A 57,671-nucleotide genomic window follows, 5' to 3' on the forward strand; every position below is an offset into this window, starting at 1 on the left:
CCCGCCCAGCGAAAGAAAATGCTCTGCATGCCGCAAAAGATCCTCCGCACAGGCGCGGGATGCATCCTCCCGCAAAAAGGCCGGACAGAAATTCAGTCCCGCCAGGCCGTTTCGCCTGCGGATTTCCAAAAACGCCTCATCGGTCAGATTGCGCGGATGTTCGCAAATCCGGCGGGCGTCTGAATGGGTCGCAATCAGCAGGCCGTCCGTCGCGGATGCCGTATCCCAAAAGAGCGCATCCGACGCATGGGAAAGATCCGGCACCATGCCGAGCGTCTGCATCCGGCGCACCACTTCTTTTCCGAATGCTGTCAGCCCGCCTGCGTGGCGTACCCCGCAGCCGTCGCCGAGCTCACACCGTCCGTTCCAGGTCAGCGTCATCACCTGGACGCCGCGCCGGAACGCCAGTTCCAGATTTTCGAGCCGTCCGCCAAGCGCCGCGCCGCCTTCAATCGTCAAAATCGCGCCGCACTGTCCGGCTTGCTCCGCCTTTTCAAAATCTTCCCGGCAAAAACACTGCCGGATTCGATCCGGGTATGTCTTTACCGTCTGCGTGAGGAGATCGGCAGCGGCTGAAAACCGCGCAAATGCAGACGCTCCGCGCAGATCATCCGGAATCCACACGGCAAAGCACTGAAGCCACGGCGCATATGCTGCACCGCGCCGCAGAGAAAGCTGCCCTGCATTTTCATAGAGAGACTCTCCTCTTTCGAGACATGCCGTCAGCGTATCACAGTGTAAATCAAACAGATTCAAAAGAAGCCCACCTCCGGGAAAAATGCGTTTGCAAAATAGGAAAAAGACGTCACGCGCATCGGTTTTTCTTGCGTGATTTCGACGCAGGCAACATCAAAACGCGGCTGCAAATCAGACGGATGCGCCTGCAGATAACAAAGCGCCGCCCGTGCAATCCGCCTGCGTTTGGCCGCTGTGACCGCTTCTGCCGGCGCAGTCAGCGCACCTTGCGACCGGGTCTTCACTTCTACAAAAATAAGATATTGCGCGTTGCGCGCAATTATGTCAAGTTCTCCGCCGCGCACGGAAAAATCCCGCTCCAAAACCGTAAATCCGTGTTTCTGCAGATACGCCGCCGTATATTGTTCGCCAAATGCGCCCGATGCCGTGTTCATTCCGTACGCCCCAAAATATTCTTTAAAAAGGTTTTCCGGTGTACCGGAGACGCGCCGTACTGAAGCAAAAGCGCCCGGTGCAGCGCCGTTCCGTACCCTTTGTGCTTCGCAAATTGATATTCCGGATAAATCCGGTCGATTTCCTCCATCACCCGATCTCGGGAAACTTTCGCCAAAATAGAGGCGGCCGCAATGCTGGCGCTCAGTGCGTCTCCCTTTACAATTGTCTCTCCCGGAATTGCAAGCGGCGGCATCCGGTTGCCGTCGATGAGCGCATAATCTGCCGGCTTGGAAAGCGCCTCTACCGCACGCGACATCGCGAGAAACGTCGCCTGTAAAATGTTGATTTGATCGATTTCGGTTTCGCTGGCAAATCCGATTCCATAGGAAACTGCCGTTTGGGTAATCACGTCAAACAGGGCTTCCCGCTTTTTCGCGCTGAGCTTTTTGGAATCGTTCAGACCTTCGATCTCCGCTCCGGGCGGAAGAATCACCGCAGCCGCAAAAACAGGGCCGGCCAATGGCCCGCGCCCTGCTTCATCAATGCCGCAAATTCGGGAATAGCCCTTTTCTGCCGCTAAATGTTCATAACAATACCAATCCATCATCAGCCCGCCTTTCAGTTTGCGCGCTCCAGTGTGATTTTGCCAAGCTTTGCTGAGCGGAATTCATCGAGAAGCATGGCCGCCGCGCGCTCGGTGTCGATCTCGCCGCCGGAAATCAGCATCCCGCGCTTTTTCCCGATCCGCGCAAGAAGGTCATAGCCGGAGCCTTCCTGTAAATCATCCGGCGTCAGCTTATACCGCGTACAGAGTGCACTCGGATAAGACTCCCGCAGGGTTTCCAGAAGCCGGGCCGCGAGCGCTTCCGTGTCGACGACCTGATCCTTGACCGCACCGGTAAAAGCCAAAAGTTCCCCCACTCTCGGATCTTCAAATTTCGGCCAGAGCACACCGGGGGTATCGAGCAGCTCAAAGCCCTTGCCAATGGTAAACCAGCGGTTTGTCCGCGTGACGCCCGGCCGGTCCTGCACATCCGCCTTTCCGGCCTTTCCGCCAAGGCACATCCGGTTGATAAAGGCCGATTTTCCGACATTCGGAATGCCTACAACCATGATCCGGATCGGCCGCCCGGTCATGCCCTTTTCTTCCCACATGGCAAGTTTCGATTTCAGCAGCTCCCGAATCGCCGGAAGCACCTGCCCGACATTTCTTCCGGTCCGGCAATCGAGTGCCAGTGCAGGAATCCCGCGGGCCTGAAATGCGGAAATCCAGCCCCTGGTCTGCGCCGGGTCCGCCAAATCGCATTTATTCATCAAAATAATCCGCGGTTTTTTCTGGATCAGCCGATCCAGCACCGGGTTCCGGCTGCTTTTCGGCGCGCGCGCGTCGATCAGCTCCGCTACAGCATCCACCTGACGCAGGCTCTGTTCGATCTTTCGCTTCGCCTTTGTCATGTGACCCGGGAACCACTGGATATTGGTCTCTATCAGATTCGGCTCGTCTATCGAAATCACTTCCCTTTGTTTCTCCGCACGAAAACCGGCGGGGCGCTGCACACTGGTCCAGCCTGTTCAAACCGCCTGCACATTTTCGCGTCCGCGGCGTTCCGGCTTATCAGCGTGCGAATTCCCCAAAACGCAATTATTTTGCCTTTCCAATCCTATCGAACGGAAAAATCCGCACCTCGACTTTGCCGAGAATATTCCGGCTGTCCACCATACCGACCGCCAGATACCGGCTGTCTTTTGAAATCACACGGTTGTCGCCCAGAACAAAGACACAGCCCTCCGGCACGGTCTGCGGAAAGGTCATCATATCAGCTCCATAGGAAACGGTCAGGCCGTTTTCCGTATAAGCAGATTCATCCAGCACCTCGCCGTCCACCGACACCATGCCGGTGTCATTGTCGATGTCCACGACTTGTCCGGGCAAGGCGATCACGCGCTTGATGATCGGATCTTCCAGCACGTTGACAACCACGACCACATCGCCCTGTTTGACCTCGTAAAACATTCCGGAAATAATCAGCTTGTCGTCTTCCGTATAATTCGGCAGCATCGAATCGCCGTTCACCGTAACGACACGAAACAGAAACGCAAAAATCAAAACAACCGCCACAACGGCAATGATCACTTCTTCGAACCATTCAAAGCAATTGCGGACGCCGCGTCCCAGCGGATCCTTTTCGATGTTTTCCGTTTCCGGCAGTCTTTTCTCCTGCTCCATCAAAAAGCCTCCCAGCTTTTTATTTAAAGAAAAAAGGGACACACAGATGTCCCTTTTTGAAAAAAATTCTGTTATCGGATCTGTTCTTTAACCTTTGCAGCCTTACCAACGCGATCACGCAGATAGTAGAGCTTCGCGCGACGCACACGACCGCGGCGAATTACTGCGACCTCTTTGATGTTCGGGGAATGGATCGGGAACACACGCTCCACGCCGACACCATAGGACACACGGCGAACCGTAAAGGTCTCTGCGACGCCGGAACCCTTGCGGGCGATTACCGTTCCTTCGAACTGCTGAATTCTTTCGCGTTCGCCTTCACGGATATTTACGCTTACGCGAACCGTGTCGCCGATGTTAAACTGCGGAATGGTTTCCTTAAGAGAATCGTTTGCAATCAATTTCAGTGCATCCATGTTTTCATTTCCTCCTTGATGGTTCAGACATTCTTGTATTTAAACAGAGGACTGTCCGCTTCAATGTCAGGGGTTTCCCCCACCCAATTGATCCCTAACGGCCAAAACAGCCGAAAGATTCCAAATGCCTAATTATCATACCATAAAGCACCCGCAGTTGCAAGTATTTTTTCAAGATTTATCGATTAAAAATCATTGATTCCCCATAAGGTCATTGCCGGATCGCATCTACCGGACGTTGCCGCGCAATACGGCGGATGGGGATGCAGCTAGACAGCAGCGCCACGCCAAAACTGAAAGCCGCCAGCAGCGCAGCCTGCCGTATGCCGGGCTGCAGCAAGGAGAACAACAGTCCATACTGCGCGGCCAATATGCGGTTACCTACCATAGCCGCAACAAACACCAGCAAACCGGAAAGTAATGCATTCACGGCCGCCACAAAAAGGCTTTCATACAGAAAGATACGAAACACATCCCTTTGCCCGGCACCCAACGCCCGCATAATGCCAATCTGCCGCTTGCGTGCGGTGATGCTGACAGATATGAACTGAAACATCAGCAGAGCGGCAAACAGCGTCAGCGTAAGCCCTATATACCGCAGCAGACGGGTCGCCGTTATCAGCGTTTCATTCATCATGTTCATCTGACAGGTGGCCGCATTCGTTGCCGCATAGCGAATGCCGCCGTCAGATGCGAAACAGACGGAAAGAAATTGGCGCAGAGCGGTCTTGCCCTGCGGCAGCGAGGCAATGGCAAAGGCATACAAGCCGCCGCGTCCTTCAGAAAGTTTTTCAAAGGTGGCGTCGGAGACAACCAGCAAGCCTTGCACATCATAAATTTCGGTGCCATAGTAATTCCATAGATCCAGGTTACCGCGCATCTGGTAGCCAACAGAAGACCAGGCATTTCGCCCATCGTTAAAGGTCACACTAAGCTGAAAATTCTCATAAGCCTTTCCGGAATCAAGGGCGGCAACCGTCTGCGTATCCTTTCCGACCGGATTTCGCAGCGCTTCCGGAGCCAGAAATTCCCGTTCCCGTAGGTTTTCCGGCAATCCTGGCTGTGGCATACCGTTTTCATCGACCTGTCCGCGGCAGTAAACGCCCTTAGCGGCTTCCCCCAGATCACACAGACGAGCGATGGTGGTCGTGGTCATATCAAGGTAATCGTTTTCTATCTGAATTTTTCCGTCGTGCACCGTTACCGTAGCCGGATAGCGCGCGGCAATTTCCCGAATTTTTCCGCTGCCGACAAAGGCCAGTGTAGAAAGCCCGTACTGCCGCTCGGCATCCAGCTGGTTTGCCTGCATCCACTCTTTGAGGTCGGCAGTGTTGTCGGCAGTCAAATCCAATCGCTTCGTCCCCTTGTACCGGGTATTGTCAAAATGGGTTTCGACAATACCCGGTACAGTGTAATTACGGTCGCCGATAAAGACGGTTTTGCCAATCAAATCCTCCGCTTTTGCAATGGTGTATTCCGGCGCTTCATCCCGGTAACTTTGCAGATCTATTTGATAACTAAAAAAATCGGGCAGTTTTTGGTAATAGGTTTTAACCCATTCATCGAAGGTATATGGGGTTTCGCTGCCGTCCTCATGCTTTACATAGTATCGGGGGCCGGTATATTCCCGGTATCCGGCGCCTTCAAAAGACTCCAGCACATATCGGCTAAGGGCAATTTCATCTCGGCTGCCATCCGGCATTTTTCCGGCTAAAAGTTCCAGTCCGAAGGTCGGCAGTTCTTCTTCGCTTAACTCCATAAACCCGGACAGTTCCGCCACATAACGGCTGTAATTCTGGTTGGTCACTTCAGTGGAGCAATAATTGCTTTCAATGCGCATCGCCTTTGGCAGTGTATACACACCTTTTACAGCACATCCGGTTTTTTCCGCCAACGCGATGATTTCGTCCTCGCTCATGCGGAACCCATCGTGATACCAGTCGGCACCGTCACCGTAATCCATCTGCTGTTCCTTGCGCAGGGCAGTGGCTGCGCTGTTTTCCTCATACAGAGAGCGAAACAAGGCCTCCTCATAGCGGTAGCTGGAGAAGGCGTCGGCTAACCCCACCAGCAAAAAAGCGATCACCGATAGTCCCACTACAGCGGCAAAGCGCAGCTTTTTCGTCCGGATAGCGTTCCACGCCATCCGGCGGACAACACGTGCCGGCAGATGGGTGGGCTGAACAGAGAGTCCGCCGGCACAGGGTACGCCAGCAAACTGCGGTGCTGTATCTGCCAGCACCCGTCCATCAGCTAGTTCCACGATCCGGTCGGCATACTGTGCGGCATACTCCCGGTCATGGGTCACAACAATCACCAGATGATCCCGCGAAAGTGCCTTGAGAATATCCCATACCTGTCGCGAATTTTCCGTATCCAATGCGCCGGTCGGCTCATCCGCCAGCAGCAGCTTGGGATTTTTAATCAGAGCACGGGCAATGGCAACCCGCTGCTTTTGTCCGCCGGAAAGCTCGCCGGAGCGGCGGCTTTGGTATCCCTCTAAATGAACGGCGGCCAGCGCCTGTTCCATAGCAACTGAAGAAACCTCCGTCTGCTGCAGTTGCAGTGCTAAAGCCAGGTTTTCGGCCACAGTCAACTCATCCAGCAAGTTGTATTCCTGAAACACAAAGCCGATATAGGTATTACGGTACGCATCCAGCTGCCGGGCAGAAAGTCCCTGCAGCGAAATCCCATCCACCTGGATATCGCCGCCCTGAAAACCATCCAACCCGCCCAGCAAATTCAGCAGAGTGGTTTTTCCGCTGCCGGAACGGCCGAGAAAGAATACCATTCCTGTATCCGGCAGGGTTAGAGAGAGTGCATCAAGGGCAGTCACCGGCGTCGCGCCGGAGTAAACTTTGGTCAGCTGTTTGACTTCGATCATTTGCCTTTCTCCTTGCCGATAATGTTTTTTATGTGCAACTCCTGTCATTGAGGTAGAGCTCATTCACTCCCCAGTATTTGTCCAGTGTCGTGATACGCCCTTGTCCAATCCGAAAAAATGAGACAACATAAAAAGACAGAGCCTGCGTTTTCGAAAACACATAGGCATCATCACATAACCGCCGGTAACGCGTTCCACGCGCTACACAGTGCCATCCCAATCGTCGGGAATCGGTTCGTTCGCCGCAATAAATTTCTCAGTCGTAAACTGTTCGTTTGTATTGTGCCAGCACACCGCATCGACGCTAGAAAAGGCTGCATTGCAGCATCTTGTGCCAGTTCGACCCGCCAATAGACGGACAGCATACAAGGCAATCTTCCATTATACTCACGGTCTATCAGGTTTGACGTTCTCTGATTTGGGATATAGATTTATCGAAAAATCGCGCGATCGGTATCGTACATCTCCACACGCGCAATGGATTCCGCAAACGCAATGCCGCAGGACGCGCGCAGCGCCTCGCCAAACAGTTTCGGGCTGACATTTTCCCGGCTTCCGGCAGGCAGCATCATCGAAACCTGCACGCCGTCCGGGACGCTTTTTACGACTGCATCCTGTAGATACGGTGCAAGATCGAACGGCTTTGCCCCGGACTTCGAGCGTTTCTCAACGATGACCTGCGGCGCCTTGCACAGCGCTTCCGCGGATTTTTCGAGCGCTTCCGGCGTTCCTTCTTCGGGGTCATAGAAAACGGTATAAGCCGCATAGGCGACGTCTCCCGCCTTTTTCAGCGGTTCCGTCACATCAAAAAAGTGCATTCCCGCTGCAAGCGACGCATTGAGCCGCCGGAGGATCTCTTCTTTTTCCATCTCTTCTGTGAGCCGGATATCGAGTGATTCGCGCTTTCCGGTCATTCCCAGCGACAGCGGCAGCGTAAACACCATAAACGGGTGCGGGTTAAACCCCTCGGTATACCAAAGCGGAAGCTTTGCCTTTCGGAACACCCTTGCAAAATAACGGTTCAAATCCAGATGGGAAATATATTTCGCCGGTCCTTCTTTGCTGAACCACAGACGTTTTGGAAGCATCACGGGCAAATTCCCCCCTTCACATCCCGGAAACGGTTTGCGCCGCAGCCGGAACACTGTTTGCGGCAATTCGGCGTCACAACCGCCTCATAGGCGCGCTTGCACTCCCGCTCCAAATACGATTTTTTCACGCCGTAGTCCAGATGATCCCAAGGCAGAATTTCCGCAAAGGAACGCTTGCGGCAATTATAGAAGGACGGCTCCACGCCGGTCGCCTCAAACACCTTGCGCCATTTTTCCAGCGAAAAGCAATCGCTCCAGCCGTCAAACCGCAGTCCCTGCCGGTTTGCTTCCAGCAGCACGGCACCGAGTTTCCGGTCTCCGCGCGCAAAAACGCCTTCGAGCCAGCTGGTATCGGCATCGTGCCAGTTGCAGTTGATTTTCTTCGTCGTCAGCGACTGTACGAGCACCTTTTGTTTATGCCGCAGCGCAGGAATATCCGCCTGTGCCTCCCACTGAAACGGCGTAAAAGGCTTCGGCACAAATGAGGCCACGCTCAAGGTAACCGTCACACTCTTGCCCTTCTGCTTGTCCGGGTTATGATAATACGCGTCCACAACCGTCTGCCCCAGACGCGCGATTCCCGCAACATCGTCATCCGTCTCCGTTGGCAATCCGATCATAAAATAGAGCTTGATCTTTGTCCATCCGCCGGAAAATGCAATATTGACGGTTTTCAGAAGTTGCTCCTCTGTGACATCCTTATTGATAACATTGCGCATCCGCTGGGTTCCCGCTTCCGGCGCAAAGGTCAGCCCGCCGCGGCGGACCGACTGAATCCGGTCTGTCAGTTCGGTGGAAAAGCCGTCCACGCGCAGCGAAGGCAGCGATACGCTGACTTTTTCTTCTTCGGTCCAGGTGTGCAGCGTATCAAGAAGATCGTCGAGTTTGGAGTAATCGCTCGTACTCAGGGAAGAGAGCGAAATTTCATCATAGCCGGTGTTTTCGCAGAGAACCCGGCACTGCTCGTTGACTGTTTCCACGGACTTTTCCCGAACCGGGCGGCACATGAATCCCGCCTGGCAAAACCGGCAGCCCCGGATGCAGCCCCGGAACACTTCGGCAACTGCGCGGTCGTGGACAATTTCAATCAGTGGCGTCACGAAATTCTCCGGATAATAGGACTTGTCCATGTCCGGCATAATTCGCTTACATACCGTCGCCGGTGCGCCGCAGGTCGGACGGATCTCCGAAATGGTCCCGTCCTCATGATAGGAAACCTCATAAAGCGACGGCACATAGACGCCCGGAATCTGCGCCGCTTCACAGAGAAACTCGTGTTTGGTCTTTCCGGCATCGCGGCATTTTTGATAAAGCCGGATCACTTCGAGATCCACCTCTTCGCCCTCGCCGATAAAAAACAGGTCGATAAACTCGGCGAGCGGCTCCGGGTTGCAGGCACACGGCCCGCCGGCAACCACAAGCGGCGCAAGCTCCTTGCGGTCAGCCGCACGCAAGGGAACGCCTGCAAGCGAAAGCATATTGAGCACATTCGTATAACTCAGTTCATATTGCAGCGTAAAGCCGATAAAATCAAAATCCCGGATGGGATCTCCGCTTTCCAGCGCATAAAGCGGCATACCGGCCCGGCGCATTTCATCCTCCATGTCAATCCATGGGGCAAATACGCGCTCACACCAGATGTCCGGTTCCCGGTTAAAAATTCCATAAAGGATTTTCATACCCAGATGAGACATGCCGACTTCCATCACATCCGGAAAGCAGAACGCAAAACGCACATCGACTTTCTCGCGGTCTTTGATGATCGATCCCGGTTCTCCGCCGGTATATCGTCCCGGCTTTTGCACACGATCGAGCAGTTTTTCCAGTTCACGGTTCATATCCGTTTTCTCCTGTCCCTTCCCATTTTTTGTGATAAATGGCGTTCTTTTTATTATATCGAAAAACAAGCGGCAATGCAACGGATTTTCCGCTTCCATTCTTTTAAAAGAATCTCCCGCGCTTGAACACCAGCAGGAACATCAGATAAACAGAAACCGCCAGCAGAGAAAAGTTATACCGGGACTGCAATAGCACCCAGAATCCCAAAACGGCAAGCGGCAGCAAAATGAGCAGCGAGAACGCCCAGACTACCGTTCCGGCACGCTCCGTCGGAAGGCGCCGGGAAAGCAGCGCAAAAAGCGCCTGTCCGCCGTCCAACGGCGCAATTGGCAGCAGATGAAATGCCGCCAGTGCGCCGTTTGCCGCAAAAAAGCTCTGCAAAACCGGGCTTTGAAACGGCGCAAACGGCAGGCAGCACAAAAAAAGAAGCAGATTTGCGGCCGGGCCCGCAAGCGAAATCAGCGCATCCCGGAAGTAGCTTCCCGTGCTTTTCCGGTCTTCAATATCCACACCAAACGCATGCAGCACAATTTTCTCCGGCATACAGGCGCATGCCCGCATAGAGGCAAGATGTCCCAGCTCATGGCAGCCGGCCGCCAGCAGCGCACCTGCAAAGGCCGGAGACAGCAGGATCAGCACCGTGACTGTCGCCGCAAACCAGAACTGTACTTCCAGCTCGCAGCGGCCAATCTGCCATTTAAGCATCTCCGGATTCCAGCGCGGAAGTCTCCTGCGCTGTGCTTTCCAGAGCGCTTTCCAGGGCCGAGGACGCGGAGGATTCGTCCTGGGGGAATTCGTTCTGTACGGATTTCGGCAGCTTCAGCACCGCGCTCCAGTCCTCCTGCGCAAGAATAGAATCGTTTACATGTGCCGTGTACCAATCGTGTACAGTCTCGTAAACCGGGCCGCCAAGCGATTTTAAGACCAGCATTCCGAGCAGGATCAGCGCACAGGCCGCAATCTGAATTGCGGTAAACCAGCGTTTTTCTTCCCGTTTCCGTTCCTTTTCCCAGTCTGCCTCTTCCGATTCCTGCGCAGAAGCGCCGGTGACTTCAAAATCATCCGTGCCGGAAGTCGTCTCGGGTTCGTTTGCAAGATCTTCTGCTTTTGTGAAATAGGATTCCCGTTCCCGCATGTTCTTTCGCTCCTTTCCTTTTAATAAAGCCTGCGCGTTTTTGGAAGGCCGCGCGTTTTGCCTGTTGTCCGGCAGTTCCATCATGGTCCGCAATGCCGCGCTGCCTGCTGCACAGCAAATTCCCCCGCGTGCTTCGCATCGTGTTTCAGCGGACCCTCCAACACGCTTCCGTGCGGCTCAGCGCACGCGCTGTCCGGCAAATCGGGGTTCCCAAAAAGCAGTGCCCCCGAAAAAACTTCCGAGGGCACGTTTAAAAATTTTAATCAAAGGATAATGCAAATCAGGCCGTTGCAGCCGTCGTTGATAATGCGCTCGATGGTTTCCCGCAGCTTTCCTCTCGCATCGGCCGGCATCCGCAGCAGCTTGTTGTGCAGCCCCTCGTTGACCAGTTCGTGCAGGGATTTTCCGAAAATATTGGATTCCCAAATTTTCGCCGGATTTTCTTCAAATTCTTTGAGCAGATACATCACGAGTTCTTCCGATTGCTCCTCAGAACCGACAATCGGCGTCAGTTCGGTTTCGATCTGCGTTTTGAGCATATGGATCGCCGGCGCGCCCGCCCGCAGGCGCACGCCGTATTTTCCGCCCTGCCGGATAATCTCCGGCTCTTCAAAGGTCAGTTCTTCCGTCCCGGGCAATACAATTCCGTACCCGCTCTCTTCGACATCGTGATAGGCTTCCCGCACTTTTTCGTATTCTTTCTTCATCGCGGAGAGTTCCAAAATCTGAGAAAGCAGACCGGCTTCATCCTCAATTGCGAGCCCGGTCTTTTCGCCGAGTACTTTGTAGAATAGTTCTCCTTTGAGCCGCAGCCGAATCCGCGCACTCCCGACGCCAAGATCCGCTGCAGTCAGGGCGGCATCCTCCAAATATTCGTTTTCCCGGATCGCATCTACGACGTCGGCAACTTCGCGGATGCGGCTGATTTTTGCCGCCGCGCCCTGAATTGTGGAAAAAATGGACGCACGCAGCCAATGGGTCTTTTCGAGAGACGCAACCCACTGCGGCAAATCGATGCAGATTTCCCGAACCGGAAACTCAAACAGCACCTTTGCAATGATCTTTCGGATCTGCCCTTCGTCCATCTCCAGACAATTGACCGCCAGCACCGGTACACCGTAGGTCTCCTGCATTTCTTTTGCAAGCGACTGTGCCTCGCTGGACGCCGGCTCCACGCAGTTGAGCAGCACGATAAACGGCTTGTTGATCGCCTGCAGTTCGGAAATCACGCGTGTTTCCGCTTCTTCGTATTCTTCCCGCGGAATATCGCTGATGCTGCCGTCCGTCGTGATGACCAGTCCGATGGTGGAATGCTCGGTGATGACTTTCTGCGTTCCCAATTCCGCCGCCATATTAAACGGGATCGCCTCGTCGTACCACGGGGTTTTGACCATCCGCGGCGCGCCCTCTTCAATATAGCCGATTGCGCTCGGAACGATGTAGCCGACACAATCGATCAGTCTGACCCGGAAGGTCGCAGCGTCGTCGATGTGGACCGTAACGCCCTGTTCCGGAACAAATTTCGGCTCTGTGGTCATAATCGTCCTGCCGGAAGCCGACTGCGGAAGCTCGTCGACCGCTCGGTCCCGTGCATAGTCCGCATCCATATGCGGAATGACAACGGTGTCCATAAACCGTTTGATAAAGGTCGACTTTCCGGTGCGTACCGGCCCGACTACGCCGATATAAATATCGCCGTTGGTTCGCTTGGAAATATCGCTGTAGATTTTTCGTTCATCCATATCTGATCCTCCTATTGCTCCGCCTTACGTTCCGATTCATGAAGCCGCACCTGTTCAGGACGGGATCAGCAGCATTCCGCCGCTTTCCGCAATCGCCGAAGTCATTCCGTTTTCCGCCTGAATTGCGGCAACAGAGGTGCAGTAGGTCCGCGCAATATCCCAAAGCGATTCGCCGGTCATCGCATAATAGATGGTCAGGGCCGCCTTCTGGCCGTCGTTTCTCGGACGCCCTTCGTCTTCATACACGGATTCCAGCTCTCTCCCGGAAACATTGACCGCAATTTGGATTTCCAGCTGAAGCTCCGCTTTGATTTCCAATTCGGACGTTCCGGAAATCCGATACCCAATATTGGTCACCGCGGCGTCCGTATCGCAAATTGCTGTTTCCGGCAGGCCGGCACGCTCTTTGGTATAGAGAATTTCCGCCATCCGCTCAAAGTAGACCGGCTTTCCTGCTGTATTGACCGCCAGGATGCACAGATTCATTTTTCCGCGGCAAAGAAGCTTGCCGTTTTCGACCTCCGACTGCACATTCACAATTTCATTCCAGATATCCGTAATTTTCACAAGTTCGGTGTCGCCCAGGTTCAGCGTAATCTTTTGGATGGCGCTTTCCCGCATGACATCGGCAACAAGCCGCAAGGAAACCGGCCGGTACGAAAGCGCCGTTTCGTATTGCGTCGAATAGGCGTCTGTTACCACGGTAATTTCGGCCTGCTCAAATGCACTGACCGTTGCAATGACACGCGCCTCCGCCTCCAAAAGCATGTTTTCGCCGGAGGAATCGCTGCGGATCTGGATATCCGTTTCCGAAACGGCCAGCCGGATGTCGCACAGGGCGTCCTCGGTAATTCCCTCGCAGTCTATCGTTTCGCTGAACGGAATCGCATATTCCATACTTTCCAGCGACACCGTATCAATTCCGGCCGCATATAGGAGTTTCAGCTGAACTTCTCCCTTGAGAATAATTTTCCCGGACACAATCTTATAATCCTGCAAAAGCGCGTCTGCCTGCACACGCAGCACCGCCTCCGCCGGCGGCTTTCCGTTTCCGATCTCTAAAACCTCTCCGACTACAAACGGCTGCTGTGCGTACGCCGCCAGACGACTCGCGTGGAGCGTTTCCGTTTTTTCCTCCAGCGCCTCTCCCTCTACACCGCAGTAATACTCGTATTTCACTGCGTCAAAAACGCGCGCGCAAACGGAAAACGCGCCGTGAATATCCAGGCGGCGCGGACTGACCGCGCGGCAATTGATGTATTCCATCCGCGTCCGGACAAGCGCAATCGGGCTTTCCGGTGTCTTGCGCAGGGCAATCGACGCAGAAAACGGCTCTGTCTTCTCACAGTTCCGAACCGAAGTTCCGCCGGCATCCAGATACAAAACCCGAACGGTAGCACGGCCTTCGACCTCCAGACGATCCCCGATCACGGAGCGGACGGTAATCACCGGGTATACCTGGCACTTTAAAATACGCTGGATATCCGGGCAGTAATCGGGAAGGCTGAAATCCAAATCCACCGGTTTTTCTTCGCAGCCGTCAAAAACAAGTTCCTGTGTGGGCAACAATCCCCTACTGAGTTTACAATCCATAAAGGCCCTCTCCTTTTTCCAGTTCTGTCTCATTTTTATTCGCAACGTGTCCGAGATATACCAATCCGAAAAAAGAAAAACCGCCGAAACAGGAACCTTCTGTTTCGGCGGCCTGCATTCTGGCAGAGGCGTCTAGTCTTCTTTTTTGATTTTAAACATTTTCCGCAGGAAAAAGCCGAGCATCCCGGAGCCCTTAACGACAACAACCTTCATATCGGTCCCTCCTAAATATGTTCATCGCCGGATCAGAGCGAGTCCAAGCGCCACAATGATGACGCCGGCAATAAATAAAATGAGTCCCGAAGGGCAAAAACATGACAGAATCAGCCCCAGCCCAAACGCTGCGGCGCAGAGGCATCTGCCCGATCCGCCACAGCAGCGGTTTCTCCTCATGCGCCGCACCGCCTTTCCACTGTTTTTCCGGTCTCAATACCATAATATCCCGCTGCAAAAATTGTGTGCAGGTTTTTAAAACTTTTTTCAAACCGATCCGGCTTAACTTTCCCGGAGCTTTATGATACAGTTTAGATCACAACAGAAAAGAAGCCCTGCCACCGGGCAGGGATGAAAGGCATTTGCCGCACGTCGTTAGGTCTTAGAAGATGTGCGCAGATGTCTTTCTTTTTTGGAAAGGAAGAAGCCCGTATGCAAAAAAATCGCATTTCTATTCCTCTTTTTCCCGGGGAGAACGCGCCCTCTGGTGCACCTCTCTCTTCCTGATTCTGGCGGCATTTCTCCTTTTTGACCGTGAAAACTACCTGACGCTCTGCGCCTCCATTGTCGGTGTAACCTCTCTCATTTTCTGCGCAAAGGGAAACCCCGCCGGACAACTGCTCATGCTGATTTTCAGTGTGCTTTACGGTATCATTTCCTTTACATACGCTTACTATGGAGAAATGCTCACCTATCTCGGCATGACAGCCCCCATGGCGCTGTTTTCGCTGATTTCCTGGCGCAGAAACCCCTTCGAGGGAAAAAAGTCCGAAGTCGCAGTCAATCAGCTCTGCAAAACGGAGCTTCTTTTGCTTCCGGTCTTGACGATATTGGTAACACTTCTTTTTGCTCTGCTTCTGCATGCGCTCCATACCGCAAATCTTGTTCCCAGCACCATCTCCGTTGCCACCAGTTTTCTGGCGGTATATTTGACGTTTCGGAGAAGCGCCTTTTTTTGCACTCGCCTATGCCGCCAATGATCTGGTTCTGATTGTTTTGTGGAGCATGGCAGCGCTTGAAGATCGATCCTATCTCTCCGTACTCGTCTGCTTTGCAGCTTTTTTGATAAATGACCTGTATGGCTTTTTCAATTGGAGACGGATGAAGAAACGGCAGGCGGCATCTGCCCGCCCTGTTTGATTCCGTTTGTGCCGCCAGTCTTACCTGCCGCGCTGCAATTGTGCCGCTCCGAATCGCAGAAATTCCGCCCCGCCTTCGCGGCTTTTGCGTCCGCAGCCATTTTGCAGCAAAACGGAAAACCCGGCATCGCCACGCATGGCAAGCCGGGTTTTTGTATGCTACAATCCATTGGCTTTTAAGCCAATATTGGTGCAAATACGTCTTTTAGAATTCCGTTCAGGCTCTGGCTTCCATACGGGCACGAATGTACTGTTCCAGCAAATCTGCCGTCTTGGCAACTCCGAGCTTCGCGCTGTTGATTACCAGATCGTAATTCTTGGCACGACCCCATTTTTCTTTGCAGTACTGATCGTGGTAATTTTTCCGAAACTTATCCTTCCGGATAATCAACTCCATCGCTTCTTCTTCGGAAATATCCGTCTTTGCCATGGTGCGCTGGAGTTTAAAATCCAGATCCGCCCGCACAAAAATGGAAATCATCGCCGGGTTTTCCCGGAAAATTTCTTCCGCACAGCGTCCTACCACGACAAAAGATTCTCCCGCTTCGGCCTTTTCCCGCAGATAGCGGAACTGTATCCGTGCAATTCCATCCTCCGGTGCATTATTAAAGCCGTTTACCGTCCGGTAGATCCCCCACCTCTTGGGAACCTCATCATACTTTTTCAGCAACTCGGCGTTCATCCCGTATTCCTGAGCAATATGATCCAGCATATTCCGCTCATAGACGATCAGCCCAAAGCGTTCCGCCAGCAAATTGGCAATTTCATGGCCGCCGCTTCCAAATTCGCGCCCTACCGCAAGAATCAATTGATCCGCCACTTGTAGTCCTCCCTTCTTGATCTGATTTATATTTACGCCATTTCCAAAGCGCACATACCAAAAATCCGAATTTTACGGCAAGGCCGTAGGGTCGGGCCTTTCTTCGATTTCGCGGTGCGTCTGAATCCGGCAAATCTTCTGAACTTTCAGATTATTCCCTGCAAACGGCTGTTTTCAGAGAAGGATCCCATTTTTCCGAAACGCGTTCTTCTTAACGCGTTCTTCTTATAGATACCGGACAAAAATGAACAGCATGGAAATCACGATCACAATGACTGTGGCCGGAGCCAAAGCCTTGCAATATTTTCCCCAGCCAATCGGATGGCCGTTCTTTGCCGCAATCGAAGTGCCAACGACGTTGGCCGATGCGCCGATCGGCGTTGCGTTTCCGCCGATGTCCGTTCCCATGGAGAGCGTCCATGCCAGCACATCCAGATGAACACCCTGCATAGCAGAAAGGCTCTTAATCACCGGAATCATCGTTGCTGCAAACGGAATATTGTCAATAAAGGCGCTTGCAATAGCAGACAGCCAGATGATGATCGCAACCATCAGCATGGCGTTGCCGCCGCTGATCTTTCCGATCAGAGAAGCCAGCCATTCGAGGATGCCCGTCTGCTCAAGGCCGCTGACAACCGTAAAGAGGCCGACAAAGAACAGGAGCGTTTTGTAATCAATTTTCCGAAGGATTCCGCCCGCACGCTTTCCGGAGGTCAGAACCGTCACCAGCGCAATAAATACGCCGATGCAGGAAACCGTTAGACCGGTCTGTGCATGGGTAATCAGCAGAATGACCGCAACCGCAAAAATGATGCAGCTGACAATAAAGGCGCCTTTGTTGGTAATCGCTGTTGCCGGATGCGGATAGGACTCCGGATCCGCAGGTGCCGCCGCCTTCAGTTCCTTCCGGAAATAGAGATATAAGTATAATACCACAAAAACCATAGAAATAGCAACCATTAAACCGGTGTTTGTAATGAAATCTCCAAAAGAATATCCCAGAGACGTTCCGATGATGATATTCGGGGGATCTCCGCACATGGTCGCGGAACCGCCGAGGTTCGCGCAGAAAATCTCCGAAAGAATCATGGGGACCGGATCAAATTTCAGCATCCGTCCGAGTTCGACCGTGACGGCTGCAAGGAACATGATGACCGTAATGCTGTCGATAAACATCGCCAGCGCAGCAGACATGATCATAAACGTCAGAAAGATCGGGATCGTCTTGTAGTGCACCAGCTTGGCAATCGTCATGCACAGCCAGCGGAAAAAGCCGCTGTCCGCCATGCCCTCAACCATAATCATCATGCCGGCAATAAAGAAGATGGTTTCCCAGTTAATTCCCGAGGATCCCGATGCTGCACCGGTATGATACCAGAAATCCGGCTCGATAATGCTGCGCAGGTTCAGTGCCTCATAAATCGCACCCATATCGCGCATACAAATGCCAAACACAACCACAAGCACAAGCAATCCGCATCCCAGCGTAACAAAGTGCCGTTCCACTTTTTCTGTAATGATTAGCGCAAACATCACAAGAAAAATTACCACTGCCGCAATTTGTGCAACCATTTTTGCCTTCCTCCTTCAGAAAGATTCCGGTCAATGTTTGGCCGGCCATTTTTGCATTTGGGACACAGTATAGCACAGCGTTTTCAAAAATTCCATGGTTTCATTAAGATATTAACGAAAATCAGGAGTTTGCATATTGATTTTCACCCCGCGCCGCGGAATCTTTTACAACATGAATAGATTTTTTCCAGCAAATTTTCGCACCGTTTTTTGCCAAAAAATTCTCAACACCAAACACTTGAACCGTTTGGTGCTGGGAGCCCGCGCACTGGTTTTATGGTGTCTGACGATTCTATGGATTGACAAGAGAAAGACTGGATTTTGACAGACAGAAATGCGCCATGCTGCGCCGCGCGCTTTGCCGCGGGGCTGGTTTTTCCTCGACCGTTCTGCTCCGATGAAGCTGCCTGCGTCTGATGGACTTTCGCGTAATTGGGGCTTTTAAGGAACCGGCGGACTGACGCCTATCAAGGTGAAAAGGACCAATCCGCCGGAAAAACGTACTGTCCGGCGAATTGGTCCTTGCGGATCGATGGTAAGACGGCAAGGTTACTGGATTGTGTACCCGCCGTCAATCACCAGATTATGCCCGGTGATCATTCCGGCAGCACCGCTGCACAAAAACGCAATCGATCCGGCGATTTCGTCGGTCTCTGCAAAGCGCTCTGACGGCATTTTCTTTTTAAATGCTTCTCCGACTTCTCCGGCCCAGGCTTTTTTGCCGAGTTCTGTCAGTACTACGGTCGGAGATACAGCATTGACCCGGATTCCATATTTTCCCCATTCATAGGCCATTACCTTGGTCATGGCGATGATCGCGCCCTTCGACGCACAATACGCCACGTGTTTATCCAGTGCAATCACGCCCGCCTGCGAGGCCATATTTACAATGCTGCCCGGTTTTCCCGCGTCAATCAGGTATTTCCCGACTGCCTGCGCCATCATAAACGAGGCCTTCAGGTTTACCGCCATGGTCCGATCCCACATTTCCTCGCTGCGTGTTTCCGCATTGTCGAGCGCTACAATGCCCGCGCAGTTGACGAGAATATCCATTCCGCCGAAGCGCTCCACCGCTGTCGCAAGAACCGCTTTCCGGCAAGCTTCGTCGAGAAGATTCCCACGCACACCGATGCAATCTGCGCCCAGCGCCGCTGCGGCTTCCTCAGTTTTTTCACTCATATCTGCAATCAAAACCTTCACGCCCTTTTTTGCAAAAAACGTCGCCGTCGCATTGCCGATTCCGGCTGCGCCGCCCGTAACAATTGCAACTTTCCCCGCAAGTGAAAATTCTGTGTCCGCGCCATAGTATTTCAGCATTTCTATTTCCTCCTTAAATGATCATTTTGCTGCTAAAATGAAATCGCTGCTTTTGATTTTAACACCCTATTTTTGATGAAAAACTTCAGTCTTATACGGAGAGTAATACGGCTTTGCCGTAATGGTTCCAGCCGTATGCATTCCGCCGATTTGCACTCGCTTCGTCTCAAACGGCAGCAGATGGAAATAATTATCGGAGAATTCCCAGCCAAACGCATCGCCCTCTTCATCGCCAGTCAGGATCACACAGTGTGCATATTGATCCGTTTGGATCACCAGCTCTGTGCCCTCCACCTGCAAGGAGAGCTTTGCATCCGGAAACAGCGTATCGCGTTCCATATCAAAATGTTCGATATTTCTGGCAAGCACCGTACCGGTTTTGTCCTTTAATATGCAGAACAGAATACAATCCCTGCGAATCGGGCCGAGGTGATCCAGCGTTGTAAAGATCCTGGATTCACCAGCCAGAATTCGAACCGGCATTGTAAAGGGCTCTCTGACCTCGTTATCGAATTTGCTAAATGCGCAAAATTCCAGCGTACCGTCCACGTCTTCCGACGTATCATTGACCCCCCACAGGCGAATATGATCGCCGATTTCGATTGAAAGCAAGATGGGGGAATAGGCGCGTTTGATGCTGTAGTAAGGCTGTGTCAATTCCAAAAACGCGTCAATCAGTGTGAAGCTGATCATCGGGAACGCATCTTTCAGCTTCCAGTTCAAATGGCCCTGTGTCCTGCGGAACCCTGTACCGTTTTCCGTAGGAATACCGCGCCGCACCCGTTCCACTGTGCTTTTAAAATAGTCTGCCGCACAGACTGAGGCCCGATACACCATGGACTCCACATCTGTTGCATCATAGTATCGTTCGATTCCCCAATATTCACACTGCGCATATTCGTCCAGATAGCGGTGCCATGTTTCCGGAATCGGAAGATTTCTCCAATAGCGGAATCCGTATTTATGACGGTTGACTGCATACGCCGGATTCTTTGCGCCATATGGCAAGCAGTTGACATAGTCCTTCGGATAGATCTCCTCTTCGCTCATAAACCGCCGCATGCTGTGAAGCGGAAGCGCAGTTGTATAGCAATCTTCGCTAAAGAACACCGGATATTGCAGCCCTGCAACATGATAGGCGCCGCTGTAAGCATGGGTATCCCCTTCCAGTGCATCATTGGCATCCTTTCCTCCAAACGGACTGGAGGGTGTATAGAACCGCTCCGGATCCATTTCTTCGCAAAGCCGTGCAAAATCAAGCATAAAGGTCTGGAACCCGAACTCCTTTTTTCCGCCTTCTTCACTTTCCCCATACATATAAGCTTCATTATTTCCGACCCACATCAGCAAACACGCATGCCCGCGGATCCGACGAATCAGATCCGCCGCATCCGCAATACACAGCTCCCGATACGCACGGTCATCCGGCCAATACAATGCTTGAATTGGAGGTGAGATTATGAGTTACAACATTCCTGGTACAACTATCACTTTGACCCGAGGTGATACATTTGAGGCTCTGGTCTCTGCCACCAAAAGGAACGGTCATTGTAACGGAAACCAAGACGCTGTCGGATGATGGACTCATCATCTCTACGGATGTGGTTTACGACGAATAAATAGCAATACAGGGCAGTAGAATGTAGGTTCGTTCTGCATTATTCCTACACTTTGGCTCAAAAAGCCAGTTATTACGGGATATTTTGCTTCTATATAGAAAAGGATTTTGTGGCGCGTTCCGCATCATTTCGACGGATTCCTTGTTTTTTAGACAAAAGAGTTGTTTTCAAGAACGGAATCCGTTATAATAATGTCTGTATATCATGAAGAGCGGTCATCAAGCGCGGTGTCTGAACGCTGCGAACCATTCTGTTAAACACGGCTTCCGTCAGGAAGCAAATGACCACTGAGAGGAGCATTTTTCTATGAATATTCGGAACATCGGCGTCATTCTGGCCGGCGGAATCGGCGCACGCCTGAGCAGCACGCAAAAAAAGCAGTACTTGGAGATTGCGGGCAAAGAGTGCATCGCACACGTTATCGAGGCCTATCAGGAGGCAAAAAAACTCGATAAAATTCTGGTTGTCGTCAACAAAGAGCAGTACGAGAGCGGCTATATTGCCGAAAAGTACGGCTTGGAGTGCGCCTGCGGCGGAGACACCCGCAATGAATCGATCTATAACGGTCTTTGCTACATCAATGAACACTATCCGGAATGCGAAAAGGTCATTCTGCATGACGCTGCACGGCCGTTCATCCGCGGAGATATCGTAGACGATTATATGGACCTGCTCGACGACCATATCTGCGTCATCAACAGCCAGGACATCACGGACGGCATCGGCAAACGCATGAACAAAGAAGTCAAGCGGGAAGAGTTTTACATCTCGCAGACTCCGGAAGGCTTCCAGTTTAAGCCCTTCTTCGAGGCGTTTGATCCGCACGCGCCGATTGTCGCCCTTTCCCACCATCTTCCGGAAGACATCGCCATCGCGCATTATAAAAAATTCCCGTATAATTTGAAGCTGACCTATCCGGAGGACGTTTTCGTTGCAGACCACCTGCTTTCTGCAGGGTTCAAATCCTATCTGAAATCTTTGAAGAAATGAAGTAATCCAACGGTAAAAGAGGGGTCCATCATGCCAGCTTCACAAAATCCGATTCATTTTTCTGTCATCTGCTATGCTTCTAAATCGGATGCCGCCATTGCAGAGTCTTTGGCAAGCATCCAAAACCAAACCGTCGGATTCCAGCGCATCCAGCTGATTTTAACCGGCGCGCGGCTTTCGGAAACAGAGCAAGCTGTTTATACGCAATATCAGCAGGCGCATCCGAATCAGGTTCTCCTGCTTTCTGAGCCCTACGAAACCGCAGCGCAGGCCTTTAACGCCGCATTGCCAAAGGCTGTCGGCGGATTTGTTTATTTCATGGAAACAACCGACTGCATCAGCAAAACGTTGTTTGCCAAATGCCTGGAAGCGGGACGCGGAACGCGTTCGAATCTGTTTCTCTTCCCTGCTGTTTTGAAAAAGCCGGGCAATCCGCTTGCAAAGCCGCATACGCTCTGCCGGCAGTACCCCAAAACAGAAGGGCTGGTCGATCTGGATTTTGATTATCATCAGATTCCGGTCGGCGTGAAAAACGTGATTTTCCCGCGGCAATTTCTCACCGGTGCTGTTTTCCAAGAGTCTCTGCGCTACTATAGCCTGCAGGATTTTACGCTTCGCATTCTGATGGATCACGCCAAGGATCTTTTCCTGGTGCATGGGCAGTGTACCTATACCGTCCCGATGGAAGACGATATCGGAAATCTCGACGCATTCTATAAAGAATGGTATTTTGATACCATCACCGCATTCTGTGCGCCGCTGCTCAAGGACGCCAGACAAAAGTTCGGCATCATTCCGGCTTTTCTGCAATTTGCGGCGCTCTATTATACCCAGTGGCCCTTCCTTTGCAATATGAACCTGCGCAATAAAAACATCCTCCTGGGCGATGATCTGGAGGCCTATAAAGCCGATTTGCTTGCCCTTTATCAGGACATCGACGATGAAATCATCGTAAACACCAAAAAAGTGCGGGCGAACAAAATCAGCACCAGCCTTGCAAAAGTTCTTCTGGAACTTAAACACAAAGAGGAGCCGGACGCGACGCACTATGTTTATATGAAAAACAATGTTGTCGCTGCCTATGAAGAGGCTGCCCTGGAAACACTTCGGGACGAATTTCTCTACATTCACAATTTTGAATGCCTGGACGGCCGCTATGAGCTCGACGTCGCATTTAATGACGTACTCGACCCCAGCCGCTACACGATTTACGCGGAAATGAATCAGAAGCAGTATCCCCTGCAGCCGAACACCTGGTATTCTCTTACGAAATTCTTCGGCGTCGCCGCGCATAAGCGCCACACCTTCCACGTCTCGATCCCGCTTCGCGAAAATGCGTCGCGCCAGACACTGGTGTTCTATCTCGTCTTTGACAAAAAGGTCAAAATTGCTTTGCGGCTTGCTTTTCCGGCAAGTCACGCGCGGCTTGCAAAGTCTCCGCGGTACTCCTACTGGTACCACGACCACTATTTGACCTATTGCAAACGGAATACCATTGTGACCATTCCTGCAAAAAAGCGCTTCCTGATCAAGCGGGAGCTGCTTTACTGCATCAACGCCATTGCGGTCAAGAAGAAAGAAGGCCTCAAGCTTTCCTGGATCCGTCTTTGCTACTGGATCACACGGCCCTGGTATCAAAAACAGCGCATCTGGCTGGCATTTGACAAACTGTTCAAGGCCGGCGATAACGGTGAATATTTCTATCGGTATGCTTCCGAACAGAAATATGACGGCATCCGGAAGTATTATGTCATCAACGATCAGAGCGTCGATCAGAAGCGTCTGCTCTCTCTCGGATACCATCCTTTAAAAACCGGATCCCTCAAGCACTATTTGACATTCCTGAACGCGGACATTGTCTTTTCCACCCACGCTTCCGTGTTCTATCATAACTTCGGGCCGATGGGACAATATCTGCGCGGTCTCGTTAAATTTGAAAATGTGACGCTGCAGCACGGTCTGACCGTCCAGAAACTGGCGCTGAGCATGAACCGCGTCCACGATAACCTCAAGCGGTATTATTGTGCGTCCCGGTATGAAATCGAAAACCTCAGCCGCCCGATTTACGGATACTCGGATTGCCCGGAAAAAACGTTAAAGCTGACCGGCGTTGCCCGCTACGACGGCCTGACCAACCGCGATCACAAAGAAATCCTGATTACGCCGACCTGGCGGATGGGGCTTGTTTTGCCGCGGGAATCGAACGATGCGCCGCCGCCGTACAACCCGGCATTCCGTTCCAGCAGCTACTACCGCGTCTACAATCAGCTGATCAACGACCCGACGCTGATTGAGGCAGCCAAAAAATACGGCTATCGGATTACTTATCTTGTCCATCCGACGGTCAGCATCCAGATCGACGATTTTGACCGCAATGATTACGTTCAGATTGTCGCCGCAACTGCGGATACCAATTACGAAAAAGTGCTCTCCGAAGCAAGCCTGATGGTCACAGACTATTCCGGCGTGCAGTTTGACTTCGCCTATATGCGCAAGCCGGTGGTGTATTACCACCACACCGACATTCCGCCGCACTATGAAGAGGGCTGCTTCTATTATGATACCATGGCCTTCGGCGAGATCTGCAAAAATCACGACGAAATGGTCAAAACGCTCATTTCCTACATGGAGACAAACTGCGCCATCAAGCCGCAGTTTAAGGCGCGGATTGACGACTTCTTTGCCTACGACGATCACAACAACTGTGAGCGGATTTATCAGGACGCGCTTGCATTCCAGCAGGAAATCGACGCGCGAAAAAAACAGAAATAAGAACTGGTATGGTGAACTATCATGTGTGAATCGGAACACTGCCTGCAACCCCATGCGGAACTGCTGATCCGTAAAATTGAATGGGACCGAATCTATCTTTATTGGGAGCTTTCTGTCCCGACGGTGCTCAGCGGCTGTTCCTTCTGTCTCTGGGAACCGAATACAAAACAGAAAATTCCCTGTGAGATCGCTGCACGGGAAGAGGAATTTGTGCGGCTGGTTTTAAACATTACAAACTATGGAAACCGCGCACCGGTTCCGAACGGCGCGTTCCGTCTCTGCGCAGAAACCGGTACAGATTTGGTTCCTGCCAAAGTCGATTTTGCTGTGGCCAAAGCGTTCCCCTCGCTGGAACGCGTCTTTCGCTATTTCCGCCGGACACGTGCGCTGACGCTGACATTTATGCTTTCAGAAAATGACGTGGAGCCGTTTTTTGTCCTGGAAGTCTACGACATGAAATGCGTCCCGCAAACACCGCAGCCGCTTTCTGTGCATCTCCGGGCGTTTCCCGGCGCGCTGAAAAACGCGCTCAAAAGCATCGATAAAGCTTGTATTTCCGTTCTCTTCCGGCTCTTTACGCTTCTGCGCAGGCGCAGCGGCAACCACGTTCTCTTTGCCTCCAACGCGTCCCAGTTGAACGGCAATCTGGAAGCCATCCACAGCCGGATGCTGCAGCGCGGACTTGCGCAAACCTTTTCCATCCGGGTGGAATGCGGCGTTCCGTATGGAATTTCGCTGCGCGTGCAGCCTCGCCTGATTCGGTTTCTCTTTCAGGCGGCCGGCAGCAATTACATTTTTATTGACGGCTATTACCGCATTTTCAATTTGATTTCTCTTCCGAAGAATACCAAGCTGATTCAGGCGTGGCACGCCGGGTGCGGCTTTAAGGCCATCGGGTACAGCCGGTTTGGATTTTACGGTTCTCCCCCGCTCGTACATGTCTGCCATCGCGACTATACGTATGTTCTGACCGGTTCCAAAAATATCGCCGGTCACTTTGCGGAAGCCTTTGGTATTGAAAAAAAATGCATTCTCCCGACCGGACTGCCGCGGATTGACGCCTTTCTTGATCCGGAGCGCAGAGCGCGCTTTACTGCAGAATTTTTTGAAACCTATCCGCAGTGCCGGCAAAAGCAGGTCATCCTCTTTGCGCCGACCTTCCGCGGGCGCGGGCCGTCCGACGCCTATTATGACTATCAGCTTCTGGACTTCGATCGTCTCTATGAATTCTGCGGAGACAACGCGGTCATCCTGTTTAAAATGCATCCCTTTGTCAAAGAACCGGTTCCCGTTCCGGCAGCTTATGCAGACCGTCTGCTGGTTCTCGATTCCTCGTTCTATATCAACGATCTGTTTTATGTCAGCGATCTGCTGATTACAGATTATTCTTCAAACATCTATGATTTTTCGCTCATGCGCCGGCCGATGCTCTTCTTCGCCTATGACGAGGAAGTCTACTCGACGACGCGGGGGTTCCACCGTCCTTACGAGGAAACGGCACCCGGAAAAATCTGCCGGAGTTTTGAAGAACTGCTGACGGCGCTCCAGAACAAGGACTACGAAACCGAAAAGCTCGACGCTTTTCTGCCGCATCATTTTGACTATATCGATCAGGGCGCTTCCGATCGCGCCATTGACTGGATTCTGCTCGGAAAAATGCCGGCGGAATACCGATAAAAACTTGACCAAAAAAAGTTTATGTTCTGCCCTTTGTGTATTTTGAATTTAGAAAAACATCACACTGTTTTTTCTGTCATAGAAAATCGAATGGGTGGATAGACAAAATTTTCAAAAATGCGTTCTATCCTCTTGCGTATCGGCAGCGATCGTTGTATGATTGCTTTGGTGGAGAAAGATTCTTTGGGATCCAATTATCTGCCCGGTTGTCTCATCATCTTTGCCTGTACACTCCCAAACTCGGCCTGTTTCCGGCACCGGTCGCGACAAGCGTTCCTTTCACGGTCGGAAATTCCAGAAACCTCCGTCAAACCGGTTTGGGCGATGTATGATAAAACCTATTGAAAACTGGAGGGATCCAACATGAAAACATTAACCGCTTTGGAACTCGGGATTGCCGGAGACGGCACCGTATACCGCAATCTGGCCGTTCCTTCTCTGGTGGAAGAGGCGCTCTTCAGAGGTGAAGGCCGTCTTTCCGACACAGGAGCCCTTGTGGTAGAAACCGGTAAATACACCGGCCGCAGCCCTGACGATAAATTCATCGTTGACACGCCGGCCGTACATGACGAGATCGCCTGGGGCAAAATCAATGTCCCGATTGAGGAGAGCAAATTCTCCGCGATCAAAGCGAAAATGCTCGCGTATCTGCAGAACCGTGATCTGTTCGTTTTCGACGGTTTTGCCGGCGCTGACCCGAAATACAGACAGCGCTTCCGCATTGTCAATGAGCTCGCCAGCCAGAATCTCTTCATTCATGAACTGCTGATCCGTCCGACCAAAGAAGAGCTCGAAGATTATGAGCCGGATTACACCGTCATCGCTGCACCGGGCTTTAAGTGCATCCCCGGAGTGGACGGCGTCCACAGCGAGGCGGCAATCATCATCAACTATGAAACACATGAAGTTCTGATCGCCGGAAGCGGATACTCCGGAGAAATCAAAAAGAGCGTCTTCTCCGTGATGAACTATGTTCTTCCGAAAAAAGGTCTGCTCTCCATGCACTGCTCCGCCAATATCGGCGATGACGGCGACAGCGCCGTGTTCTTCGGCCTCTCCGGCACCGGTAAGACCACCCTTTCTGCTGACCCTGCCCGTAAGCTGATTGGCGACGATGAGCACGGCTGGTCGGATGACGGCATCTTCAACATCGAAGGCGGCTGCTATGCAAAGTGCATCGGCCTCGAGCGTGAACATGAGCCGGAAATCTACGATGCAATTAAATTCGGCACGCTGCTTGAAAACGTCATTGTCGACGACGACGGCAAGCCGGATTATGCCGACGGCTCTCTGACTGAGAACACCCGTGCCGGCTATCCGATTGACTATATCCCCAACGCTGCAATTCCCGGCGTCGGCGGACAGCCCAAGACCATCATCTTCCTGACAGCAGATGCATTCGGCGTTTTGCCTCCGATCGCAAAGCTGGACAATGATATGGCCATGTATCACTTTGTTTCCGGTTACACCAGCAAATTGGCCGGAACCGAACGCGGCATCACCGAACCGGTAACGACATTCTCGACGCTGTTCGGCGCACCGTTCTTCCCGCTGAATCCGTCCGTCTATGCGACGATGCTCGGCGAAAAGCTGAAGAAAACCGGCGCCAACGTATTCCTCGTGAATACCGGCTGGTGCGGCGGCGCTGCCGGAACCGTTCCGAGAATGAAACTCAAATACACCCGTGCAATGGTCTCTGCTGCACTGGCAGGCGAACTGAACGATGTCGAGTACGAGCTCGATCCGATCTTCAATGTCAACATTCCGAAGTCCTGCCCGAATGTGCCGGCAGAAATCCTGAATCCGCGCAACGTCTGGAAGGATCAGGCCGCATATGAGCAGTCCGCAAAAAACCTTGCTGCGAAATTTGCGGAGAACTTCGCGAAGAAGTATCCGGATATGCCGAAAAACATCGTAGAAGCCGGTCCGAAAGCATAAGGTTTCGAACGCGGAATCTTTCATCTTTTCAAAGCCGGAACAGCAGGAGCGTCTCTCCTGCTGTTCCTTTTTTGCGAAAAATACTGTTTTCGAAAGGAGGAATCCGGAACATGGTGGAACTGCATCTGCACCTGGACGGTTCTCTGGAGCCATCCGAAATTTTGACGCTTGCGGCGAAAAGCAGGACACCGCTCCCCACGCAGGACCCGGAAGCGTTGCGCCGGCTGCTTACCGTCGAAAAAGGCTGCCGCAGCCTCGGCGAATATCTGCAAAAATTTGCACTTCCGCTTTCCGTGCTGCAATCGGAAGAGACGATCGAAGCCGCTGTTTCCATGCTGCTTGACCGGCTGCATCGCCTCGGACTCCTCTATACAGAAATCCGCTATGCGCCGCAGCTCCATCGAAAAAACGGCCTGTCACAAGAACAGGTCGTCCAAGCCTCCATCCGCGGCCTGCAAACCGGGATTGCCAAAACCGGAATGCCCGCGCAGCTCATTCTTTGCTGCATGCGCGGCGGAAGCGAGCAGGAAAACCGGGAAACCGCCGCGCTTGCGCGAGCCTATCTCGGTGCAGGTGTCTGCGCGCTGGATCTCGCCGGAGATGAAGCGCGGTTTCCGACAGCCTCTTTCCGCGCGCTCTTTGCAGAGGCGCAGAAAGCCGGGGTTCCCTTTGTCCTGCACGCCGGAGAAGCCGCCGGCGCGGACAGTGTGCGCTGTGCGCTGGAAATGGGCGCCAAACGGATTGGCCACGGGATCCGCTCCGTAGAGGACCCGGCTGTGTTGGCGCTGCTTCGGGATGCCGGCACCGTACTGGAAACCTGTTTTTCCAGTAACCTGCAGACCTGTGCGGTTCGTTCTGCGGAAGCATACCCCCTTCCGCTCTTTTTGCGGGAAGGCATCGCCGCAACACTTTGCACGGACAACAGTACCGTTTCCGGAACTGATTTGCGGCAGGAATACCGCCGCGTTCAGCGCGCCTGTCAGCTGCAGAAGGATCAGCTCCTGCAGCTTGCACAAAACGCGGTAAACGGCGCTTTTCTCGAGCCCAAAGCCAAAGCTGCCCTTTCCGCGAAAGTCGAAGAAGCATTTCCGCTCTGGCTCGAAGCCGAACCGGCTGTTCACATTTCCGGAGCGGACGTCATCTGACGCCTCCCAAAATAGCCGCCGTGCGCACCCGGCAAACGGCCGCCATCATTCGGCGTCCAGCCTTTTAAAAAATTTTTTTGTGGTTTGCAGGCAGGAAGTGCATCCAAAAATAAGCTGTATTTTTTTCGCAAGCCGGTCTCAAAAAGCAGGTTTTTCCAGGCCTTTCGCCGTTTTCTCGTGATACTACATCTTGTATTTTCCAATATTTGCACACGCACTTTTCTCCCAAGATGTAGGGCGAGCAGCCAATTTGGGGCTGGACAAATCGGGTTTCAGCGAGTATAATAATTAAACAGCCCCGCTATATCTAAGCGGTCATTCAAACCAAGTAAAAACATAAAATGCCGGCAACAGCGATCCTGGACCGGCAATCCGCATTTAAAAAGAAAGGGGGATTTTTCGGTATGAAAATCATTAAACGCAATGGCTCCGAAGCAGATTTCGATATCTCCAAGATTATGGTGGCGATCAGCAAAGCGAATGACACTGTCGACGAGTCGATCCGCATGACGCACATGCAGATTCAGCGCATTGCGCAGAGCGTCGTACTCAGCTGCGAACAGCTTGGCCGTTCCCCCAGCGTGGAGGAAGTCCAGGACATGGTCGAAAAGCAGATCATGGCGCACGGCGCGTTTGAGGTTGCAAAAAGCTACATTACCTATCGCTATACGCGCACGCTCGTCCGGCAGTCCAATACGACAGACGACAAAATTTTGAGTCTCATTGAATGCAACAACGAAGAGGCTAAGCAGGAAAATTCCAACAAAAACCCGGTCGTCAACTCCACCCAGCGCGACTACATGGCAGGAGAGGTTTCCCGTGATATTACGAACCGGATTTTGCTGCCGAAAGAAATTGTGGACGCGCATAACGAGGGAATCATTCATTTCCACGATACCGACTATTTTGCGCAGCACATGCATAACTGCGACCTGGTAAACCTGGAGGACATGCTGCAAAACGGCACCGTGATCACCGGGACGCTTATCGAACGGCCGCACAGCTTTTCGACCGCCTGCAATATCGCAACCCAAATCATCGCACAGGTTGCATCCAACCAGTACGGCGGCCAGTCGATTTCCCTGGCGCATCTTGCGCCTTTTGTCGATGTCTCCCGTCAGAAAATCCGCCGTCAGGTGGAAGCGGAAATCTCTGAGATCGGTGCAGACGTCAGCGAAGAGACCGTTTCCAACATTGTAGAAAAACGTCTGCGCGAAGAAATCCGCCGCGGTGTACAGACCATTCAGTATCAAGTCGTCACTCTGCTGACCACAAACGGACAGGCTCCGTTTGTCACCGTGTTTTTGTATCTCGGAGAAGCCAAAAACGAACAGGAGAAAAAAGACCTGGCGCTGGTCATTGAAGAGACCCTTCTGCAGCGTTATGAAGGCGTAAAGAACGAAAAAGGCGTCTGGGTAACGCCGGCATTCCCGAAGCTGATCTATACACTGGAAGAAGACAATATTTACCCCGATTCCCCCTACTACTATCTGACAGAGCTTGCCGCAAGATGTACGGCACGCCGGATGGTTCCGGACTATATTTCCGCCAAAAAGATGATGGAGCTCAAAGGCGACGTCTACACCTGCATGGGCTGCCGTTCGTTCCTGACGCCGGATCGCTTTACAGACGCCGGCATCGGCAACATCGCCAACGCCGGCAACTACGAGCCGGGCAAACACAAGTATTACGGCCGCTTCAATCAGGGCGTCGTCACGATCAATCTGCCCGATGTGGCGCTTTCCTCCGGCGGAAACATGGAAAAATTCTGGAAGATTTTCGATGAACGTCTGGAGCTCTGCCACAAAGCGCTGCAATATCGGCACAACCGGCTCAAGGGTACGCTTTCCGATGCAGCCCCGATTCTCTGGCAATACGGCGCCTGTGCGCGTCTGAAGAAGGGCGAACCGATCGACAAGCTGCTCTATAACGGGTATTCCACCATTTCTCTCGGCTATGCCGGGCTTTATGAGTGCGTCAAATACATGACCGGCAAAAGCCATACCGACCCCACTGCAACGCCTTTTGCACTGAACATCATGCAGTATATGAACGACAAATGCAAAGACTGGAAGGCAGCGGAGAATATTGATTACTCCATCTATGGCACACCGCTGGAATCCACCACCTATAAATTTGCGAAATGTCTGCAAAAGCGCTTCGGCATCATTCCGGGCGTGACAGACAAAGGCTACATCACCAACTCCTATCACGTCCATGTGACAGAAAAGATCGACGCTTTCAGCAAACTTGGGTTTGAGGCGCAGTTCCAGCACCTTTCGCCGGGCGGCGCAATCAGTTATGTCGAAGTTCCGGACATGCAGAACAACCTAGAAGCGGTTTTGCAGGTCATGCGGTTTATCTACGACAACATCATCTACGCGGAGCTCAATACCAAAAGCGACTACTGTCAGAAATGCGGCTGGGACGGCGAGATCGAAATCCGGGAACAGGACGGAAAACTGGTATGGACCTGCCCGCAGTGCGGGAACCAGGATCAGGATACCATGAATGTGGCGCGCCGCACCTGCGGTTACATCGGCACACAGTATTGGAACCAGGGCCGTACGCAGGAGATTAAGGATCGGGTGCTGCATCTGTAAGGAGAATGGGGCACGATGTATTATAGCGAAATCAAACAAACAGACATTGCAAACGGCGTTGGCGTTCGCGTCACGCTGTTTGTTTCTGGTTGTACAAGACATTGCAAGGGCTGTTTTAATCCGGAAACCTGGAGCTTTTCAAACGGTCTTCCCTTTACTGCGGAAACCGAAGAACTGCTCCTGCAGGCGCTTAAGCCCAGCTATATCGGCGGGCTGACGCTGCTCGGCGGAGAACCCATGGAACCTGCCAATCAGGCGGCGCTGCTGCCTTTTATCCGCCGGGTCAGGGCATGCTATCCGGAAAAAGATATCTGGTGTTATACCGGCTGCATCTTAGAGCACGATTTGCTGCCCGGAGGCGCTTATCATTGCGACGCAACCGACGAGTTGCTGCACTGCATCGATGTTTTGGTCGACGGCGCGTTTGAAGAAGAAAAGAAGGATTTGCGGCTGGTGTTCCGCGGTTCTTCCAACCAGCGTCTCATCGATATGCGCGCAACGCAGAACACCGGATACCGGGAAATCTGCCTGTACCAGCTCCCGCATATGCTGCGCCCTCGATAAGCGTACGGTTTCGCTTCGATCGCCCCTTGATCCCGAACTGCGCAAATGCGTGTTTCCCTCTATTTCGATAAAAGGAGCTTCTCTCCATGCCAAAGACACGTTCCGGCGCACTCTGTATTCTTGCGGCATCCCTTTTGTTCAGTACCGGCGGAATTCTGATTAAGCTCATCCCCTGGTCCGCGCTTGCCATCAACAGCGCACGGTGCTTCTTGGGTGCAATTGTCATCGGGATTTATATGGCGATCCGAAACCATCGTCTCGCTTTGCGCGGACCGGTTTTGATCGGCGCAATTTGTATGGCCGGAACAGTTACCCTGTTTACCATGGCAACCAAAATGACCACAGCGGCCAACGCGATTGTCCTGCAATACACCGCTCCGATTTTTGTCATGCTCTTTTTGTGGGTGTTTTATCACCAAAAACCCAGGCGGGCGGATTTTATCACCTGCCTGTTTGTTCTTTTGGGCATTATATGTTGTTTTCTGGAGAGTTTTTCCTCCGGAAACATTGCCGGAGACATTGTCGCAATTCTTGCCGGAATCTCGTATGCCGGTGTCTGCATGCTCAATGTTTCCCCAAAAGCAGACGCACTTTCTTCGATTCTTCTCGGCCAGCTTCTCGGCGCGCTGGCGGGGCTTCCCGCACTTTTTCGGGAAGCCGACTATCGCCCGCAGCCGATGCTCTGCCTGTTGGCGCTCGGCGTTTTGCAGGTCGGGCTTGCCTATGTTTTCTTCAGTGAGGGACTTCGTTCCACGCCGCCGGTGGCCGTTTCGCTGATCTGCGGTATCGAACCGGTACTCAATCCGCTTTGGGTTGCCATTTTTTATCGGGAACATCTCGGTGTGCTCGCCATTGTCGGCGCGGCCATCGTTCTGGTTTCCATTCTCACCTACCAGTTTCGCCATTCGGCTCCCAAAAGTTCAAACATCCCGCAAACCAGTCCGCCGAATCAGCCTTGCGATCCGGCAAATTTGAAAGAATCTTCATAAAAAGGAATCCCCCTGCCACAACCGTTCGGCACCGGGTTCCATGTAAAATTCATGGAACCCGGCCGTAAGCGTTGTAGCAGGGGGATTGTGCATTCCTTCAAAACGAACCCATTACCACTCTGCAATGGTTCCGTCGAAATTGCGCCAAACCGGATTTTTCCAGGAATGGCCCTTTTGCGCAAGTTCGCGTACCTTCTCTTCGTTGACAGTAATTCCAAGACCGCTGCCTTTCGGGACAGAAATGAATCCATTCTGATAGACGAAAACCGTCGGATCGGAAAGATAATCCAGAATATCGTTGCCCTGGTTATAATGAATGCCGAGGCTTTGCTCCTGAATAAAGACATTCGGCGTACAAACATCAACCTGCACACAGGCTGCCAGCGCAATCGGCCCGAGCGGACAGTGCGGCGCAACGGCCACATCGTAGCATTCCGCCATCGACGCAATCTTTTTGACCTCGCTGATTCCGCCGGCGTGAGAAAGGTCCGGCTGCAGGATATCCACATAACAGGATGCCAGAACCTGTTTAAAATCCCACCGGGAAAACATCCGCTCTCCGGTCGCAATCGGCGTTGCGACGCTGCCCGCAATCTCCCGCAGGGCTTCCAGATTTTCCGCAAGCACCGGTTCTTCAATAAACATCGGACGGTACGGCTCCAGTTCCTTCGCCAGAATTTTAGCCATGGACTTGTGCACTCGCCCATGGAAATCCACCGCAACCTCCAGCGCATTGCCGAATCGTTCGCGCAGCGCCGCCAGGCGTGCTGTGGCTGCATCAATCTTGTCGTAGCTGTCGATATAGTGCAGCTCCTCTGTCGCGTTCATTTTAACGGCAGAAAACCCCTGCGCGACCTTTTCCTCTGCGGCCTTGACAATATCCGACGGGCGGTCTCCGCCGATCCAGCTATAAACCTTGAGTTTTTCCCGGCATGCTCCGCCGAGAAGTTCATAAATCGGCGCGCCATAAAATTGGCCTTTGATATCCCAAAGCGCCTGATCGACACCCGCAAGCGCGCTCATCAGAATCGGTCCGCCGCGGTAAAAACATGCTCGGTAAATCGTCTGCCAAAGATCTTCGATCCGCATCGGATCTTTTCCGATCAGATATTCCCGCACTCTTCGACTGCAGCACGTACGGTGTCGGCGTGTCCCTCGATAACCGGTTCTCCCCAGCCGCACAGACCGCTGTCGGTTTCCAATTTTAAGAACAGCCAGCGCGGCGGAACTTTGTAGAGTGTCATCCCGGTAATTTTCATAAAATGTCCCCCGATTTCTTTCATATTCCCTCTATAATGATAGTTTACCTGCAATGCGCCTTGCTGTCAATCCCCGCCTTTTCTTGTTTGTTCCGTGCTTCCTTTCGCATATTGCCGCCCGTAAAAAGCATATACATGGAACAACAAGTACCGGGAGGCGAACAACGAAATGAAAGGTGCGATCCATGAGAATTCCCATTTTGTAGAGGAACGCGCGGTGGAACTCGGCGCATATATCCTGCAGACCAACGCAACCGTCCGCGTTGCGGCTAAAAAATTCGGCGTCAGCAAATCGACCGTTCACAAAGATGTTTCAGAGCGTCTGAAATATGTCAATCCGCAGCTGTATCGGGAGGTCAAATCCGTTTTGGAGGTCAACAAGGCGCAGCGCCATATCCGCGGCGGAATGGCAACCAAGCTCAAATATAAAGGAAAAGCGGAATAGGATACGGATTCTTCCGTTTTCAAATTGATAAACCGGCGAAAACGTGTTATGATAACAGCATGAGATGCCGAAACCCGGCTGACAGAGGGAGTAGTGTATGAAAAGAGTCCTGACATACGGCACATTTGATCTTTTACATTACGGGCATATCCGCCTGTTAAAGCGGGCACGAGCGCTCGGCGACTATCTGATTGTCGGCCTGTCCACTGATGAATTCAATGCCATTAAGCATAAAAAAGCATTTCACAATTATGAAACCCGCAAGCTGATGCTGGAATCGATTCGATATGTCGATCTGGTCATTCCGGAATGCACCTGGGAACAGAAAATCGATGATGTCCTGACCTACAAGGTCGATATCGTCGTGATGGGCAGTGACTGGGCTGGCAGCGACAAGTTTGATTATCTAAAAGATTACTGCGAGCTGGTTTATCTGGATCGGACAGAAGGCGTCTCCACTTCCCAGATTAAAGAAGAACTGGGACTGACGTGGACAGGGCCGAAAAACGGCGTACCGTCTGCGGAACCGCAGAAATAAGCCTGACAGAATCGCCTATACCGGCGCAGCGCGCACAAAGCGGCATCGGACGCGCGCAATAAATACCACAAGGAAATATTGCAAACCGGAGTGCTCCTGCAAAAGCAGGAACGCTCCGGTTTTTTGTTTCAGATTTCCCGGGTGAAGGAATAGAACGGGCACGGTCAGGATTCTGCAAACAGCGCTTCCCATTCCTGGAGTGCCTGACGGTTAAAGGCTTCCGGATCAAACGTGCGCATATCCGGTAATTTTCCGTCTGCGGCATCTTTCATAGCGGCCGCAAGTCCGGAGACCGTTTTCGGCGTCAATACGCCATAGCCCTGGGATAAAAACGCGCGCGGCCCTTCAATTTCAGTTGCAAGCACTGTTTTTTTCAAAACAAGCGACTCTAAAATTGTAACCGGAAGGCCTTCGTAATCCGATGACAGGACGAAAGTATCGCACGCGGCAAGAATCGGAAAGACGTTGCCGAGAGAGCGGAGGATTGCAATCTTAGCGGCACAGGCAGACTGTTCCGCCTGTTTGCAGACTTCTCCATAAGCAGGCCCATAGCCGCCGATCAGGATGAGAAAACAATCCGGCGTCGTTCTGCAAACGCGCTCAAACGCTTCGATCAGGCGATCCAGCCGCTTTTCCGGAGAAAAGCGCGCAATACTGATGAACCGGTGTATGCCCGGACGCTTTAGCTGTGCCTGTAACGCTTCCTGTGAAAGGGTGCTCTCCGTGTCCGGATCAAACCGCAGCGGAAGCAACGCGCACCGCCGGATTTCCGCAGCGTCGATCGGATTGTGCGCCAAAGCCAGTTTTTTCGCCGCCTGCGGATATAAAAGCTCTTTCTGCATGCCCTCCCGGATGGCAACCAGCCGGTCGAAGCACCGGTATGCCGTCTCCACAGATGGCAGATGCAGATTTCCCTTCTGCTTCGCCTCTGCCGCCAGATTGCTGTGCAGATAAATGAGCTTTTTCCCTTTCATTCTAGAAAAAAGCTGCATGATTTCCCGTTCATATCCAGAGTAGTGAATTTCTGCTGAAAACGTACAGCCCGGAAACAGCCGATCGATTTCCCGACGATAGACCCGTTCGAAGCTTTTTTGTACCCACCACGGTTCCCGATTGCCGTAAAAATAGACCGCGCGGCAAAACAAATCCCAATAGGAGAGCACCTTTGCCCCTTGGATCACCATGTAGTTCCACGCTGAAAACTGCATAATCGCCGATTTGTTTTTTTCTACACCGCGCGCATGAAAAAGTAAAATCACTTCGCGTTTTTCACGATCGATCAGCGACAGCAGCGATTGCAGCGCCGCGGTAATCCCGTTCTTTTGCAGAGATCCGGCAAACAGCAGCACTTGTTCTTTGCCGCTTCCGTAAGCATCGCCGTCTATCCGTTCCATTCCCTCCGCAACACCATCTCCGAATACCAGGCGGCATAGCCGTGCGGCAGCATCCGCATCCTGCCGTTCCGTATAGGGACGCATGGCTTCCTGATAGGCCGGCGCCGGGCATTGCTGGATCAGCGCACACAGCGCTTCCGGCGTCTCTGCACGCGGAAACGGGAAATCCTCCAGATGCAAATACATTCCGCGCGCGGCAGCGTATTCGGCAGCATCCTCGCAGTATAACAGAATCGGACGGCCGGTTACGGCAAAATCGAACAGGACGCTGGAATAATCCGTAATCAAACAATCTGTTGCTGCAAGAAATGCATAGGTCTCATAGTCCTCTGGAAACGGCTTGACCCGCTGAAACTGTGCAAACGGAACCGATCCGCGGTCCAAATTGTGCAGTTTTGTAAACACCAGAGTGTTTTCGGGAAGCGTTCGGTCCAGCTGTGCAAGGAGATTGGCGATCCGATCTGCCGCCGCGGGATCCCTTCGGCGCAGCGTTCCGCGCCAAGTCGGCAGATAGGCGTAAATTTGTTTCCCCTCGAATCCACAGGCCATTCGGATCCGACGGCGCAGTTCCGGCTGGAAAAAGACCGCATTGCGCGGGTATCCGGAAAGCACGTATTGCCCGTGGTAAAGGGAATCGAGCATATACGCCCGGCGCATGATTTCAAATGTAAACCGGTTTGGATACAATAGATAATCCGCCATCAGAAAATTCCGCTGGGTATTGCCGAGTTCGTTCGGCGCATTTCGGATATCCCTCCCCAACGTTTTCAGCGGCGTTCCGTGCCAGGTATTGAGATAAATTTGGCCCTTGCGTTTGATCAGATACGTTGGAAACGTCGCATTATTGACCAGATATTCCGCCCGCGCTAAAAGCCTGCAATACCGGCGCGAATGAATCGGCACAACCGGAATCTGCTGCAGGCCCGCGTACCGCAATTCTGCACATACATGTGCCTGTGCCTGTCTGGAAGATGCTACAAAGAGCGAAAGATGGGCATATTCCGGCTTTTGGAACAATTCGAGCAACAAATAGTAGACATTTCCGCTGATGCTGCTCCCGGCATAAGACTCCAGAAGAACCGTATTTTTGAGAAGTGGTTTCTGCGACTGCCGATGATATCGAAACCGTGCGCGCTGCCACGGATTTCGAAAAATTTTCCAAACCTTTTTCCGTTTTGCCCAAAGGGTTTTCCAGTTTGCTGCCATTTTGCATCCTCCCCAGCCGTTCTTTATCGGTATTGTTCTGAGAAGCAGAAAAAATATACCTGCATCTAGCCCAAAGCGGCAAAAATGATGTATACTAAAGGAAGAAAGGAAGCGGTGTTATGATTTCCGGATTGGATCAGCTGCAAAAATGGATTGCAGAAAGCAAGCACATCGTGTTTTTTGGCGGTGCAGGTGTCTCAACCGAAAGTGGGATTCCGGATTTCCGCAGCGAGGACGGCCTTTACCGGCTGCAATATTCCTATCCGCCTGAGACCATTTTGAGTCATACCTTTTACAGAAAAGAGCCGGAAATCTTTTTCCGTTTCTATCGGGAAAAAATTCTGCATCCGGAAGCAAAACCCAACGCAGCACATAAAAAACTTGCAGAACTGGAAGCTGCCGGGAAACTTTCCGCCATCATCACCCAAAATATTGACGGCCTGCACCAGGCCGCCGGAAGCCGCTGCGTTTATGAACTGCACGGCAGCGTCCTGCGCAATTATTGCGAAAAATGCCACCGCGCCTTTTCAGAAGAAACGATTTTGCATGCTTCCGGCATTCCAAAATGTCCCTGCGGCGGAACGATTAAGCCCGACGTCGTGCTCTATGAAGAGAGCCTCGACCAAAAAACGCTTACCGGCGCAGCCAATGCAATCTCCAACGCCGATCTTTTGATCGTCGCAGGTACTTCTCTCGCAGTCTATCCTGCTGCAGGGCTGCTGAATTTTTACACCGGATCCCGGTTGGTTTTGATCAATAAAAGTGCAACACCGGCCGACCATCGGGCGGATCTTATCCTGCACGCACCGGTCGGAGAAGCGCTCGGCGCCATGCAGATCTGACCACTTTGGTGCAGTCGCTTTTCGCGCGCCTTTGCCGCCGCTTTGCCAGACAGGCTTTGTGCATTTCAATTTGCGTACTGAACGTGTTCCCATTGGCAAATACCCCCTGTTTGATCTTTTCTGACTTTTTTCGCCAATATGGAATTTCCTACAAAAAAAGCAAAATACAACTATTTGCACCTTGTTTTGCCATTTTTGTAGAAATTTTATTCTATATTCTATAGACAAGCACCCACCTTGTATGGTAATATTAAATAACTTTTTTAAAAGTTTTCTATTTTCAAAAAATCAAAGGGGGTGTTTTCTGACGTTCTACTCCGAAAAGGTGGACAAAACGGTGATCTTGTATCTTTGTGCCAAGAACAAGTTCTCCAAAGAACAGACCGAACAATTGATGAACGCTTTTACGTCCACCAAAAAGGCCGTTTTGCAAAACCTAAAATGTTCCGGCCAAATTTGAACGCTTGCTGGGACGCCGCCATTCTGGGGCGTCCTCGTAGGCTCAGGGGCCTTCTTCTCCATCGGCTGCATAAGTTTTCTCCAGTTACTCTGTCCTTGTAAGAAAGGCGGAGCTTTTTTTATGGGGTTTTGAGAGAGGCACAGGGCTTTTTTCAAGGTTTCATTTTTTGCAACGTCCTGATTTCTCGGTTTTTCTTGTATTCTGGTTCCGTTTTTCCAAAACAGTATCCACTCTTTAAAAACCGGCAAACCAAAACCCACGCAAATAAAAAATGGTCCTCAAAGCCGGAAAGACTTCCGCTTTGAGGGCCATTTTCAATTTGTTTATCCTGCCGCTGATTGACAAAGGCGGATATGGGGTCTGGCGGGCAGAACTGCGCCAGTTGGGGGATTTGCCACAAAATTTTCTGTGGGCTTTTCCCTGCCATTTCTGCTAAAACGCGGCTTGCACCTGCCAAAAACAAACTCTCAAGTCATTTTAAAAACGCAGGTGACCGGGCTACCCGCCAAGCGGAAATGGGCAAAAAGCGCCGGAAAAACATGCTGGAGACGCGCTTCCCCTTACGAAAAAATGGTTTTCATTCCGCATTCCAAGCAGAAACCGTGATACCATCTGCACAGTTGACCGAAACGATTTTGCTCTCGCCAGCATTCAGCCAGAAGACATTGTCTGACACGGTAAACTGATCTGCATAACCCGGTCTGGAAAGCTCTACACCGACCGCCGGAAGCATTCCGGTATTGCGCACTGTTACCGCTTTGCCTTCTGTAGAAATTGTCAGCGTTGTTTTGGGCAGCTTAAACAGGCACCCCTTCTCGTTTTCAAAGTTGAACCAGTAGAACGTCCGGTCTGCCAGCACGCCGTCCTTCCAGACTTCGGTTGTCAAGAGAAGCGGACAGGTATCCGTTTCCGAATATTTCAGCATCAGTTCTCCCACTGCAGCCGGTGCCGCAAGGCTGCCGGTTCCGGTAAAGGACGCCTCCCGGATGGATTTGAGTGTTTTATCAAACGCCGCGATCCGGACTTCCCAATTGGACCCTGCAAGCGCATCCGCGTCATCGAGCAGAAACACTTCAAAGGTTGTCGGCGTTCCGCGCATGTTCAGCGTCTTCGGCAAAACACAGGCGTGCAGCGGTGCAAATGCATCCTGGAAAATATAGTGTCCGATTTTCGGCGCGCCGTACCAGTCCACACAGGCCCAGGAAGCCGCCGGGAAGTTGTCGTTCATTTTGTAATAGAGCGCACCGGCACAATCCGGCCAGCGCACACGCGCACGCTCCAGCGTATGCCGGATTCCCGTTGCCTGCGAAAGCTGGGAAGCAAAGATAAATTGCCGCATATCATACGTTTCGGGCAGGAAATAGCCCGCATACTGCGTCAAACGGGAAATATCATCTGCGGTTCCAAAAATCGGCGTGTGATAGGCAAAGACTTCTCCGGCATGCGGCGGCGGACAGGAAAGCTCCTCTTCCGGCAGGTAGCGCGCTATGGATTCGTAGCACGGTACGCAGGCAAGCCCAAACTCACCGAAGAAGTCGGAGGTCAGCGTTGTGTTAAAGTCCAAAGCTTCGCGACCCCACCAACACTGGTAGTTGTGGGTGGAACCGCCCCAGCCTTCTCCGCGATGGAATGGGCGGGTTCCGTCCAGTTCAATGCTATATCTGCCCATCATGTCAATTTCATCCCCAAACGGATTCGGAGATTCATTGCCTGCTCCCCACATGGCCAGCGCCGGAGAATTGCGCAGGCGCAGGGTATTCAGGCGGATCGTCTCCTCCATGATCGCATAGGGCTGCTGCAGATGGCTGTCCCAGGCAGTCGGCCATTCCTGAATGATCAGGATGCCGTAACGGCTGCACAGCTCATAGAAATCATCGGTTTCCGGCATTCCGCTGCCCCAGGCGCGCATCATCTGGATATGCTGCATCTGTGCCAAATGGATCAGCCGCGCATAACGCTCCCGTGAAAAATCCATCAGCGGATCCATGGTACACCATCCGGTTCCCTTAATAAAGCAGGGTTTGCCGTTGATGATAAAGGTCCAGTTGTATTTATCCTCACGCGGACCGGCAGGCAGCGGCTCCATGGTTACGGTGCGGATGCCAAACAGGATTTCCTTGCGGTCTCCCCGCCCGTTTGCGGGGGTAAACCGCAAAACCAGGCGGTAGAGATTTTGTTCGCCGAGATCATTCGGCCACCAGAGTTTCGGGTTTGGAATTCGGAAAGCATAAACGGCCTTCTTCTCAGGCGCATCCATCACAATCCGGCGGGTAAACCGATACGATTCCCCTTCAAAATTGTCCGGAACAATGGCTGCTTCCAAAACGCCTTCCCGCGCAGAAAAAGAAACCTGCAGGCGCATTTCGCCATTCTCCGCATCTACGGTTGCAAGGAACGGATCCGGCATTTCCACTTCCGGAACCGCTTCCAGACAGACACTCCGCCAGATTCCCAAAGAGGGCAGGTTGGAATAATGCCAGCCATAGACATTGTTAAAGACAACGGTATCTTTCCAGCTTTCGTTATTGGCAGGATTCGGCGTCGTATCCTGCATCAGCGCATCCGGCGCCGGACGGAAGGGGATTGCTTCGAGCTTCACAATCAGCGTGTTGTGCGCTTTCAGCAACGCCGTTACGTCGTATTCCGGCCCGCCGAACATGCCCTCATGTTCGCCAAGCAGCGTGCCGTTAAGCCAAATGCTGCAACGGTTGCAGATTCCGCCAAATAAGAGGCGGGCCTGCTGCATCGGCGTTTCACAGGAAAACTCTTTTTTCATCCACCAAACTTTAAAGCTTTCTTCCCGTGCTAAAATCTGGTTCTTTCCAACGGTCGGATCCGGAAGGCGTCCTGCCTTCACGAGCGCGCTATGTACGCTGCCCGGCACGACCGCCGGAATCGCACCGTCCCAAGCGCCGCAAAGACGGCCGTTCGTCTCTCCGCCGCTGACCATCTCCCACGTTCCGTCAAGCGAAATCTGCACAGCATCGTCCGCATCGTTTGCCGCACCCGGGGTCAAATCTACCCACTCCGGTTCGGTGTCAAACGGCGCGCGTCCGGCATGAAAGCTTTCGCGGTCAATCTCATCGAGCGATTTCCGGCTTGCTGCTTCGGGGACAACCTGATCAAGCGGACCGTTCAAATCCGCAAGAATTGCTTCCGCTTTTTCCGGCGTCATGCCGAACACCGGCGGATTCAGTGTTTCCTCCAGTGTCTGCCGAAACACCATTCCAAAATTCTGCATCATTTCCGCATACCGGATATGTTTTTGCAGAACGCGCCGCCCTTTTTCGGTTGCGGCGATCTCTCCCATTGTAGAACGGTAACGATACTGCATATTGTCGTTCCTCCTATTTGTTCGGTATTTAATTTATCACATAAAAGCCCTCTTGCAAATACGAAATTGGTTTTTGCGATTACCCAATCACCTGGCAGTCCATGTGGAGGATCTCCGCAATGGTGCGCAGCTCCTCGACATAGTCGCCGTATACCCCGTGAATGTGGTTGCACGGATACTTTTCGAGGAATTCTTCCGCACTGGCGGCGATCCGCGTAAACGCAACCGGCCACGCCGGCGTCGCCTTCGCGCCCAGCGCGTCCATCTTTTCCTGCTCAAACTGGACAATCTCGCCCGGTACAATCGTCAGATAGTAGTCCTTCCCCTTCCGCGCCAGTCTCGCCAGCGTCACGTTTCCAGGCGCCGCAAAATGATGCACGCTTCCGCCGCCTGCCGGGTAATCCTTCGATTCCGGATAGAACGCCACATGCTTCAGGTTCTCTTTCGGATCTTCGCTCTTGCCTGCATAGTACGTCGCCGCGGTTCCCGAATTTCCGAAAAACCACACATCCTCGCTCTTTTCATAGTGCCGCACATCCGCAAACAGCACCGGTTTTCCCGTCAGATGCTGGAACAGCTGCATCGTCAGCGCACCATCCATATCCGATTCCGTCGCCGCCACAATCGGCTCATGCGGTCCGTCCCAATCGTACATGTCGTTGAGGAACGCCTCCGCCAGATCCATCGTCACATACCAGTCCGTCAGATCTCCGTGCGCCTTGATTCCGATAAAGTCCAGTCCGCGCTTCTCAATAATCCGTCGCAGCCCGTAATAGGAGCGGATCTGCGTTTCCAGCTTTTCCGGCGTGAAGTTGCTGTCATTGTACGCGATTTTTCCCACATTTGCTTCCAGCCACTTCCGCGCTGCCGTTACGCGCGACGCTTCGACCGCCTCCCCTTCCTTCATGATTTCGTACTGTTCCACGTTCTCAACGTCAATTCCAAACCGTTTCTGCCACTCGTCGAGATTGGCCACCGTCGTATACATGCCCATCGGCCGTCCGCCGAAGTTTCCGTAGGTCAGCCCTTTAAGACGGTTGACGGCGCATGCAGCGCGGATATACCGCACCACGCGATCCTGGACTTCTGTCTCGTCGATGCTTCCCCACACCCGCGTATGGCTCTTTTCGATCTGATCGAGCGCTCCGGACGCCGCCATCATTCCCACCATTCCGCACTCTGACGGATGCAGATTGCAGAACAGCACATACGGTCCCGGCGCAAAGTTTGACGCCGCTGCCGTATACTGCGGATAGCACCAGATCGCATAGTTGAAGATCGTCATCTCCGCTCCGGCCTGCTGCAGCCGGTAGGCTTCCCGTTTCGCCGCCGTATTCGAATTGATCGGCGCCTCGCCTTCCACCACTTCGATCTCTCCGGTTGCTTCCAGCGCTTCCCGGATCCGTTTTTGATATCCCATATTCATCTCGTACTGCAATTCATGCAGATATGGACGGCCGTCTGACATCGTCAGCAGCCCGACTTTATATTTTTTCATTTTCTCACCCTTATCCCTATTCCGCTGCGCTCTCCAGAACTGCCTTCATAAACCGGCACGCCTTTCCTGCTTTCGCATCCATTTCCGCTTCATCCGCACCTTTGGACAGATCTCTCCATACCCGGATATCTTCGCCCACCTGTCCGCCCGGCGCAATGAACGGCTCCATTACCACGGCTCCGCGGTAATCAATTTCCCGCAGCGCTTTCCCGATTTCATGCCACGGCATCCGTCCCACGCCCGGCGTCTTCCGGTTCGCTTCACCAATATGGAAATGCCCGAGATAGAACCCTGCTGTATGGATGGCATCGGCTAAGGAATCTTCTTCAATATTCATATGGAAGGTGTCAAGCAGCAATTTGGCGTTCGGACTTCCCGTTGCTTTGCAAAATGCAGCGCCTTCTTCCGCTGTGTTGAGCAAAAATTGCTCAAAACGGTTCACGATTTCAAAACAGTACTGAACGCCATAGTCTTCTGCAGTTTTAAGAACACTTTTAAGACTTTCGAGGCTGCGCGCCACGTAGTCCGCCTTTTCCGTCAGATCCTTCGGCAGCTGCCGTACCGGCCAGCTGGCATAGTTGATTCCGCCATAGGTATTGCCGCCCATGTCCGAGATCATTTCGAGCGTCCGTTTGGCGTATTCGATTCCGGCATCCTGCGCTGCACGCCGGATTTCCTGACGTTCTGCTTTTCCCAAATCGACAAAATTCGCCGTACAGACCTCTAAAATGTCAAATCCCAGCCGAGCGACCTTTTGGATATGCATCGGATAATTCGCCTGCCACTCCCGCGTCCAATACGCAAAGTAAATTCCAACCTTGTTCATCTTCTCTTCCTCCCATCACTTTCATGACGCACAGCATGAAAACGATATAAAAACTTTTTTATATCGTTTTCGCTATCATATCATGTTTCACGGATTTCGTCAAGGAGAACATGCTTTTTTGCATATCTTTTTCCGAAATGTCACGTTTTATTTTAGCCGAAAAAACGTCATTCCATTATCCCTTGACGGCACCTGCTGTCATTCCCTGCATGATCCGTTTGCTGAAGATGGAATAAACCAGGATAATGGGGATACAAACCATCGTCGGTGCTGCAAACATCTGCGGATACATCGTGGTGCGTTCCCCTTTGAAGTTCGAAATTCCGAGCATCAACGTTTTCAGCTTGTCTGACGTAATCAAAACCAGCGCAAACGGATACTCGTTCCAAACCCACAGACAGCTGAGAATGGTCAGTGTCGCAATAATCGGTGCGCACATCGGCAGCACCACATAGGCAAGCCGCTGGCCAAGTGTCGCGCCGTCAATCAGCGCAGATTCCTCGATTTCAAAGGAAATTCCCTTGAGGAAATTCTCAATTAAAATCATGGAGAGCGGCAAATTGAACGCTGTAATCGGCAAAAACAGGCTGTACCAGGCATCGGTCATGTTCAGGCGCGAAAACTGAATATACAGCGGCACCAGAAATCCATGCACCGGAATCATCATACCCATCATGAACATGAAGTAAATGATCTTGCGCCCGCGGAATTCAAACCGATTGACAAAATACGCAACCAGGAAGGAAAACACGACAATCAGCACCATGCATACGGCTGTCACATAAATACTGTTAAAGAGATAGGTGTCCAGATGGCCGACCCGAATTGCACTGCCGTAATTTTCAAAATGGAGCTCTGTCGGAAATCCGATAATATCCGTATTAAATTGTTTTTCCGATTTTAGGCTGGAATAGATCATCCAGAAAACCGGATAAATTGCGAAAACCGTTAGGAAAATAAAGAAAATATTCAGGAGTGTTTTCAGAATTCCATTTTTAATTCGATCCCGCAGAACCAGATTATTCATATTTTTCACTCCTTAATAAAACGTTGAAAACCAGCACCAGAACCAGCGAAAGCAGCATGATTCCAATGGAAATGGTCGCACCGTAGCCGAGTTTCATTCCCATAAACGACATTTTATAGGCATGAATGGCCAGCACGGTCGAAGCAGTTCCGGGACCGCCGCGCGTCATCATCCAGATTTGGTCGAAAATCTTCATATTTCCGGAAATCGTGAGCAGCGCCGCTACCTTGACGGTATTCATCATCAGCGGCATCGTAATGTAGCGGACCTTCTTCATACCGCTTGCACCGTCAAGTTCTGCCGCTTCGAGAATGTCCGGTGAAATATTTTGCAGGGAAGCCAGAAAAATGACGACGTTGAGTCCCACAAACTGCCAGACATAGGTCATGGAAATCGAGTTGACCACGATTTTGGGATCGTCCAGCCACATCCGAATCCAGTCAGAACGCCCGATCAGTTCCAAAAAGGCGTTCAAAAGGCCAAACTGTCCGTTATAAACAATGAGCCATAGATATCCAACCACCACGCCGGAAAGAATGACCGGGAAGAAAATGACAAACCGGTACACGTTCCGCAGGCGCAGATAGGAGCTGTTCAGCAGAATCGCGATTATAAGTCCCAGAAGCATTTGTCCGACCAGACAAATCGCGATAATTTGCAGGTTATTTAAAAACGCATTCCAAAAATCTCTGTCTTTGACTAAGGTCGCGTAGTTTTCAAAACCAATCAGTTTGATTTTTTTACCGCCAGCCCAGTTCGTAAAGCTAAAATAAATTCCGACAAAAATCGGAGAAACGACCGCAAACAGATAAACCAAAATCGGCAAAAACAAAAATTTTACAAACTCAAATTTTGTCGGCCTGCACACCAAGCCTCGTTTCATTCCGCAAGACCTCCTTCGGCACAATTTGATACAAAAAGGGTGATTACTCCGAACCACCCTTTTTGTAAACAGGATTATATTGTTTCAGGAAGCGATTTATTTATTGACAACATACTGCTCGTAAGCATCGTCAATCCGTTTTGCGCCATCCTCCGGCGTTGTTGTGCCGATCATGATTTCCTGAATTACCGCACCGTAGGTCTCCAGCGGAGCGGATTCCATCAGAACATAATAGTCCGGGCAGAAGGAAGAGCTGCTCAGAGAATCCAGATACTGCTGCGTTACCGGGCCGACATTGGAGAAGTCTGCGCCTTCCGGAGCTTTGCTCGGATAACGGACATAACCCACTTTCAAGGCTTCGGTTGCATAGTCGTAGTTGGTCAGATAATAAACCATGGTTGCTGCTGCCTTGAAATTGTCTCCTTCGACAGTTTTTGAGATTGCGTGTCCCCAACCTGCGCCGCCCGAAACAGCGTTCTGTTTGCCAACTGCGCCGTCAACAGACGGGAAGAGGACAAGCTTTGTCGCATTGATAATTTCTTCCGAGCAGTTGAGCTCGATCCAGTCGGTGCTCCATGCGCCGGAGAAGAACATCGGAGACTGACCGTTTGCATAATAGGCACGGCCCATGTCTTCGTCGAGGGAGTTCGCGTCTGCGTTGAACGCGCCGGCATCCACCAACTCCTTGAGTGCTTTAAGCGCATTGACAAACTGATCGTCCGTGAACCGTGCGCCCTTGACTTCTTTCATGCTGTAGAACCAGTCCGTGCCGGTATAGCGGTCGCACAGAGAGCTCATGATACAGTCGCCGACCGGAGGCTGCGATTTGTTGCCCATTGCCAGCGGGATCATGCCTTTTTCTTTGACTTTTGCAATGGTATCGAGCAGTTCGCTCTAGGTTTCCGGTGCCTTGTCAATTCCGCATTCCTTCAGAAGGTCCATGTTGCAGAAGAGATAAGAGCAGCCCTAGAACTGTGCGGGCAGCGCCCAATACTTATCGCTGTAGAGGAAATCCGAGAAAGAACCATCGATGAACATCTCTTCCCAGCCGTCGACGCCGGAGGTTGCAAAGATTTCATCTTTATTGTAGATCAGTTCTGCATCAACAGCAGCAGGGATCATATCGCCGCGCGCAGACCAGACAGTCGGAAGATCGTCCGCCGCGATCAACGCTTTGATTTTCACAACGAAATCGTCATGCGCAATGGAGTTGTCCTCGATTGTCACATTCGGGTTTGCTTCCAAAAACTTTGTCATCAGCGTTTTGATGCATCTGCAGTTTACATCCTGCGCATCGGTAGGCCAAGCTGCCATATATGTAATTTTTCCGCTAAGCCACTCAGAGCTGTCCGATGCAGAAGAATCGTCTCCGACAGGTGCCGCGCTGGAATCAGACGCGGAAGGCGTCTCGCTGGAAGGATCTTTGCTTTCTGACTGCGAACATCCGACTGCAACGGCAAGCAGCATTGCAAGACAGAGGATCAACGCCAGAACTTGTTTTGCGTTTTTCATAGTTGTTCTCTCCTTAATAAAAAATATTTTGAAAAGGCAGCCGCCGCTGCCCTTTAACTAACTGAAAAACATTACTGTTCGAATTTCTGTACCATTTTGAAAGGCCAAGAAGCACAAAAAAAGCAGCCTCTCAGAAGCTGCTTTTCCATAAAATGTATTGTTCCAAAAGGTACACCTCTTGGAACGTCTTTCCGTTCTCCCCAAACGCTCGGTATCAGTCCGAATTCTCGGTTTCCTCCTCCGCAGAGCGCGGCGCCATGATTTCGATGGCCAGTTTCAGCGTTTCAAACGCGTCGAGATACACATAGCGGCCGGTATCCCACTGGCCGGACTGCACAAGCTTGCAGCCTTCGTCCTGTCCCGCCGCAATCGCGTCCTCCAAATTTTCAACTTCCAGCGCAATATGGTGGAAGCCCTCTCCGTTTGCATCCAGCGCAGCGCGCCATTCGCTCGGTTCCTTTGTGGGCTCTAAAAGCTCCACGAGTAAATTGGGGCCGATTTGAAAATTTGTCAGCCGGACGCGGCCCTCTGTCGGAGCACCGCGATAGGTGGCTTTAGACTTGGCATAAGAATCTGTTATCGAAATTTCCGGAACCGGAACCTTTAGAAAATCAGCATATGCCGCGGCTGTTTTCTCAATATTCTCAACAAGGATGCCAATATGTACGATCGGCGTTTTTCCAAAAACAAAGTGTTCCATATTTCCTCCTAATTTGTATTTAGATAAATTCCCACAAACCCTGTGGGTTCCGAACAGCAAAACGATCAGATGTATGAAAAAATTTTTATGATTCGAAATTGTTTTTTCTTTCCTTGTGTTTTATATTATCATCAAAATACCTTTTTGTCAAGAAAAAAGATTTATTTTTTGTACTGTTTTTTATGCTTAACGACATTTTATCTAAATAATTCAAATGTTCGCAGAATTGTTTGCGTTTTCAATTTTCGTTCTTTTCAATTTTTTGTGAGAATAATTTTCACGTATCCTTTCTTTCCTCTTTTTTCGTTCCAATTTGACAGTCCCGGAAAATCCGGTTACAATAAAAATAGCTTTCTTTATAATACTCCATCAAATCTAAAACGAAACTTGCAAAAGGGTGATCCAATGCTGCATTCTTATTTGCGCTCTGCAATGTCCCAAGACGGCAGCGCACGTCTTATTTTTGCCGATACCACCGCGATCGTTCAGCGCGCCGCTGATCTCCACACGCTTTCGCGCACCGCGACTGCCGCGCTCGGGCGTACCCTGACCGCCACCTCCATCATGGGATACCTGCTCAATGACGAAAAAAGTACCGTCACCGTACAGGTGAAAGGGGACGGCCCGCTTGGAAGTATTGTCTGCGTCAGCGATTCCCACGGAAATGTCCGAGGATACGTCGACCATCCGCAGCTCGAACTTCCGCCGAATGATAAGGGAAAAATTGATGTCGGCGGCGCAGTCGGAAAGGGCATTCTCTATGTCTCAAAAGACCTGGGGCTTGCAACGCCTTATATCGGCCAGTCTCCGCTTGTGACCGGGGAAATCGCCGAAGACATCACGGAATACTTTGCAAAAAGTGAACAAACTCCTTCTGTCTGTGCCTTGGGCGTCCGGGTCAACCGGGACGGCTCCTGCAAAGCGGCGGGCGGCTTTTTGCTGCAGCTGCTTCCCTTTGCAGACGAAGCTGTCATTCCAAAACTTGAAGCCAACATTTCCAAAATCGACTCCGTCTCCGCGCTGATCGCCGAAGAAAAAACCGCAGAAGAAATCATCGCGCTGGTTTTTGACGGAATCCCCTTTGATCTATTCGACCCGGCACAAATTGAATACCGCTGCACGTGCTCTCGTGAACGGTATCACCGGGCACTGCTCGGCCTCGAGAAAAATGATCTCGAAAAACTCCGCGCGGATGGAAAACCCATTGAAGCCTGCTGCCAGTTCTGCGGCGCGAAATATGTTTTTACGCCAGAAGAATTGCAGGCGTCTTCCGAGGCGTAACCGCGTCCACTTTTCACAGCGTATTTTCTCCTCAAAAAACATCAAAACACCCTCTGGCACAGGCAATCTCACCGGCTTACTTCCCATAAAACGAACCGCAAACAGCACCTCCTGTTGTAGCACAGAAACTACAGCAGGAGGTGCTGTTCTATCCAGACAATATAAAAAATTCCCGGCAAAGAAGGTTTTCGGCGAAAGGCCGCCGGAGAATCAGGCCGCGAGATCGGCGCGCATTTTAGGCTGCGTAAAGCACTCCGGCCTTTCCTCCGGATCGATTCACGCCTCTGGCTTTGGGTCTTTGTTGTTTCCATCAAATCTGCGGCAGGTTTCGAAATTGCTGCGCCGCTCTTGGCTGCATCGTCTTTATCACCTGCTTCTTGCATTCGACATATATCGCGTTTGTTTGGCACTTCCTTTGGCATAAAAATCGCCCTTTTCAATTAGAACATCACAGGCCGAATCCGTGTTCTTATTTTCGTTTTGCGTGTTTTTGCTTTTCCGTGCGGATTCACCTGCACAGCAAAATTCGTCTTTTCTGCATCAGGCTGTAATATTTACCTGTAGAACCGGCAAAATAATCATATCAGTCTCTCAAAAGGCCAATCAACAGAAAGGATGCGAAATCATGGAAGAACAAGGCGGAAGAATTGGAAATCTCCCCGCAAATATCAATGTCCTAAACCCGACTCCACGCCCGGATGCCAAACGGATCACAGAACTGGTCAAACACGGCGGACGCGTAGAAGGATATAAACTGTCAAACGGAGAAACCGTCACAAAAGAACAGGGCGTTCAGCTTGCAAAGGAAGGCGGAATCGCCGGTGTCGCAGTCGCTGCCAGAAACGGCAATGAATATCTCCGTTCTTTGCCGGATGGACAGGAAAACAACAATCTAGGGAACTTGCCGTCTGTGCGGGAACAGGTCCGTTTCTGAACAACTGAAGGGCAGAACAAACTATGCCCGAGGCGCTGACGCCGTCAGACCCTCGGGCGCTTTCAGCTTTTTTACAATCACAAAAACAAATTCTGTGATGTTCTTAATATAATTCATTCGGCTTATGCGGCCAAATTTCTTGCAAAATCGCACGCGCCCAAAACGCCTGCATACTTAAACCCCGGTACATTTTCGCACATACAAAAAACCTGACAGGCGCCAAAGCACCTGTCAGGTTTGCTTTTTTCGGAAGTTCGTTCTTTCGAGAGAATCCGGACTTAAACCTTAAAATTCACGGAAGTATCGCCTTCATGATCTTTTCCGAACTCATAGTCTTTTCCGGGGAGAATCGCATTGAGCAGGATCCCGACAATTGCGGCAACTGCAAGACCGGAAAGATTGATCGTGATGTCCGCAATCTGGAAGGAAACCGCACCGGCTGTGCTGAAGTTAATGCCGATTGCAAGCACCAGAATCATTGCGGCGATGATGACGTTGCGGCTCTTCGAGAAGTCCACCTTGTTTTCCACAACGTTTCGGACGCCGACCGCAGAGATCATTCCATAAAGCACCATCGAGACACCGCCGATGGTTGCTGTGGGCATCGAGCTGACCAGAGCTGCGAATTTCGGAGAGAAGGAGAACAGGATTGCAAAATAAGCGGCAATGCGGATGACGCGCGGATCGAAAACTTTGGTAAGCGCGAGAACGCCGGTGTTCTCACCGTAGGTCGTATTAGCCGGTGCGCCGAACAGAGACGCCAGCGTGGTTGCAAGACCGTCTCCAAGCAGCGTGCGGTGCAGACCGGGATCTTCAATGTAGTTTTCCTCGACCGTAGAGCTGATCGCGCAGATATCGCCGATATGTTCCACCATCGTCGCAAGTGCAATCGGAACAATCGTGATGATCGAAGCAATCAGGAGAGAGGCGTCGCAGTTTCCGGCAAGCGAAAATACCGTGTCGCTCCACTGGAAGGGCATGCCGATCCAAGCAGCGTCACGCACTTTTGTGAAGTCGACCTGTCCGGCAATCGCGGCAACCACATAGGAGGAAAGCACACCGAGAATAATCGGGATAATCTTGATCATGCCTTTTCCCCAGATATTGCAGACGATCACAACGGCAATCGCGATCAGTGCAATCCACCAGTTGGCAGCGCAGTTATTGATTGCAGAAGCGGAAAGCGTGATTCCAATCGCAATGATAACCGGGCCGGTAACGATCGGCGGGAAGAACCGCATCACGCGCTTGACGCCAAACCCGCGCATCAAAGCGGCCAGGATGAGATACAGCAGTCCGGCGCAGGCAACACCGGCACAAGCATACGGAAGCAGTTCTTTTTCCTTATTCGGTGCGATTGCCGCATATCCGGCAATAAACGCGAACGAAGAACCCAGAAATGCCGGAACTTTTCCTTTTGCGAGCAGATGGAAGAGCAGCGTTCCCAGTCCGGCAAAGAGGAGCGTCGCCGAAACAGAGAGGCCGGTCAGCGCCGGAACCAGAACGGTTGCGCCAAACATCGCAAACATATGCTGTAATCCCAGCACGATCATTCTCGGCACACCAAGCTGCCGGGCGTCGCGGATGCCTTCCGCGCCGATTTGAATTTTTTCTTTCCGCATGTTGTTGTCCTCCTGAATTTTGATATTGTTTCTATACCGGAAACCGATATAGAGAATCCGCTGATAATTCCGGCCACTTTAGCCGTTAGATAAGCCGGTACAGTTCTACGCCGGTTTCTTCCTCAAACGGCGGCAAACTGACCACAACAAGTTCCGAAGAAGAGGTTGGAATATTTTTTCCGACGAAGTCCGCCCGAATGGGCAGTTCCCGGTGTCCTCTGTCCACCAAAACCGCCAGCTCAACGCAGGCAGGCCGCCCGACCGAAAACAGCGCGTCGATCGCCGCCCGAACTGTGCGCCCGGTGTAAAGGACGTCATCCACCAGGACGATCTTCATCCCGGTCACGTCAAATCCGATCTCCGTCCCTTTCACCTTCGGTGCTTCCGCGATCGTGGAAAGATCGTCGCGATAGAAGGTAATATCCAGCGCACCGACCGGAAGATCCGCCTTTTCGATCTGCAAAATGTTTTCCGCAATCGTTTTGGCGAGCGGAACGCCGCGTCTGCGAATGCCGATCAGCGCGAGATTTTCGCATCCCCGGTTTTTCTCAATGATTTCATGAGAAATTCGAATCAGCGAACGATGCACCGCCGAGGCGTCCATCAGCTTTGCCTTATACTCCATGCCGCACCTTCTTTTTGACGCAAAAAAACCTGCCGCGAAGCGGCAGGTTGACAGAATCCTCCTCTAAAAAAAGCAGGGGTGTATCACACTTTTCTGAAATCTTGCCAGCCTCTCTGTGCTGCCTCTTAAAGATTTACCGTCCATTAGTGTAACACAAACTTTGCAATTCGTAAATAGCAAATTCAAAAATATTTCAAAATTCTGCAAAAATCGACACCCGTGCCGAAGCCGCGCAAAACTACCTCCGTTTAAACATCGATTTCTGCGCCCCGCAAATCGGGCACACCCAATCTTCCGGAAGATCCTCAAACAGCACATCCGGATTCTGATACACATAGGTGCAGATCGTACAGATATATTTTTCCGTCTCCGGATCCGTTAAGAAATCAGGCTCCTCATAGGACGGTGCATTCTGCGGCACAACGCCCTTGATTACCGAACGATAATACGCATACGTCATCGGCGTACCGGTCATGGCCTCGCTTCCCGCCGTAACTTCTGCGAGAAAAACGGTGTGCGTGGCGGTCTCCACCTGTCCGATCACCTTGCAAAGCATCCAGCAGCAGGCGCTTTCCTTTATAATCGGAACGCCTTCCCGCAAAACGCGGTGCCGGATATTTTTTAGTTTTTGAATGCTGCGTCCGGAATTCAGACCGAGCGCACCGATCACCGTGCCGGAAGTATCTTCCGAAAGGATCGAAACCGTAAAAATTCCAGCTTCCCGAATACAGGCATTGCTGTAATTGTCGTGATGGATGCTGACTGCAATCACCGGCGGTGTGGTTCCGGCTACCTGTACCACGGTATTGGCGATACAGGCGGAAGGGCCGCCTTTCCCCTTTACGCCGATTGCATACATTCCATACGAGAGCGCCCGCAGGATTTTTGGATCCATCCAGCTTCACCTTATTTCTATAAAATTATTTTAAAATCATTTTCGAAATTCGAAATTTCATACAGCAGTTACATTTATCGTATCATGAATTTTTCAGCCTGACAATATCCCAAATCTTAAAATCTGATTATTTTCCATCCGGGATTTCTCTGCCTGTACGATACTATGCCAGATCCTACGCAAGATATACCAAAATTTCCTCAGTTGTAAACATATTATAAATTTCAGAAAACCCGATTGAATTCCCCTGTTTTTCTGCGCTATAATGCAAGAAAGAAAATCAAAGAGGTGTCCTTGTCTATGCGTTTTCTGCAACGAATGGCCTACCGGCTGCAAACCTTTATGATCGGCCGATACGGTGCCGATCCGCTGAGCATCGCTCTGCTTGTACTTGGAATGATCATTTCTCTGGTCTGTTCGCTGGCCGGCTGGATTCCGTGGTCCTTTTTGGCCTATCTTCCCTACGGGTTCGCGCTCTATCGGATGCTTTCGCGAAAACTTGATGCACGCCGAAAAGAAAATGCTGTCTTTCTGCGGGTTTGGAATCCCATTGTCGACTGGGTTCGGTTTCGCAGGGAGGTTTTGCGCAACCGCAATTACCGGTACTTCCGCTGTCCGCATTGCGGCCTGCGTCTGCGCGCGCCACGCGGAAGAGGAAAAATTCGCGTCACCTGCCAGCGATGCCACCAGCAGTTTGAAAAAAAGACCTGATGCTGCCCGCGCAGCCGAGGCTTGTCTTTCGAATGTATTCGGGAGTTCTGCACGATTGTGCCTCCTGTATCCGCCGCGCCTAAACAGCCGAAATTCATCGAAAACGCCCTTCCGCATGCAGCTGAACAGCCCCCATTTGTTAGACAAGTATGGTAAAATACTTGTACTAAGGAATGGGGCGTTTTTCTATTTTTCAGCCACCCGCAATGTTCCGCTCGATATGTCGGTTTTCACAGTGCAAGTCGGTTCTGTACAGGAAGCATTTCGTAAAATTTCCAAAATTAAATTTATTTTTCGAAAATAATCTATTTAAAATTTATTATTTTGTTGCTTTTTTGCAATTTCTGCTGTATACTGAGGGTAATTAACATGGCAAAATTTTCTTGCCAATTTTTGATCAAGGAGGAGAATTATGAAACGCTTTGTATCGGTCCTGCTCATACTCTTGCTGATGTCCGGGATTGGGCTGGAGGTGTTTGCCACCAGCGACGAACACGTACACACGCCGGGGAATTGGGAAACGCTGCAGGAACCTACCAGCGAAGCCGACGGCATTCAGCAAACGACCTGTACCACCTGCAACATGGTCTATACGGAGCCGCTGCACTTCTGGAATGCGGATTACACCATCGACCTGGAACCCTCCTATGAGGCGGACGGTTCCAAATCCATTCACTGCGCGGTCTGCGACGCCGTTTCGGAAGAAAGCCGCGTCAGCATTCCGGCTTTGACGCTTGGCGTTCCCGTGTTGTCTGCACAAATCGAAGATTTCAAAGAAATCCGTCTTTCCTGGAATCCGATCGCGGATGCAACCGGCTATCGGATTTACCGCCAGGACGGCGACGCTGCGCCTGCCCTGATTGCGACCTTGGAAAGCGGGGAACCCGGCGCCTATACCGACCCCGCCGTCGTTTACGGAACCGCCTACACCTATACGATCACTGCGGTTCGAAATGAGACGGAAAGCGCACAGAGCGCACCGGTCACAGCAGCCATCCTCCTGAATGCTCCGACTGTAAAAGTCAAAGCAGAGGCATATAAAAGTCCGGATCAACTGGAATGCCATCGAGGGCGCAGACGGGTATCTCGTCTACCGCAAGACGTCGGCCAACGGCAAGTGGAGCCGGATCGCAAAGCTCGCCAGCGCAGCGACAACCACCTGCACGGACAGCAAAAATGTGGTTCCCGGCTCGACTTACTACTACACCGTAAAAGCCTACCGGAATACAGCGGATAACAAAGAAGTCTATTCGCCCTACAATACGGCCGGCGTTTCCGTAAAGCCGATGCTCTCTACGCCGAAAGTCAAGATCTCTCCGTCCTATTCTAAACTCACAGTCTCCTGGGCCGCAGTTGACGGCGCCAGCGGATATTACATCTATCGTCATACCGGAAACGGAAAATGGAAGAAGTATGCCTCGGTCAACGCCTCCACGCTACGGTATGTTGACACGAAAGTCACCTACGGATCCACCTACTATTACACGGTTCGCGCCTATCGGACCGTCAGCAAGCAAAACATTCTGAGCGCTTATGATAAAACCGGCGTCAAAGGCCGCGTCTATCTCAGCACGCCGGTGCTCAAATCTGCCAAGGCAACTGCCTACAACAAAATCAAAATCACCTGGAGCGAAGTTGCCGGTGCAAAAGGCTATGATATCTACCGCAAACTGCCCGGAAAATCCTGGGCAAAATATGCAACCGTAAGCGGAAAGTCCACGGTCACCTATACCGACTCCAAAGCACCGACCGGAACCGCCTGCAGCTATACGGTTCGGGCATACGGCAAGGTCGCCGGAAAGACCGTCACCGGCGGTTATGATTCCAAGGGAAAGACCGCCACGGCAAATCTTTCGACTCCATCCCTGAAAAAAGTTTCTTCCGTCGACTACAACAAGCTCAAGGTTACCTGGAACCCTGTCGCAGGCGCGGAAGGGTATCTGATTTACCGGAAAACCGAAGGCGGCTCCTGGAGCAAAGTGAAGAAGGTCACCGGACAGTCGACTGCTTCCTATACCGATACGGTTCCGAAAACCGGAACAACCTATTTCTATACGGTAAAAGCGTATCGCACCGTCAGCAAAAAAGCAGTATACGGTCCTTATGACAAAACCGGCATTTCCGGAAAAGCAAGTCTCCCCAAGCCGAAGCTGAAGAGCGCGACATTCAGCACGGCATTCACTAGTGAAGAAAACATCAACTATTCGGTAATTGAGGTTAAATGGAGCAAGGTTTCCAGCGCAAAGGGATACGACGTCTATCG

Annotated in this window: 52 protein-coding genes (2 of these 52 cut by a window edge); 18 read left to right on the forward strand and 34 right to left on the reverse strand. The window is 51.7% G+C overall.

Annotated elements, in window-relative coordinates:
• From IAG03_RS00275 to IAG03_RS00340, 14 genes are all read right to left on the reverse strand, one after another.
• Positions 1-756, reverse strand: the 5' portion of a protein-coding gene (locus IAG03_RS00275; protein ID WP_249317640.1) for a dipeptidase. Its footprint begins 174 nt before the window's first position; only the first 756 of its 930 coding nucleotides appear in the window; its start codon is at positions 754-756; its stop codon lies beyond the left edge, outside the window.
• Positions 753-1,130, reverse strand: a complete 378-nt coding sequence (locus IAG03_RS00280; RefSeq protein ID WP_249317641.1) for a YraN family protein — start codon at positions 1,128-1,130, stop codon at positions 753-755. Before IAG03_RS00280 ends, IAG03_RS00275 begins: the two co-directional genes overlap by 4 nt.
• Positions 1,127-1,738, reverse strand: a complete 612-nt coding sequence (rnhB, locus tag IAG03_RS00285; RefSeq protein ID WP_249317643.1) for a ribonuclease HII — start codon at positions 1,736-1,738, stop codon at positions 1,127-1,129. Before rnhB ends, IAG03_RS00280 begins: the two co-directional genes overlap by 4 nt.
• Before the next feature lie 11 nt (positions 1,739-1,749).
• Positions 1,750-2,637 carry a ribosome biogenesis GTPase YlqF gene (gene ylqF / locus IAG03_RS00290; RefSeq protein WP_430472423.1) on the reverse strand — a complete coding sequence of 296 codons (888 nt, stop codon included), beginning with the start codon at positions 2,635-2,637 and terminating at the stop codon, positions 1,750-1,752.
• Between the two features lie 136 nt (positions 2,638-2,773).
• Entirely contained in the window at positions 2,774-3,358 is a 585-nt protein-coding gene (gene lepB / locus IAG03_RS00295; protein ID WP_249317644.1) for a signal peptidase I, read from the reverse strand.
• Between the two features lie 71 nt (positions 3,359-3,429).
• Positions 3,430-3,774, reverse strand: coding sequence for a 50S ribosomal protein L19 (rplS, locus tag IAG03_RS00300; protein WP_249317645.1), 345 nt, complete (start codon positions 3,772-3,774; stop codon positions 3,430-3,432).
• Positions 3,775-3,985: 211 nt separating this feature from the next.
• The gene (locus IAG03_RS00305) at positions 3,986-6,658 is read right to left on the reverse strand and encodes an ABC transporter ATP-binding protein/permease (RefSeq protein WP_249317647.1); all 2,673 of its coding nucleotides are present in this window, start codon (positions 6,656-6,658) and stop codon (positions 3,986-3,988) included.
• Positions 6,659-7,089: 431 nt separating this feature from the next.
• On the reverse strand, positions 7,090-7,746 hold the full coding sequence (locus tag IAG03_RS00310) for a TIGR03936 family radical SAM-associated protein (protein WP_249317888.1): 657 nt from the start codon (positions 7,744-7,746) through the stop codon (positions 7,090-7,092).
• Positions 7,746-9,587, reverse strand: a complete 1,842-nt coding sequence (locus tag IAG03_RS00315) for a TIGR03960 family B12-binding radical SAM protein (protein WP_249317649.1) — start codon at positions 9,585-9,587, stop codon at positions 7,746-7,748. Before IAG03_RS00315 ends, IAG03_RS00310 begins: the two co-directional genes overlap by 1 nt.
• A gap of 103 nt (positions 9,588-9,690) precedes the next feature.
• Positions 9,691-10,293, reverse strand: coding sequence for a site-2 protease family protein (locus tag IAG03_RS00320; RefSeq protein ID WP_249317651.1), 603 nt, complete (start codon positions 10,291-10,293; stop codon positions 9,691-9,693).
• Positions 10,286-10,723: a hypothetical protein gene (locus IAG03_RS00325; protein WP_249317653.1), complete on the reverse strand. Its 438-nt coding sequence runs from the start codon at positions 10,721-10,723 to the stop codon at positions 10,286-10,288. The genes IAG03_RS00320 and IAG03_RS00325 overlap by 8 nt, the downstream gene beginning before the upstream one ends.
• A 263-nt stretch (positions 10,724-10,986) precedes the next feature.
• The gene (gene spoIVA, locus IAG03_RS00330) at positions 10,987-12,465 is read right to left on the reverse strand and encodes a stage IV sporulation protein A (RefSeq protein ID WP_249317655.1); all 1,479 of its coding nucleotides are present in this window, start codon (positions 12,463-12,465) and stop codon (positions 10,987-10,989) included.
• Positions 12,466-12,519: 54 nt separating this feature from the next.
• On the reverse strand, positions 12,520-14,058 hold the full coding sequence (locus IAG03_RS00335; RefSeq protein ID WP_249317656.1) for a DUF3794 and LysM peptidoglycan-binding domain-containing protein: 1,539 nt from the start codon (positions 14,056-14,058) through the stop codon (positions 12,520-12,522).
• Positions 14,059-14,251: 193 nt separating this feature from the next.
• Positions 14,252-14,542, reverse strand: a complete 291-nt coding sequence (locus tag IAG03_RS00340) for a hypothetical protein (RefSeq protein WP_249317658.1) — start codon at positions 14,540-14,542, stop codon at positions 14,252-14,254.
• 118 nt (positions 14,543-14,660) lie between these two features.
• Between IAG03_RS00340 and pnuC the strand changes: the two genes are divergently transcribed.
• Together pnuC and IAG03_RS00350 are read left to right on the forward strand one after the other, a co-directional pair.
• Positions 14,661-15,251, forward strand: coding sequence for a nicotinamide riboside transporter PnuC (gene pnuC, locus IAG03_RS00345; protein WP_346726081.1), 591 nt, complete (start codon positions 14,661-14,663; stop codon positions 15,249-15,251).
• A gap of 111 nt (positions 15,252-15,362) precedes the next feature.
• A complete protein-coding gene (locus tag IAG03_RS00350; protein ID WP_249317893.1) occupies positions 15,363-15,590 on the forward strand; it encodes a hypothetical protein in 228 nt (75 codons plus the stop codon).
• Between the two features lie 37 nt (positions 15,591-15,627).
• Here the strand turns inward: IAG03_RS00350 and IAG03_RS00355 are convergent, their stop codons facing one another.
• The 4 genes from IAG03_RS00355 to IAG03_RS00370 all read right to left on the reverse strand — a co-directional run bounded on the left by IAG03_RS00355 (position 15,628) and on the right by IAG03_RS00370 (position 20,556).
• Positions 15,628-16,230, reverse strand: coding sequence for a cytidylate kinase family protein (locus tag IAG03_RS00355; RefSeq protein WP_249317660.1), 603 nt, complete (start codon positions 16,228-16,230; stop codon positions 15,628-15,630).
• A 225-nt stretch (positions 16,231-16,455) separates the two neighbouring features.
• On the reverse strand, positions 16,456-17,802 hold the full coding sequence (locus IAG03_RS00360; protein ID WP_249317662.1) for an ArsB/NhaD family transporter: 1,347 nt from the start codon (positions 17,800-17,802) through the stop codon (positions 16,456-16,458).
• Between the two features lie 549 nt (positions 17,803-18,351).
• A complete protein-coding gene (locus tag IAG03_RS00365) occupies positions 18,352-19,119 on the reverse strand; it encodes a GolD/DthD family dehydrogenase (RefSeq protein ID WP_249317663.1) in 768 nt (255 codons plus the stop codon).
• 66 nt (positions 19,120-19,185) lie between these two features.
• The gene (locus tag IAG03_RS00370) at positions 19,186-20,556 is read right to left on the reverse strand and encodes a glycoside hydrolase family 2 protein (RefSeq protein WP_249317665.1); all 1,371 of its coding nucleotides are present in this window, start codon (positions 20,554-20,556) and stop codon (positions 19,186-19,188) included.
• A gap of 488 nt (positions 20,557-21,044) precedes the next feature.
• On the opposite strand from IAG03_RS00370, the gene IAG03_RS00375 reads away from it, so the two are divergent.
• The 8 genes from IAG03_RS00375 (at position 21,045) to IAG03_RS00410 (ending at position 33,416) form a co-directional block, all read left to right on the forward strand.
• Entirely contained in the window at positions 21,045-21,728 is a 684-nt protein-coding gene (locus tag IAG03_RS00375) for a 2-C-methyl-D-erythritol 4-phosphate cytidylyltransferase (protein WP_249317666.1), read from the forward strand.
• Between the two features lie 30 nt (positions 21,729-21,758).
• Positions 21,759-24,500, forward strand: coding sequence for a CDP-glycerol glycerophosphotransferase family protein (locus IAG03_RS00380; protein WP_249317667.1), 2,742 nt, complete (start codon positions 21,759-21,761; stop codon positions 24,498-24,500).
• Positions 24,501-24,521: 21 nt separating this feature from the next.
• Positions 24,522-26,177, forward strand: coding sequence for a CDP-glycerol glycerophosphotransferase family protein (locus IAG03_RS00385; protein WP_249317669.1), 1,656 nt, complete (start codon positions 24,522-24,524; stop codon positions 26,175-26,177).
• Between the two features lie 363 nt (positions 26,178-26,540).
• Positions 26,541-28,115 (forward strand): phosphoenolpyruvate carboxykinase (ATP), encoded by a 1,575-nt coding sequence (gene pckA / locus IAG03_RS00390; RefSeq protein WP_249317670.1) that lies wholly within the window; start codon positions 26,541-26,543, stop codon positions 28,113-28,115.
• Positions 28,116-28,225: 110 nt separating this feature from the next.
• Positions 28,226-29,260 carry an adenosine deaminase gene (add, locus tag IAG03_RS00395; RefSeq protein ID WP_249317671.1) on the forward strand — a complete coding sequence of 345 codons (1,035 nt, stop codon included), beginning with the start codon at positions 28,226-28,228 and terminating at the stop codon, positions 29,258-29,260.
• Between the two features lie 404 nt (positions 29,261-29,664).
• Positions 29,665-31,863, forward strand: coding sequence for an anaerobic ribonucleoside-triphosphate reductase (gene nrdD, locus IAG03_RS00400; protein ID WP_249317673.1), 2,199 nt, complete (start codon positions 29,665-29,667; stop codon positions 31,861-31,863).
• A gap of 15 nt (positions 31,864-31,878) precedes the next feature.
• A complete protein-coding gene (gene nrdG, locus IAG03_RS00405; RefSeq protein ID WP_249317674.1) occupies positions 31,879-32,427 on the forward strand; it encodes an anaerobic ribonucleoside-triphosphate reductase activating protein in 549 nt (182 codons plus the stop codon).
• A gap of 86 nt (positions 32,428-32,513) precedes the next feature.
• The gene (locus tag IAG03_RS00410; RefSeq protein ID WP_249317675.1) at positions 32,514-33,416 is read left to right on the forward strand and encodes a DMT family transporter; all 903 of its coding nucleotides are present in this window, start codon (positions 32,514-32,516) and stop codon (positions 33,414-33,416) included.
• A gap of 111 nt (positions 33,417-33,527) precedes the next feature.
• On the opposite strand, the gene dgoD is transcribed toward IAG03_RS00410, so the two are convergent.
• A complete protein-coding gene (gene dgoD / locus IAG03_RS00415) occupies positions 33,528-34,535 on the reverse strand; it encodes a galactonate dehydratase (protein WP_430472419.1) in 1,008 nt (335 codons plus the stop codon).
• The gene (locus IAG03_RS14465; RefSeq protein WP_430472420.1) at positions 34,520-34,675 is read right to left on the reverse strand and encodes a hypothetical protein; all 156 of its coding nucleotides are present in this window, start codon (positions 34,673-34,675) and stop codon (positions 34,520-34,522) included. The genes dgoD and IAG03_RS14465 overlap by 16 nt, the downstream gene beginning before the upstream one ends.
• A gap of 169 nt (positions 34,676-34,844) precedes the next feature.
• On the opposite strand from IAG03_RS14465, the gene spoIIID reads away from it, so the two are divergent.
• Both spoIIID and tagD read left to right on the forward strand, forming a co-directional pair.
• Entirely contained in the window at positions 34,845-35,120 is a 276-nt protein-coding gene (gene spoIIID / locus IAG03_RS00420; RefSeq protein WP_249317676.1) for a sporulation transcriptional regulator SpoIIID, read from the forward strand.
• Positions 35,121-35,217: 97 nt separating this feature from the next.
• The gene (gene tagD, locus IAG03_RS00425) at positions 35,218-35,658 is read left to right on the forward strand and encodes a glycerol-3-phosphate cytidylyltransferase (protein WP_249317678.1); all 441 of its coding nucleotides are present in this window, start codon (positions 35,218-35,220) and stop codon (positions 35,656-35,658) included.
• A 164-nt stretch (positions 35,659-35,822) separates the two neighbouring features.
• Here tagD and IAG03_RS00430 read toward each other — a convergent pair whose 3' ends face one another.
• A complete protein-coding gene (locus tag IAG03_RS00430; RefSeq protein WP_249317679.1) occupies positions 35,823-38,258 on the reverse strand; it encodes a CDP-glycerol glycerophosphotransferase family protein in 2,436 nt (811 codons plus the stop codon).
• A 119-nt stretch (positions 38,259-38,377) separates the two neighbouring features.
• On the opposite strand from IAG03_RS00430, the gene IAG03_RS00435 reads away from it, so the two are divergent.
• A complete protein-coding gene (locus IAG03_RS00435) occupies positions 38,378-39,100 on the forward strand; it encodes an NAD-dependent protein deacylase (protein WP_249317681.1) in 723 nt (240 codons plus the stop codon).
• Positions 39,101-39,711: 611 nt separating this feature from the next.
• On the opposite strand, the gene IAG03_RS00440 is transcribed toward IAG03_RS00435, so the two are convergent.
• From IAG03_RS00440 to IAG03_RS00480, 9 genes are all read right to left on the reverse strand, one after another.
• A complete protein-coding gene (locus IAG03_RS00440; protein WP_249317682.1) occupies positions 39,712-40,017 on the reverse strand; it encodes a hypothetical protein in 306 nt (101 codons plus the stop codon).
• Between the two features lie 120 nt (positions 40,018-40,137).
• Positions 40,138-42,894: a glycoside hydrolase family 2 protein gene (locus IAG03_RS00445; RefSeq protein ID WP_249317683.1), complete on the reverse strand. Its 2,757-nt coding sequence runs from the start codon at positions 42,892-42,894 to the stop codon at positions 40,138-40,140.
• 79 nt (positions 42,895-42,973) lie between these two features.
• Entirely contained in the window at positions 42,974-44,392 is a 1,419-nt protein-coding gene (locus IAG03_RS00450; RefSeq protein WP_249317685.1) for an L-fucose/L-arabinose isomerase family protein, read from the reverse strand.
• A 16-nt stretch (positions 44,393-44,408) separates the two neighbouring features.
• Positions 44,409-45,218, reverse strand: a complete 810-nt coding sequence (locus IAG03_RS00455) for a sugar phosphate isomerase/epimerase family protein (RefSeq protein WP_249317686.1) — start codon at positions 45,216-45,218, stop codon at positions 44,409-44,411.
• Positions 45,219-45,393: 175 nt separating this feature from the next.
• Positions 45,394-46,245, reverse strand: a complete 852-nt coding sequence (locus tag IAG03_RS00460) for a carbohydrate ABC transporter permease (protein WP_249317687.1) — start codon at positions 46,243-46,245, stop codon at positions 45,394-45,396.
• Complete coding sequence (locus tag IAG03_RS00465; protein ID WP_249317689.1) at positions 46,238-47,128, reverse strand: carbohydrate ABC transporter permease; 891 nt, start codon at positions 47,126-47,128, stop codon at positions 46,238-46,240. The genes IAG03_RS00460 and IAG03_RS00465 overlap by 8 nt, the downstream gene beginning before the upstream one ends.
• A 96-nt stretch (positions 47,129-47,224) precedes the next feature.
• Positions 47,225-47,980, reverse strand: coding sequence for a type 2 periplasmic-binding domain-containing protein (locus IAG03_RS00470; RefSeq protein ID WP_249317691.1), 756 nt, complete (start codon positions 47,978-47,980; stop codon positions 47,225-47,227).
• Positions 47,981-48,094: 114 nt separating this feature from the next.
• Positions 48,095-48,640 carry a type 2 periplasmic-binding domain-containing protein gene (locus tag IAG03_RS00475; RefSeq protein WP_249317692.1) on the reverse strand — a complete coding sequence of 182 codons (546 nt, stop codon included), beginning with the start codon at positions 48,638-48,640 and terminating at the stop codon, positions 48,095-48,097.
• A 214-nt stretch (positions 48,641-48,854) separates the two neighbouring features.
• On the reverse strand, positions 48,855-49,340 hold the full coding sequence (locus IAG03_RS00480; protein ID WP_249317693.1) for a VOC family protein: 486 nt from the start codon (positions 49,338-49,340) through the stop codon (positions 48,855-48,857).
• 405 nt (positions 49,341-49,745) lie between these two features.
• Between IAG03_RS00480 and hslO the strand changes: the two genes are divergently transcribed.
• Positions 49,746-50,621, forward strand: coding sequence for an Hsp33 family molecular chaperone HslO (gene hslO / locus IAG03_RS00485; protein ID WP_249317695.1), 876 nt, complete (start codon positions 49,746-49,748; stop codon positions 50,619-50,621).
• A 128-nt stretch (positions 50,622-50,749) separates the two neighbouring features.
• On the opposite strand, the gene IAG03_RS00490 is transcribed toward hslO, so the two are convergent.
• Entirely contained in the window at positions 50,750-51,043 is a 294-nt protein-coding gene (locus IAG03_RS00490; RefSeq protein ID WP_249317696.1) for a hypothetical protein, read from the reverse strand.
• A gap of 203 nt (positions 51,044-51,246) precedes the next feature.
• Here IAG03_RS00490 and IAG03_RS00495 point away from each other — a divergent pair, with 203 nt between their 5' ends.
• Positions 51,247-51,555, forward strand: a complete 309-nt coding sequence (locus IAG03_RS00495) for a DUF3892 domain-containing protein (RefSeq protein ID WP_249317698.1) — start codon at positions 51,247-51,249, stop codon at positions 51,553-51,555.
• 278 nt (positions 51,556-51,833) lie between these two features.
• Here IAG03_RS00495 and IAG03_RS00500 read toward each other — a convergent pair whose 3' ends face one another.
• The 3 genes from IAG03_RS00500 to IAG03_RS00510 form a co-directional block, all read right to left on the reverse strand.
• Entirely contained in the window at positions 51,834-53,177 is a 1,344-nt protein-coding gene (locus tag IAG03_RS00500) for a uracil-xanthine permease family protein (protein ID WP_249317700.1), read from the reverse strand.
• A gap of 85 nt (positions 53,178-53,262) precedes the next feature.
• Positions 53,263-53,802, reverse strand: a complete 540-nt coding sequence (gene pyrR / locus IAG03_RS00505) for a bifunctional pyr operon transcriptional regulator/uracil phosphoribosyltransferase PyrR (protein ID WP_249317701.1) — start codon at positions 53,800-53,802, stop codon at positions 53,263-53,265.
• Positions 53,803-54,040: 238 nt separating this feature from the next.
• Positions 54,041-54,697, reverse strand: coding sequence for a flavin reductase (locus tag IAG03_RS00510; protein WP_249317703.1), 657 nt, complete (start codon positions 54,695-54,697; stop codon positions 54,041-54,043).
• Positions 54,698-54,997: 300 nt separating this feature from the next.
• Here IAG03_RS00510 and IAG03_RS00515 point away from each other — a divergent pair, with 300 nt between their 5' ends.
• The 3 genes from IAG03_RS00515 to IAG03_RS00525 all read left to right on the forward strand — a co-directional run.
• Positions 54,998-55,408: a hypothetical protein gene (locus IAG03_RS00515; protein WP_249317704.1), complete on the forward strand. Its 411-nt coding sequence runs from the start codon at positions 54,998-55,000 to the stop codon at positions 55,406-55,408.
• Between the two features lie 412 nt (positions 55,409-55,820).
• Complete coding sequence (locus IAG03_RS00520) at positions 55,821-56,645, forward strand: fibronectin type III domain-containing protein (RefSeq protein ID WP_249317705.1); 825 nt, start codon at positions 55,821-55,823, stop codon at positions 56,643-56,645.
• Positions 56,587-57,671, forward strand: partial view of a fibronectin type III domain-containing protein gene (locus IAG03_RS00525; RefSeq protein ID WP_249317707.1) — the 5' portion only. 535 nt of this gene lie beyond the right edge of the window; the window shows 1,085 of its 1,620 coding nt (coding positions 1-1,085); its start codon is at positions 56,587-56,589; its stop codon lies beyond the right edge, outside the window. The genes IAG03_RS00520 and IAG03_RS00525 overlap by 59 nt, the downstream gene beginning before the upstream one ends.

The organism is Yeguia hominis, assembly GCF_014384705.1.
GTDB lineage: Bacteria > Bacillota > Clostridia > Oscillospirales > Acutalibacteraceae > Yeguia > Yeguia hominis.

What these genes read in the sequence shown, in the direction of transcription:
- IAG03_RS00435 (WP_249317681.1), top strand. Translation starts at nt 38,378, where the DNA reads ATGATTTCCGGATTGGATCAGCTGCAAAAATGGATTGCAGAAAGCAAG.
- IAG03_RS00365 (WP_249317663.1), bottom strand. Translation starts at nt 19,119, where the DNA reads ATGCTGAAATACTATGGCGCGGACACAGAATTTTCACTTGCGGGGAAA.
- spoIIID (WP_249317676.1), top strand. Translation starts at nt 34,845, where the DNA reads ATGAAAGGTGCGATCCATGAGAATTCCCATTTTGTAGAGGAACGCGCG.
- pckA (WP_249317670.1), top strand. Translation starts at nt 26,541, where the DNA reads ATGAAAACATTAACCGCTTTGGAACTCGGGATTGCCGGAGACGGCACC.
- IAG03_RS00305 (WP_249317647.1), bottom strand. Translation starts at nt 6,658, where the DNA reads ATGATCGAAGTCAAACAGCTGACCAAAGTTTACTCCGGCGCGACGCCG.
- rplS (WP_249317645.1), bottom strand. Translation starts at nt 3,774, where the DNA reads ATGGATGCACTGAAATTGATTGCAAACGATTCTCTTAAGGAAACCATT.
- IAG03_RS00470 (WP_249317691.1), bottom strand. Translation starts at nt 47,980, where the DNA reads ATGATCCCGCTGGCAATGGGCAACAAATCGCAGCCTCCGGTCGGCGAC.
- add (WP_249317671.1), top strand. Translation starts at nt 28,226, where the DNA reads ATGGTGGAACTGCATCTGCACCTGGACGGTTCTCTGGAGCCATCCGAA.
- IAG03_RS00410 (WP_249317675.1), top strand. Translation starts at nt 32,514, where the DNA reads ATGCCAAAGACACGTTCCGGCGCACTCTGTATTCTTGCGGCATCCCTT.
- IAG03_RS00320 (WP_249317651.1), bottom strand. Translation starts at nt 10,293, where the DNA reads ATGCTTAAATGGCAGATTGGCCGCTGCGAGCTGGAAGTACAGTTCTGG.
- IAG03_RS00445 (WP_249317683.1), bottom strand. Translation starts at nt 42,894, where the DNA reads ATGCAGTATCGTTACCGTTCTACAATGGGAGAGATCGCCGCAACCGAA.
- IAG03_RS00495 (WP_249317698.1), top strand. Translation starts at nt 51,247, where the DNA reads ATGGAAGAACAAGGCGGAAGAATTGGAAATCTCCCCGCAAATATCAAT.
- IAG03_RS00455 (WP_249317686.1), bottom strand. Translation starts at nt 45,218, where the DNA reads ATGAACAAGGTTGGAATTTACTTTGCGTATTGGACGCGGGAGTGGCAG.
- IAG03_RS00475 (WP_249317692.1), bottom strand. Translation starts at nt 48,640, where the DNA reads ATGAAAAACGCAAAACAAGTTCTGGCGTTGATCCTCTGTCTTGCAATG.
- IAG03_RS00325 (WP_249317653.1), bottom strand. Translation starts at nt 10,723, where the DNA reads ATGCGGGAACGGGAATCCTATTTCACAAAAGCAGAAGATCTTGCAAAC.
- pnuC (WP_346726081.1), top strand. Translation starts at nt 14,661, where the DNA reads ATGTGCGCAGATGTCTTTCTTTTTTGGAAAGGAAGAAGCCCGTATGCA.
- nrdG (WP_249317674.1), top strand. Translation starts at nt 31,879, where the DNA reads ATGTATTATAGCGAAATCAAACAAACAGACATTGCAAACGGCGTTGGC.
- pyrR (WP_249317701.1), bottom strand. Translation starts at nt 53,802, where the DNA reads ATGGAGTATAAGGCAAAGCTGATGGACGCCTCGGCGGTGCATCGTTCG.
- rnhB (WP_249317643.1), bottom strand. Translation starts at nt 1,738, where the DNA reads ATGATGGATTGGTATTGTTATGAACATTTAGCGGCAGAAAAGGGCTAT.
- IAG03_RS00375 (WP_249317666.1), top strand. Translation starts at nt 21,045, where the DNA reads ATGAATATTCGGAACATCGGCGTCATTCTGGCCGGCGGAATCGGCGCA.
- spoIVA (WP_249317655.1), bottom strand. Translation starts at nt 12,465, where the DNA reads ATGGATGAACGAAAAATCTACAGCGATATTTCCAAGCGAACCAACGGC.
- IAG03_RS00480 (WP_249317693.1), bottom strand. Translation starts at nt 49,340, where the DNA reads ATGGAACACTTTGTTTTTGGAAAAACGCCGATCGTACATATTGGCATC.
- hslO (WP_249317695.1), top strand. Translation starts at nt 49,746, where the DNA reads ATGCTGCATTCTTATTTGCGCTCTGCAATGTCCCAAGACGGCAGCGCA.
- IAG03_RS00490 (WP_249317696.1), bottom strand. Translation starts at nt 51,043, where the DNA reads ATGCCAAAGGAAGTGCCAAACAAACGCGATATATGTCGAATGCAAGAA.
- IAG03_RS00515 (WP_249317704.1), top strand. Translation starts at nt 54,998, where the DNA reads ATGCGTTTTCTGCAACGAATGGCCTACCGGCTGCAAACCTTTATGATC.
- lepB (WP_249317644.1), bottom strand. Translation starts at nt 3,358, where the DNA reads ATGGAGCAGGAGAAAAGACTGCCGGAAACGGAAAACATCGAAAAGGAT.
- IAG03_RS00380 (WP_249317667.1), top strand. Translation starts at nt 21,759, where the DNA reads ATGCCAGCTTCACAAAATCCGATTCATTTTTCTGTCATCTGCTATGCT.
- IAG03_RS14465 (WP_430472420.1), bottom strand. Translation starts at nt 34,675, where the DNA reads ATGAAAATTACCGGGATGACACTCTACAAAGTTCCGCCGCGCTGGCTG.
- IAG03_RS00520 (WP_249317705.1), top strand. Translation starts at nt 55,821, where the DNA reads ATGAAACGCTTTGTATCGGTCCTGCTCATACTCTTGCTGATGTCCGGG.
- IAG03_RS00335 (WP_249317656.1), bottom strand. Translation starts at nt 14,058, where the DNA reads ATGGATTGTAAACTCAGTAGGGGATTGTTGCCCACACAGGAACTTGTT.
- IAG03_RS00465 (WP_249317689.1), bottom strand. Translation starts at nt 47,128, where the DNA reads ATGAAACGAGGCTTGGTGTGCAGGCCGACAAAATTTGAGTTTGTAAAA.
- IAG03_RS00510 (WP_249317703.1), bottom strand. Translation starts at nt 54,697, where the DNA reads ATGGATCCAAAAATCCTGCGGGCGCTCTCGTATGGAATGTATGCAATC.
- nrdD (WP_249317673.1), top strand. Translation starts at nt 29,665, where the DNA reads ATGAAAATCATTAAACGCAATGGCTCCGAAGCAGATTTCGATATCTCC.
- IAG03_RS00310 (WP_249317888.1), bottom strand. Translation starts at nt 7,746, where the DNA reads ATGCTTCCAAAACGTCTGTGGTTCAGCAAAGAAGGACCGGCGAAATAT.
- IAG03_RS00430 (WP_249317679.1), bottom strand. Translation starts at nt 38,258, where the DNA reads ATGGCAGCAAACTGGAAAACCCTTTGGGCAAAACGGAAAAAGGTTTGG.
- tagD (WP_249317678.1), top strand. Translation starts at nt 35,218, where the DNA reads ATGAAAAGAGTCCTGACATACGGCACATTTGATCTTTTACATTACGGG.
- IAG03_RS00385 (WP_249317669.1), top strand. Translation starts at nt 24,522, where the DNA reads ATGTGTGAATCGGAACACTGCCTGCAACCCCATGCGGAACTGCTGATC.
- IAG03_RS00450 (WP_249317685.1), bottom strand. Translation starts at nt 44,392, where the DNA reads ATGAAAAAATATAAAGTCGGGCTGCTGACGATGTCAGACGGCCGTCCA.
- IAG03_RS00500 (WP_249317700.1), bottom strand. Translation starts at nt 53,177, where the DNA reads ATGCGGAAAGAAAAAATTCAAATCGGCGCGGAAGGCATCCGCGACGCC.
- IAG03_RS00315 (WP_249317649.1), bottom strand. Translation starts at nt 9,587, where the DNA reads ATGAACCGTGAACTGGAAAAACTGCTCGATCGTGTGCAAAAGCCGGGA.
- IAG03_RS00460 (WP_249317687.1), bottom strand. Translation starts at nt 46,245, where the DNA reads ATGAATAATCTGGTTCTGCGGGATCGAATTAAAAATGGAATTCTGAAA.
- IAG03_RS00280 (WP_249317641.1), bottom strand. Translation starts at nt 1,130, where the DNA reads ATGAACACGGCATCGGGCGCATTTGGCGAACAATATACGGCGGCGTAT.
- IAG03_RS00360 (WP_249317662.1), bottom strand. Translation starts at nt 17,802, where the DNA reads ATGGTTGCACAAATTGCGGCAGTGGTAATTTTTCTTGTGATGTTTGCG.